This is a genomic window from Burkholderia sp. AW33-5 (genome assembly GCF_053427615.1).
This window is the reverse complement of sequence record NZ_JBSAXA010000022.1, coordinates 1-57,671: the sequence shown is the minus strand read 5'-3', so window position 1 is coordinate 57,671 and position 57,671 is coordinate 1. Positions and strand designations below refer to the sequence as shown.

44 protein-coding genes and 1 riboswitch (1 of these 45 running past the window's edge) are annotated in these 57,671 nt (G+C 67.3%); of the genes, 19 read left to right on the top strand and 25 right to left on the bottom strand.

From position 1 onward, the window contains the following. A protein-coding gene (locus tag ACV22V_RS26315; RefSeq protein WP_448015974.1) for an amidohydrolase crosses the window boundary here: on the bottom strand, window positions 1-1,716 show its 5' portion. 165 nt of this gene lie to the left of the window's left edge; only the first 1,716 of its 1,881 coding nucleotides appear in the window; its start codon is at window positions 1,714-1,716; its stop codon lies beyond the left edge, outside the window. Window positions 1,717-1,836: 120 nt separating this feature from the next. Beyond that, window positions 1,837-4,728: an ATP-binding protein gene (locus ACV22V_RS26310; RefSeq protein WP_448015973.1), complete on the bottom strand. Its 2,892-nt coding sequence runs from the start codon at window positions 4,726-4,728 to the stop codon at window positions 1,837-1,839. Between the two features lie 417 nt (window positions 4,729-5,145). On the opposite strand from ACV22V_RS26310, the gene ACV22V_RS26305 reads away from it, so the two are divergent. Then, on the top strand, window positions 5,146-6,054 hold the full coding sequence (locus ACV22V_RS26305) for an AraC family transcriptional regulator (RefSeq protein ID WP_059534419.1): 909 nt from the start codon (window positions 5,146-5,148) through the stop codon (window positions 6,052-6,054). A 272-nt stretch (window positions 6,055-6,326) separates the two neighbouring features. Here ACV22V_RS26305 and ACV22V_RS26300 read toward each other — a convergent pair whose 3' ends face one another. After that, window positions 6,327-6,977 (bottom strand): DsbA family oxidoreductase, encoded by a 651-nt coding sequence (locus ACV22V_RS26300; protein WP_448015972.1) that lies wholly within the window; start codon window positions 6,975-6,977, stop codon window positions 6,327-6,329. Between the two features lie 104 nt (window positions 6,978-7,081). On the opposite strand from ACV22V_RS26300, the gene ACV22V_RS26295 reads away from it, so the two are divergent. Continuing rightward, window positions 7,082-7,987: a LysR family transcriptional regulator gene (locus ACV22V_RS26295; protein WP_059534422.1), complete on the top strand. Its 906-nt coding sequence runs from the start codon at window positions 7,082-7,084 to the stop codon at window positions 7,985-7,987. Between the two features lie 18 nt (window positions 7,988-8,005). On the opposite strand, the gene ACV22V_RS26290 is transcribed toward ACV22V_RS26295, so the two are convergent. The 3 genes from ACV22V_RS26290 to ACV22V_RS26280 are packed head-to-tail and all read right to left on the bottom strand — an operon-like array spanning window position 8,006 to window position 11,179. Beyond that, complete coding sequence (locus ACV22V_RS26290) at window positions 8,006-9,448, bottom strand: alginate export family protein (RefSeq protein ID WP_448015971.1); 1,443 nt, start codon at window positions 9,446-9,448, stop codon at window positions 8,006-8,008. 14 nt (window positions 9,449-9,462) lie between these two features. Next, complete coding sequence (locus tag ACV22V_RS26285; RefSeq protein WP_448015970.1) at window positions 9,463-10,404, bottom strand: glyoxalase; 942 nt, start codon at window positions 10,402-10,404, stop codon at window positions 9,463-9,465. A gap of 49 nt (window positions 10,405-10,453) precedes the next feature. After that, window positions 10,454-11,179 carry a YoaK family protein gene (locus tag ACV22V_RS26280; RefSeq protein ID WP_059534426.1) on the bottom strand — a complete coding sequence of 242 codons (726 nt, stop codon included), beginning with the start codon at window positions 11,177-11,179 and terminating at the stop codon, window positions 10,454-10,456. Window positions 11,180-11,545: 366 nt separating this feature from the next. On the opposite strand from ACV22V_RS26280, the gene ACV22V_RS26275 reads away from it, so the two are divergent. From ACV22V_RS26275 to ACV22V_RS26265, 3 genes are all read left to right on the top strand, one after another. Next, window positions 11,546-12,265, top strand: coding sequence for a TetR/AcrR family transcriptional regulator (locus tag ACV22V_RS26275; protein ID WP_448015969.1), 720 nt, complete (start codon window positions 11,546-11,548; stop codon window positions 12,263-12,265). A 129-nt stretch (window positions 12,266-12,394) separates the two neighbouring features. Next, window positions 12,395-12,517, top strand: coding sequence for a hypothetical protein (locus ACV22V_RS26270; RefSeq protein ID WP_448015968.1), 123 nt, complete (start codon window positions 12,395-12,397; stop codon window positions 12,515-12,517). A 37-nt stretch (window positions 12,518-12,554) separates the two neighbouring features. Beyond that, complete coding sequence (locus ACV22V_RS26265) at window positions 12,555-13,697, top strand: FAD binding domain-containing protein (protein ID WP_448015967.1); 1,143 nt, start codon at window positions 12,555-12,557, stop codon at window positions 13,695-13,697. Window positions 13,698-13,817: 120 nt separating this feature from the next. On the opposite strand, the gene ACV22V_RS26260 is transcribed toward ACV22V_RS26265, so the two are convergent. The 4 genes from ACV22V_RS26260 to cblB all read right to left on the bottom strand — a co-directional run bounded on the left by ACV22V_RS26260 (window position 13,818) and on the right by cblB (window position 19,172). Beyond that, the gene (locus ACV22V_RS26260; protein WP_448015997.1) at window positions 13,818-14,984 is read right to left on the bottom strand and encodes a CfaE/CblD family pilus tip adhesin; all 1,167 of its coding nucleotides are present in this window, start codon (window positions 14,982-14,984) and stop codon (window positions 13,818-13,820) included. A 75-nt stretch (window positions 14,985-15,059) separates the two neighbouring features. Further along, entirely contained in the window at window positions 15,060-17,762 is a 2,703-nt protein-coding gene (gene cblC, locus ACV22V_RS26255; RefSeq protein WP_448015966.1) for a cable pilus usher protein CblC, read from the bottom strand. An 84-nt stretch (window positions 17,763-17,846) separates the two neighbouring features. Then, entirely contained in the window at window positions 17,847-18,347 is a 501-nt protein-coding gene (cblA, locus tag ACV22V_RS26250; protein ID WP_059447391.1) for a cable pilus major pilin CblA, read from the bottom strand. 3 nt (window positions 18,348-18,350) lie between these two features. Next, window positions 18,351-19,172, bottom strand: coding sequence for a cable pilus chaperone CblB (gene cblB / locus ACV22V_RS26245; protein ID WP_448015965.1), 822 nt, complete (start codon window positions 19,170-19,172; stop codon window positions 18,351-18,353). A gap of 1,025 nt (window positions 19,173-20,197) precedes the next feature. On the opposite strand from cblB, the gene msrB reads away from it, so the two are divergent. From msrB to ACV22V_RS26225, 4 genes are all read left to right on the top strand, one after another. Further along, window positions 20,198-20,731: a peptide-methionine (R)-S-oxide reductase MsrB gene (gene msrB, locus ACV22V_RS26240; RefSeq protein WP_448015964.1), complete on the top strand. Its 534-nt coding sequence runs from the start codon at window positions 20,198-20,200 to the stop codon at window positions 20,729-20,731. Between the two features lie 35 nt (window positions 20,732-20,766). Continuing rightward, window positions 20,767-22,647 carry a cytochrome c biogenesis protein DipZ gene (locus ACV22V_RS26235; RefSeq protein WP_448015963.1) on the top strand — a complete coding sequence of 627 codons (1,881 nt, stop codon included), beginning with the start codon at window positions 20,767-20,769 and terminating at the stop codon, window positions 22,645-22,647. 60 nt (window positions 22,648-22,707) lie between these two features. Then, complete coding sequence (gene msrA, locus ACV22V_RS26230) at window positions 22,708-23,451, top strand: peptide-methionine (S)-S-oxide reductase MsrA (RefSeq protein ID WP_448015962.1); 744 nt, start codon at window positions 22,708-22,710, stop codon at window positions 23,449-23,451. Window positions 23,452-23,693: 242 nt separating this feature from the next. Beyond that, window positions 23,694-24,809 (top strand): aromatic ring-hydroxylating oxygenase subunit alpha, encoded by a 1,116-nt coding sequence (locus ACV22V_RS26225; protein WP_059534449.1) that lies wholly within the window; start codon window positions 23,694-23,696, stop codon window positions 24,807-24,809. Between the two features lie 21 nt (window positions 24,810-24,830). On the opposite strand, the gene ACV22V_RS26220 is transcribed toward ACV22V_RS26225, so the two are convergent. From ACV22V_RS26220 to ACV22V_RS26185, 8 genes are all read right to left on the bottom strand, one after another. Beyond that, window positions 24,831-25,220, bottom strand: coding sequence for a cytidine deaminase (locus tag ACV22V_RS26220; protein WP_059534451.1), 390 nt, complete (start codon window positions 25,218-25,220; stop codon window positions 24,831-24,833). A gap of 127 nt (window positions 25,221-25,347) precedes the next feature. Beyond that, window positions 25,348-26,664 carry a thymidine phosphorylase gene (gene deoA / locus ACV22V_RS26215; RefSeq protein WP_448015961.1) on the bottom strand — a complete coding sequence of 439 codons (1,317 nt, stop codon included), beginning with the start codon at window positions 26,662-26,664 and terminating at the stop codon, window positions 25,348-25,350. A gap of 20 nt (window positions 26,665-26,684) precedes the next feature. Further along, window positions 26,685-27,959 (bottom strand): NupC/NupG family nucleoside CNT transporter, encoded by a 1,275-nt coding sequence (locus tag ACV22V_RS26210; RefSeq protein ID WP_059690276.1) that lies wholly within the window; start codon window positions 27,957-27,959, stop codon window positions 26,685-26,687. Window positions 27,960-28,304: 345 nt separating this feature from the next. Then, window positions 28,305-29,762: a dihydropyrimidinase gene (hydA, locus tag ACV22V_RS26205; RefSeq protein WP_448015960.1), complete on the bottom strand. Its 1,458-nt coding sequence runs from the start codon at window positions 29,760-29,762 to the stop codon at window positions 28,305-28,307. Between the two features lie 46 nt (window positions 29,763-29,808). After that, window positions 29,809-31,317: an NCS1 family nucleobase:cation symporter-1 gene (locus tag ACV22V_RS26200; protein WP_059690277.1), complete on the bottom strand. Its 1,509-nt coding sequence runs from the start codon at window positions 31,315-31,317 to the stop codon at window positions 29,809-29,811. 99 nt (window positions 31,318-31,416) lie between these two features. Beyond that, window positions 31,417-32,724, bottom strand: coding sequence for an NAD-dependent dihydropyrimidine dehydrogenase subunit PreA (gene preA, locus ACV22V_RS26195; RefSeq protein ID WP_448015959.1), 1,308 nt, complete (start codon window positions 32,722-32,724; stop codon window positions 31,417-31,419). 90 nt (window positions 32,725-32,814) lie between these two features. Beyond that, on the bottom strand, window positions 32,815-34,152 hold the full coding sequence (locus ACV22V_RS26190) for an NAD(P)-dependent oxidoreductase (RefSeq protein ID WP_448015958.1): 1,338 nt from the start codon (window positions 34,150-34,152) through the stop codon (window positions 32,815-32,817). Window positions 34,153-34,280: 128 nt separating this feature from the next. Beyond that, the gene (locus tag ACV22V_RS26185) at window positions 34,281-35,561 is read right to left on the bottom strand and encodes an allantoate amidohydrolase (protein WP_448015957.1); all 1,281 of its coding nucleotides are present in this window, start codon (window positions 35,559-35,561) and stop codon (window positions 34,281-34,283) included. Window positions 35,562-35,923: 362 nt separating this feature from the next. Between ACV22V_RS26185 and ACV22V_RS26180 the strand changes: the two genes are divergently transcribed. Further along, window positions 35,924-36,622: a TetR/AcrR family transcriptional regulator gene (locus ACV22V_RS26180; protein ID WP_059698960.1), complete on the top strand. Its 699-nt coding sequence runs from the start codon at window positions 35,924-35,926 to the stop codon at window positions 36,620-36,622. A 35-nt stretch (window positions 36,623-36,657) separates the two neighbouring features. Here the strand turns inward: ACV22V_RS26180 and betA are convergent, their stop codons facing one another. The 4 genes from betA to speB form a co-directional block, all read right to left on the bottom strand. Next, window positions 36,658-38,343, bottom strand: a complete 1,686-nt coding sequence (gene betA / locus ACV22V_RS26175) for a choline dehydrogenase (protein WP_448015956.1) — start codon at window positions 38,341-38,343, stop codon at window positions 36,658-36,660. Window positions 38,344-38,383: 40 nt separating this feature from the next. Next, on the bottom strand, window positions 38,384-39,889 hold the full coding sequence (locus tag ACV22V_RS26170) for a purine-cytosine permease family protein (protein WP_448015955.1): 1,506 nt from the start codon (window positions 39,887-39,889) through the stop codon (window positions 38,384-38,386). A 158-nt stretch (window positions 39,890-40,047) separates the two neighbouring features. Further along, window positions 40,048-41,556 (bottom strand): aldehyde dehydrogenase family protein, encoded by a 1,509-nt coding sequence (locus ACV22V_RS26165; RefSeq protein WP_059698962.1) that lies wholly within the window; start codon window positions 41,554-41,556, stop codon window positions 40,048-40,050. A gap of 113 nt (window positions 41,557-41,669) precedes the next feature. Next, entirely contained in the window at window positions 41,670-42,647 is a 978-nt protein-coding gene (speB, locus tag ACV22V_RS26160; RefSeq protein WP_059534472.1) for an agmatinase, read from the bottom strand. A 160-nt stretch (window positions 42,648-42,807) separates the two neighbouring features. On the opposite strand from speB, the gene ACV22V_RS26155 reads away from it, so the two are divergent. From ACV22V_RS26155 to lipA, 6 genes are all read left to right on the top strand, one after another. Then, on the top strand, window positions 42,808-43,731 hold the full coding sequence (locus ACV22V_RS26155; protein WP_448015954.1) for a LysR family transcriptional regulator: 924 nt from the start codon (window positions 42,808-42,810) through the stop codon (window positions 43,729-43,731). Between the two features lie 192 nt (window positions 43,732-43,923). Beyond that, a riboswitch (glycine riboswitch) is annotated at window positions 43,924-44,010 on the top strand. Between the two features lie 229 nt (window positions 44,011-44,239). Continuing rightward, window positions 44,240-44,614, top strand: coding sequence for a glycine cleavage system protein GcvH (gcvH, locus tag ACV22V_RS26150; RefSeq protein ID WP_223961115.1), 375 nt, complete (start codon window positions 44,240-44,242; stop codon window positions 44,612-44,614). After that, window positions 44,611-47,490, top strand: a complete 2,880-nt coding sequence (gcvP, locus tag ACV22V_RS26145; protein WP_448015953.1) for an aminomethyl-transferring glycine dehydrogenase — start codon at window positions 44,611-44,613, stop codon at window positions 47,488-47,490. The genes gcvH and gcvP overlap by 4 nt, the downstream gene beginning before the upstream one ends. Window positions 47,491-47,583: 93 nt before the next feature. Then, complete coding sequence (glyA, locus tag ACV22V_RS26140; protein ID WP_448015952.1) at window positions 47,584-48,840, top strand: serine hydroxymethyltransferase; 1,257 nt, start codon at window positions 47,584-47,586, stop codon at window positions 48,838-48,840. Window positions 48,841-49,002: 162 nt separating this feature from the next. Then, window positions 49,003-50,121 carry a glycine cleavage system aminomethyltransferase GcvT gene (gene gcvT, locus ACV22V_RS26135; protein ID WP_448015951.1) on the top strand — a complete coding sequence of 373 codons (1,119 nt, stop codon included), beginning with the start codon at window positions 49,003-49,005 and terminating at the stop codon, window positions 50,119-50,121. 3 nt (window positions 50,122-50,124) lie between these two features. Beyond that, window positions 50,125-51,099 (top strand): lipoyl synthase, encoded by a 975-nt coding sequence (gene lipA, locus ACV22V_RS26130; protein WP_448015950.1) that lies wholly within the window; start codon window positions 50,125-50,127, stop codon window positions 51,097-51,099. A gap of 88 nt (window positions 51,100-51,187) precedes the next feature. Here lipA and ACV22V_RS26125 read toward each other — a convergent pair whose 3' ends face one another. From ACV22V_RS26125 to ACV22V_RS26115, 3 genes are read right to left on the bottom strand one after another with little or no spacing between them, the layout of a single operon-like run. Continuing rightward, window positions 51,188-52,378 (bottom strand): acetyl-CoA C-acetyltransferase, encoded by a 1,191-nt coding sequence (locus ACV22V_RS26125; RefSeq protein WP_059534484.1) that lies wholly within the window; start codon window positions 52,376-52,378, stop codon window positions 51,188-51,190. A gap of 18 nt (window positions 52,379-52,396) precedes the next feature. Continuing rightward, window positions 52,397-53,164, bottom strand: a complete 768-nt coding sequence (locus tag ACV22V_RS26120; protein WP_223961121.1) for a 3-hydroxyacyl-CoA dehydrogenase — start codon at window positions 53,162-53,164, stop codon at window positions 52,397-52,399. A gap of 20 nt (window positions 53,165-53,184) precedes the next feature. Continuing rightward, a complete protein-coding gene (locus tag ACV22V_RS26115; protein WP_448015949.1) occupies window positions 53,185-54,858 on the bottom strand; it encodes an acyl-CoA synthetase in 1,674 nt (557 codons plus the stop codon). A 135-nt stretch (window positions 54,859-54,993) separates the two neighbouring features. On the opposite strand from ACV22V_RS26115, the gene ACV22V_RS26110 reads away from it, so the two are divergent. From ACV22V_RS26110 to ACV22V_RS26100, 3 genes are all read left to right on the top strand, one after another. Next, window positions 54,994-55,998, top strand: coding sequence for an AraC family transcriptional regulator (locus tag ACV22V_RS26110; protein ID WP_448015948.1), 1,005 nt, complete (start codon window positions 54,994-54,996; stop codon window positions 55,996-55,998). 351 nt (window positions 55,999-56,349) lie between these two features. Continuing rightward, a complete protein-coding gene (locus tag ACV22V_RS26105; RefSeq protein WP_448015996.1) occupies window positions 56,350-56,949 on the top strand; it encodes a hypothetical protein in 600 nt (199 codons plus the stop codon). 105 nt (window positions 56,950-57,054) lie between these two features. Beyond that, window positions 57,055-57,426, top strand: coding sequence for a nuclear transport factor 2 family protein (locus ACV22V_RS26100; protein ID WP_448015947.1), 372 nt, complete (start codon window positions 57,055-57,057; stop codon window positions 57,424-57,426). Window positions 57,427-57,671: the final 245 nt, after the last annotated feature.

Below are 57,671 nucleotides of genomic sequence, written 5' to 3'. Positions count from 1 at the left end.
CCGCGCGAAGCCGCCGAACTCGACCACCGGCGACCACGCGGGGCTGACCGGCAGCGGCGGCGGCGCCAGCGTTTCGAACTCGTCGTCGGCGTGCACGACCTTGCCGTCGACGACCGTCAGCACCGACGCCAGCGACTTGATCTGCGACTCGTCGATCGTGAAATAGTCGTCCGTCAGCACCGCGAAATCCGCATACTGGCCCGGCACGAGCGCGCCCTTGCGATCGTCTTCGTTCGAGAACCACGCGCTGCCCACCGTGTAGCGGCGCAGCGCCTCCATGCGGCTGAGCCGGTTGCATTCGGGATAGAGCGCCGTGCCGCCGACGGTGCGCCCGGACACCATCCAGTACAGCGACAGGAACGGGTTGTAGCTCGCGATGCGCGTCGCATCGGTGCCCGCGCCGACCGGCAGCCCGGCCGCCAGCATCGCGCGGATCGGCGGCGTGCGCGCGGCCGCTTCCGCGCCGTAGCGCGCGATGAAATACTCGCCCTGGTACGCCATCCGGTGCTGAACCGTCACGCCTCCGCCCAGCGCGGCGATGCGCGCAATGTTCGCGTCCGTGATCGTCTCGCAGTGATCGAAGAACCAGCGCAGGCCGTCGAACGGCGTCTCGCTGTTCACGGCTTCGAGCACGTTCAGGAAGCGGCCGATCGATTCGTCGTAAGTCGCATGCAGCCGGAACGGCCAGCGGTGCCGCACCAGCAGCCGCACCACCGCGGCCAGTTCGGCCTCCAGCGCCGCCGGCAGATCGGGGCGGGGCTCGAGAAAATTGCCGAAATCGGCCGCGGAATACACGAGCAGTTCACCCGCGCCGTTCATGCGCAGGAACGCGTCGCCGTCGCCGGGCTTCGCGAGCGTCACCCAGCGCGCGTAGTCGTCGAGCTCGCGTCCCGCGTGCTGCACGAACAGGCTGTACGCGACGCGTACGGTCATTTCGCCGCGCCGCGCGAGCGCCAGGATCGCGCCGTAGTCGTCCGGAAACGCCTGGAAGTCGCCGCCCGCGTCGATCGCGCTCGTCACGCCGAGGCGATTCAATTCCCGCATGAACTGCCGCATCGAATTCATCTGCTCGTCGTGGTCCAGCTTCGGGCCGCGCTCGAGCGCCGCGTGCAGGACGCCCATGTCCGGGCGCGCGATCAACATGCCGGTCGGCCTGCCGAGGCGATCGCGCTGGATCTCGCCGCCGGGCGGATCGCCCGTGTCGCGGCCGTAGCCGATCGCACGCAGCGCGGCTGCGTTCAGCAGCGCGCTGTCACCGAGGTGCAGGATGAAGACCGGCGTGTCGGGCGCGATCGCGTTGAGCTCGGCCACCGTCGGCCCGCGCTTTTCCGCGAACTGGAATTCGGTCCAGCCGCCGACCACGCGCACCCAGTGTGGCGCCGGCGTGCGCAGCACCTGGCGACGCAGCATGCACAGCGCGTCGGCGAGCGTCGGCACGCCGTCCCAGCGCAGTTCCAGGTTGAAGTTCAGGCCGCCGCGAATCGCGTGCAGGTGCGAATCGTTCAGCCCCGGGATCACGGTGCGGCCGTTCAGGTCGATGCGCAGCGTGCCGTCGCGCGCATGGCGCATCACGTCGTGCCCGCTGCCCGTTGCGAGAATCCGGCCGTCCTTGACCGCGAGCGCGGTCACGAACGACTGCCGCGCGTCCTGCGTCGCGATCTTGCCGTTGTATACGATGAGGTCCGCCGCTTCGGCGGATGCCGTCGTCTCGAGCATCGTCAGCCCCCCCCGTCCGCGCCGAAAGCCGGCATGCGGCCGCACGCGGCATGCATCCGGTTTGACGATCCACCGACCATCCCTTCCTCCTTGAACATTGAACGATCGGCCCGCGCGCCGTCACGCCGCCGACTGCATCGCATCCGCCGCCTCGCGTCGCGCGCGCGTCGAGCCGGTCGACGCGTTGGTCTCCTGGCGAACGAAGTTCTGCAGACGCGCCAGGCGGCGCACGTCGAACGCGCGCGACTGCGGGTCGATCTGCCCCGACAGGTCGGCCACCAGCGACGACGCCTGCGCGATGCGCCCGCGCTCGATCAGGTGATCGGCCAGGTCCAGCGTGCCGCGCAGCGCCCACATCGCGGCGCCTTGCGCGTTCGCCGTCTGGATCGCCGTCAACAGATGATGCTGCCCGTCCGCTTCGCACGCGGCCGCGCGATCCGGATCGGCGGCGCGGGCCTGTTCGAGCGTCGCCAGCCCGCGCGCGCGCAGCAGTTCGGGCACGAACAGATGCTCGCCGTGCGCGCGGCAGCGCGCGAGCGTCGCGTCGAGCTTCGTGCATGCGTCGGCCGCGCGGCCGGTGCGCGTCAGCCCTTCCGCGTAGGCGACGACCAGCGGCGCGAGCAGCCGCCGGAACCCGCTCGCTTCGATGCGCCGCAGCGCGGGCTCGAGCCGCGCGAGGCCGGCGCCCGGATGGCCCGCCTGCATGTCGAAACGCCCGGCGAGACATTCGGCATGGCTGCGCCAGATGTCGAAGCCGTTCGCGTCGGCGGTCGCGCGCAGCGTCGCGAGATAGTCGGAGATCGCATCGTGATCGCCGTAGCGCAACGCAATCGGCACGGCCGCGGCACCGAGCACGACGCACAACGCCAGCCCCGAGCCGCTGCGGCGCGCGCATTCGACCGCCTGCGCCGACAGCCGCATCGCGTAATCCGGATCGCCCTGGATCCAGACGAGCCGCATCAGCATCGTCCGGCCGAGCGTCGCGACGTCGATGCCCAGCGCGGCTTCGGCGCACGGCGGTTCACCGGCGTCGGCCAGCTCGGCCGTCGCCGCCTCGAGCCGCTCGCGCGCCTGCGCATGCTCGCCGAAGTAATGCAGCGAGGTCGCGACCATCGCACTCGCCAGCAGCCGTTGCGACGGGTCGCCCCGCCGCTGCGCGGCCCGCTCGAACCGCGTCGCATAGCGCAGCGATTCATGAATGTCGGAGCGCGTCAGCATGGTGTTCCACAGCCCGACCAGCGCGCGCGCGTCGAACGCGTCGTCGCCGACCCGGCCCGCGAGGCCGAGCGTCCTGTCCCACATCGCGGCGGCCGTGTGCGTATCGCCGTCGGTATGCAGCAGTGCAGCCGCATAGGCCGCGCGCAGGCGCATCTCGCGCGTGGCGTCGACGGCCTCCGGCGCGCCGGCGTCGAGCGCGTCGAGTGCGCGTCGCGCGGGTAGCGAACATTCGCGCATGCGCGCCGGATCGAGCAACGCCTGCGCCAGCCCGTCGATTTCCGCGGCCTGCGGCGCGGCCGCCGCGCGTTCGCGAAGCGGCGCCACATCTGCGTCGGGACGCAGGCCCGCGGCGTGCGCGGGCTGTGCCTGGGCCAGTATTCGCGCTTCCGCCTGCTCGTGTTCGTAACGCGCATGACGGGCGGCGACCGCGTCGAATTCGCCTTCGTTGTGCAGTTTCTCGAGCGCGTACGCGCGGGTCGATTCGGTCAGCCGGTAGCGCGCCTGCGCGCCGTTGAATTCGACGGCGACCAGCGACTTCGCAACCAGCTCGCCGAGCAGCGCGACCATCTCGGCGGCCGGCATGCCCGGGTCCATCGCGACGTCGCGCGCGGCATCGAACGTAAACGGGCCGATGAAGCAGGCCATGCGGCGAAACAGCGACCGGGCGGCCGCATCCAGCAGCACGTAGCTCCAGTCGAACGTGGCCCGCAACGTCTGGTGGCGCGGCAAGGCCGACCGCAACCCGCCCGTCAGCAGGTTCAGCCTGTCGTCGAGACGCGCCGCGACGACCTCGAGCCCGAGCGTCGCGACGCGCGCGGCCGCGAGCTCGATGGCGAGCGGCAACCCGTCGAGGCGCCGGCAGATATCGCCGATCAACCGGAGGCCCGCCGCATCGACCACGCAATCGGGCGTGGCGGCGCGAATCCGCGCCAGAAACAGCTCGACGGCGGAATGGCGCACGATCTCGTCGACGGATGCGCGCCCGTCCGGCACCGCCAGCGGGCTCACGCGAAACACGGCTTCGACCGAAATATGAAGCGGCTCGCGACTCGTCACGAGCACGCGCAGCGCCGCGCTGTGCGACGTCAGCGTTTCGACCAGGTCGGCCACCAGATCGACGACGTGCTCCGCGTTGTCGAGCACGAGCAGGCCGCGCGACGCGGCGAATGCATCGCCGATCCGCTCGACGGCAGGCACGCCGTCCGCGTCGAGCCCGAGTTCGGTGCCGATCGCGCGCAGCACGTCGTCGCGCGTCGTCGCACACGCCAGTTCGACGAACAGCACGCGCTCGCCCGAGCGCGCGCGCAATTCATGCGCGACGCGCGCGGCGAGGCTCGTCTTGCCGATGCCGCCCGCGCCGACGAGCGTGACGACCGGCACCCGTTCGAGCATGTCGACGATCTGCCCGATCTCGGTTTGACGCCCGACGAGCGGCACCGGATGGGCGGTTGCTTCGGTTTCGTGCGCCACGTCGGGCGCGGGCGGCGCCACGGTGTGCGCGACCGGCGGATGCGCGATCAGCAGGTAGCCTCGGCCCGGCACGGTCTTGATCAGGTCGCGGTTCGGGCCCAGCGCCTTGCGCAGCGTCGCGACGTGCACCTGCAGCCGGTTCTCCTCGACGATCAGGCCCGGCCATACCGCGTCCATGATGTCGTCCTTCGACACGAGGGATCCGTTCGCGCGATGCAGTACTTCCAGTATGTCGAGCGCGCGCGCGCCAATCCGCAGCGACGCGCCGTGATGGCGAATGTCGCGCTGCTCGAAATCCACCGACAAATTCCCGATCTGGATCATGGCCGCCTCCAGGTTCCCCACGATGACCGCCATGTGAACGCACGGTTCACCGGGGCGGAAGCCCGCACCGGGCCTGCGCGGCACGCGGGGCACGAAATGTCAAAAAGTGGGCCGAGTCTAAACGCCGCATAAAGAAAAATCTTGAATGAAAATGCACTCGCGCCCGCCGCGACGGCGCGCGGCTGGCACCCGTGCGGCGGGAACCCGAATGGGGCAGTATCATTCGGCCCACGGTCTCCGCAGGCCGTTCGCGCGACGGCGAAATCGTTCGCGTGCTGGCACAATGAACCGGCCCGGCCGGCGCATTTTTCATCAGCAAGCGGACATTTATTCAAGTTACAGTGGGCCTGTCGGGCGCGCCGTATAAACTGCGCGCAAGAATGCTCGCGCGCCGTACCCCTCGAAGGACGCTCCATCATGTCAGATGCCCTCGTCGCGCCCGCCGCGGCGCCACCGAAAGACACGCTCGGATGCATGTCGAGCCTGCTTTCCAAGGATATTGAAAGGTCGGCCGGCGGCCTGACGCTCCATCGCAAATGCATGCGCGACGAACAATTCGAGCGCATCGAGATGGCCGCCAGCGATCGCGGCTTCCTGATCGGCGTATCGCTGAACGGCGGGCATCGGCGCACGATCTACGGCGGTACGGGCAAATCCGAGCGACGGTTTCAGCACAACTCCATCTACATCCGCGACTTTTCCCGGAATTTCCGCGCCGACCTGTACGGCAAGTTCGACTTCATGCTGATCGAGCTGTCGCACAGCTACCTCGACCGTCTCGGCCGCGAGCACGACGGCACCGAAATCGCCGGCCTGACCTGCGCGCCCGACGTGCAGGACGCGGTGCTCGGCCACCTCGCGCACGCGGTCGCCGACAGCCTCGACGTGCCGGGCGCGCTGAACACGCTGTTCGTCGAGCAGATGGGCGTCGCGATCGGCACGCATCTTGCGTGCCAGTACGGCAGTGCGCATGCGCGCGACCTGCAGCGCAAGGGCCTGCTGTCGCCGGCCAAGACGGCGCTCGCCAAGGAACTGCTGATGGAGAAGGCGAACCTCGGCGTATCGATCGAGGAAGTCGCGAACGAATGCGATCTGTCGCGCGGATATTTCATCCGCGCGTTCTCGCGCACGACGGGGCGCACGCCGCATCAATGGCTGCTGGAGCAGCGCGTGATGCGCGCCCGCGAGCTGATCGAGACGACCGACATGACGCTCGCGGAAATCGCGGCCGCGTGCGGCTTCGCCGACCAGAGTCACCTGAACCGCCTCTTCGCGCGCATCGTCGGCCATCCGCCCGGCGCGTGGCGGCGCGGCATATCGCGCTGACGCCGTCGGCCGACCCGGCGGCCGCCCCGCCCAAGGCAACCACGCCGACACACCATGCGGCGAGCATGCATGGCGCCGGAGCGCAACGCGCGCATGCGCCGATTCAGTGTGTTCATGTCCGAGTTCCACGGTTGCGTGTCGACGTCGCGCGGCGCCTGCCGCTCCGGCAGACGAAATGCGCGCGACATGGAGCGTACCGTTCGGTTTCGCAATAATCCTGAGCCGAATATGAAACGTTCTGAAAATCGACGCGCCGCGGCTGCGGGCCGGATTCATGCGACCGGATGATGCGCGCGATGCGCGGCGAGCAACGCATCGCGAAACACGGCGGCCGGCTGCGCGCCGCTGACGACCGTGGATCCGATCCGCGTCGACGGCACCGACGCGACGCCTGCGCGCACCGCATCGGCCTCGAGCGCGATCACCGCGTCGAGCCCTTCGTCAGAGGCGAGGAACGCCCGCACCGCGTCGCCGGGCAGACCGGCACCCGCCGCAAGCTCCACCAGCACGTCCGCATCGCCGATGTCGCGGCCGTCGCGGAAGTACGCGGCGAACAGCGCATCGACGAGCGCGGCCGCGCCGCCGCGCTGCTGCGCGAACCAGACGAGCCGGTGCGCGAGCCGGGTGTTCGGCGTGCGCGCGATCCGCGCATGATCGAACACGAGGCCCGCCGCGCGGCCGGCGTCGGCCACCTGCGCGTCGAGTGCCTGCGAGCGCGCCCAGCTGCCGAACTTCGCGCTGCGGTACGCCTTGCGGTCCATGCCCGCGGCCGGCATCGTCGGGTTCAGTTCGAACGGCACGAACCGGACCTTCACGTCGCCGGCGAGCCCGGCTTCGTCGATCGCCTCCGCGAGCCTGCGCTCGGCGATCCAGCACCACGGGCAGATGAGGTCGTAGGTGATCGTGACTTCGACGGAATTCATTGCGCTCTCCTGTTGATTGCAGTCTCGAAGATAGCGCTTGCCGACCGGCGATAGAATGCGAGCGGCACGCAACGCATCGTTGCGGCATGCACAAAGGCAACGACATGGACAAATTCTCCGCGCTGCGCGCGTTCGTCGAAGTAGCGGAAGCCGGCGGCTTCTCGAGCGCGGGGCGGCGTCTCGATCTCGCGGCCTCGTCGGTGGTGCGCGCGGTGGATGCGCTCGAGGCATCGCTCGGCACCGTGCTGCTGAACCGCACGACGCGCCAGGTCACGCTGTCCGATGCCGGCTCTGTGTACTACGCACGGGCCAAGCGGCTGCTGGAGGAACTCGCGGAAGCCGACGCGCTCGTCTCCGATCGCGGCGACGAGCCGTCCGGACCGCTGCGCGTGTCGGTGCCGGTCGCGTACGGCGTGCGTCGCATCGCGCCACACATCGGGGCCTTCCTCGCGCGCTACCCGAAGCTCGATCTCGACCTGCAGCTCACCGACGAACGCGTCGATCTCGTCGCCGGCCGGATCGACGTCGCGATCCGCCTCGGCGAGGCGGCGCCGTCCGCGGAGGTCGTCGCGCGGCAGCTCGGCACCTTCCAGCGCTTCGTCGTCGCGAGCCACGACTACCTCGACGCGCACGGTGCGCCGGGTAGCCCGGCCGAACTGGTCGACCATCAGTGCCTGCGCTTTCACTTCGGCGGCGACCAGCAGGCGTGGTCGTTCGCCGATGCGCACGGCACGACGAAAGTGCTGGTCGCCGGACGGCTGAAGTCGAACCACAGCGAAGTGTTGCGCGATGCCGCGCTCGACGGCGCCGGCATCGCGCTGCTGCCCGACTGGCTGGTCGACGGCGACGTCCAGTCGGGCCGTCTGCGCAGGCTGTTCGAAGCGTACGACGTCATGCCCGATGCGGCGCGCTCGGTCGTCACCGCGCTGTATCTGCCGAATCAGCGCGGCTCGAAGCGCGTCACGGCGTTCATCGACTTCGTCGAGACGCTCGCCGGCGCGCAGCACTGAGCCGCGCGCCGCGCCGCGTCACCAGCCGAACTTCGCCTCCACGCCGACATAGTCGGCATTGCGCGCGCCCAGTGCGCGAATCGAATCGGCGAGCTGGAAGTGCACCGCCTCGACCGCCAGCGCCGTGTTCGCATTGACGAGCCAGTCCACGCGGGCCTGCGCGTACATGCCGGTCCACGCGCCGCCCTTGCCGGCCGTGCCGGGCACGGCTTGCATCCCTTGCCCGTAGATCGCGTCGGCCGTCGTCGCGCGCCACTGGAACCCGACCGCGGTCAGCACCGTCACGTTGCCGGCCGGCTTGAACGTCAGCGACGGCTTCACGTGAATCAGGTTGCTGTAGCCGGTGTAACCGGCGAGCGTGAAGTAATAGCCGTTCGGGAACAGCGGGTTGAAGGTGCCCATGCGTCCGTCGCCGGGATGCTTGTCGCCCGACGCGCCGTCGACCTGGATGCCGATGCGCGGCGTGCCCGGCGTCTTCGCGAACGTGTAGCCGCCCAGCGCGCCGAACGCCCATGCACCGATCGTGTCCTGGCCGATGTGGCCGGTCTGCAGCATTGCTTCGGTATCCCAATCGAATCCGGAGGACTTGCCCGCGTAGCGCATGTCGAACACGTCGCGCCGCTCGGTGCCGGCCCCCGCGACGTAGCGCGCGTTGTCGCGCGTATAGCGCGACCAGTAGCCCGACAGTTCGCCCGGCCCCACCGCGTTGTGCTCGACCCGCACGCCGTCGAATCTGAGGTGCCGGTTCGACACGTCGTCGAACACCGCGTCGTTGCGATACTGGACGGGGCGCGTCACATAGCCGATCAGCCGCCAGTTGCCGACTTCATAATCCGCCCACAGCGCGTCGAACGCCTGGCGCACGTTGGGCCCGTCGCGCACCGACACGAACCGCTGCAAGTCGTACGCCATTTCCTGCCGGCCGACGCGCGCCTTGAACGTGCCGCCGCCCAGCTGGTCGACGTACGCGACGAACGCCTGCTCGATGTCGAGCTGATCCTTGTCGACCGGGCCGACCGTGTCCTTGCCGTACGGCCGCGCATCGACGAACTGGACGAACGCCTGGAAATGCCCGGCATAGCGCAGATCCGCGTGCACCGTCGCGCGCTGGATCACGTAGTTGTCGTCGTGGGCGGCGCCGAGCCCGAACAGCGGCGCGTTGTTCAGCTCGAAGCGCTCGCGCAGGTTCGCGCCGAGCGACAGGTAAGTCGACGGGTCGCCGCCCAGCGGGATGTACTTCAGCCCGTCGAGCGGCTTGCGCGGCACGCACGGATTCGCGAGCACCGACCAGTCTTCCTGCCAGCGGTTGAACAGCACCGCGGGACGCTTCGCGGTGCACGTCGCGGCGGCGGTCGAGGCCGGCGCCGCGGTTTCCTCGGCGCCGGCCGCCGTCCCGGCGTACGTCGCGACGCCGCCCGCCAGCACGGCGGCCGGCAACACGCCCCGCCACGTCCGCCTCATCGACCGCCGTTCCATCACTTCGACCGCGCGTGGATCTCGGCGACGTAGCCGCCCGGGAACTGCACGAGCGCCGCATCGCGCCCGTCCGACGTGAAGGTCGGCACCAGCACCGTCACGCCGGCGGCCTTCGCCTTCTCCAGCGTGGCCGCAAGGTCCGCCACTTCGTAGCCCGTCATCTCGCGCCCGAACGGATAAGGCAGATGGCCGTCGGTGGCGAGCACGGTCATCCTGCCGAAGCCCGACTCGATGCGGATGCGGCGGTACGTGTCGTTCGGCCGGCCGATCTCGATGCCCGGCGCCTTGCGCACGTCGGACACGACCTTGCCGCGCGAGAACGCGACGAAGTCGTGCACCAGCTTGCTCGCGCTTTCCGGCGACACGTACACGCGGTTTTCCGGCACGGTCTGCAGCGGATCGTAGTGCGGCGCCTGGGTGTGCCAGTACAGCTGCATGTTCACGCCGCCCGGCCAGCGGATGATCGCGTCGCGACCGATCGGATCGGGGAACGTGTCGACGACCACGTCCGCGCCGTGCGCGCGCGCCGATTTCATCGCGACGTCCATGTCGGTGACGAGGTAGCCGGTGCGCTCCTCGCAGAACGGGTACGGGATCGGCGTCTTGAAGCCGAACACCGAGATCGTGCCGGACGGCGTGAACACGAGCTGCGACATCGTCTGGCTCGGCGTCGGCGTGACCTGGAACACGCCCTGCTGCGACTTCTTGCCGCCGAACGTGGCGACGAAGCTGTCGGTGAAGCGGTCGAAGTCTTCCGGCGCGACGCATACGTGCGTCGTGTCGTATTGCGGGCCGACCGAGACGGCCGGCACCTTCGCCGACGACGTCTCGAGCAGACGCGTCTCGTCCGCGTGGGCCGGCGCGGTCGCCAGCAATGCGCCGAGCACGGCCGTCGACGCGGCCGTCATCCGCAATACCTGTCGCAACTTCAGTGCAATCATCGAAATTCTCCTTGAAAGTGGCAAGCGCTGCCGTGCGGCGCGCGTGGATTCAGCGTGATGCCGGCCCGTCGTCGGGCCGGCCGGATCGATAGGCGAGGAAGCACAAGGTCGCGAGCGGCAGCGCCAGCGCCCAGAAGGCGGCGAATACGTATGCGGCAGCCCCCGCGCCCGCGCCGATCGCGAAGGCCGCGACCGGCGGCAGCGTGCGCCGCAGCCGTACGCGCGCGGCGTCGCGTTCGGCCGGCGCGGCAAGCGGCACGAGCCAGTCGAACGCGTCGATCACCGCCTGCGTGACGTTGCCCGTCATCACCGTGTTGGCGACGACCGAGCGGGCCGTCAGCCGGCCGTGCGCGTTCTGGACACCCATTGCCGCGGCGCCGAGCAGACCGCACAGGATCGTGCGCGGCGCATCGGCGTCGGCGATCGGCGACGCCATCACGCCGGCCAGCATGAACCCGGCCAGCAGCACGGCCTGAAGCGCATAGAGCGAACGCGCGCGCGGACCGTGGCCCAGCGAACGCATCCGGTGGTCGAGCACGCGCGCACCGACGATACCGGCGATGAAGGCCGGGAACGCGAGCCATTTGATCGCGAGCCCTTGCCCGACGCCGGCCAGCCCCGAGCCGATCAGGATGAAGTTGCCGGTGACGTGCGCGGTAAACAGGCCGAACAGCGCGACGAAGCCGAGCGTGTCGACGTAGCCGGCGATCGACGCGAGAAACACGTCCTCGCCGCGCACGTGATCGGGCGCCGCGGCCGCGGTTACCGTCGGCATGACTCGGCCTCCTGGATGGCGACGGTGGCGCCGGCGCACGCGATGCGTGCGTCCGGCGAGATCAGATCACGCATGTTCCGCTCCGGTTGTGCCGAACGGCCCGGCGGTGCCGACTGGCGTCCGGTCCAAACGGCTGTTCGGAAGCAAGACTAGTTAAGGCGCGTCTTAATGTCATGGCGATGGGCCTGAATTTTCCTGAATAGGCCGCCCGGACGCCCGGCCGGACGGCGCGCTCGACGCGACGCGAGGCGCTTGCGCGACGGGTCCCGCATCGCGTCGACAAGCACGCCGCGAGCGGTCCTCGCGGTCCGATCGTGTTATTTTTCGATCGATAGCTTAAGCGCGCACGCGATCAGGAGCCGATGCATGACCGAAAGAAAACGCAGCACGCCAGCCCGCGAGCGCGGGACGGACGCCGAAGGCAACGCCGTCACGCCGGGCCGGCGCCTCGCGCCGGAAGCGCGCGAGCGGCAGATCGTCGAGAAGGCGATCGAACATTTCGCGACGCACGGCTTTTCCGGCAGCACGCGCGAGCTCGCGCGACAGATCGGCGTCACCCAGCCGCTGCTGTACCGGTATTTCCCGAGCAAGGAGGCGCTGATCGATCGCGTGTACGACGAGGTCTACACGTGGAGCCCCGACTGGGAAAAAATGATCGCGGATCGCACGGTCCCGCTGCAGGAGCGGCTCGTCGCGTTCTACCGCGCGTACGCGCAAACCATCCTGCGGCGCGAATGGATCCGCACCTTCATCTTCGCGGGGCTCAGCCGCGAGGGCTTCAACACGCGCTATCTGTCGCGGCTGCGCGAACGCGTGTTCCTGCCGGTGCTGCGCGAGCTGCGCCACGAATACGACATCGCCACGCCGGCGACGGAGGCCCAGCGCAACGCGGAAATCGAGCTCGTCTGGAGCCTGCACGCGAGCATCTTCTATTTCGGCGTTCGCAAGTGGGTCTACGGGCTGCCGGTGCCCGACGATCTCGACACCGAAATCGAACGGCTGGTCGACGCGTTTCTCCACGGCACGCCCGCTACGCTCAAACAGCTCGCGGCCGGCGCGGCCGCACGGCGACGCCGCCGCGTGTAGCGCGGCCCCGCGCGCCGCCCGACGAATTCAGAACAATTCATCCGGCGTGCCGGTCGCTTCGCCTATCCTCGAAAGGCATTTGCGCCCGCGTCCGGGCGCGTGCGGGCCGAACCGCATGGCGACCGTCACATGACCGTCGACGCCGGCAGCGGGCCGGCCGTCGACCAAGACACGCGCAACATGGCGCGCGAGGAACAGCCGGCGCGCGTGAACGCGTTGCAGGCGTGTTTCCCGAAGCATCGGGAAGGTTGAGTCGCCGCGCGCGACAAATCATCGAGGGAAGGGAATCATGAGCGACGTTTCGGGGCCGTCGGCGATCGTCATCGGCGGATCGGTGGGCGGGCTGTTCACGGCGACCGCGCTGCGCGCGGCCGGATGGCGCGTCAAGGTATTCGAGCAATCGCCGAACGACCTCGACAGCCGCGGCGGCGGCATCGTACTGCAGCCGCCGATCGAGCGCGCGTTCGCATTCGGCGGCGTGCCGGTGCCGCGCGATGCGGGCGTCGATTCGGTCGACCGGATCTATCTCGACGAGCACGACCGGATCGTGCAGCGCCTTTACATGCCGCAAACGCAGACCGCGTGGAACGTGATCTACACCGCGCTGAAGCGCGCGCTGCCCGCCGGCGTCGTACACGCCGGCGTATCGTTCGAGCGGTTCGAACGGGACGGCGCGCGCGTGATTGCGCATTTCGCGGACGGCCGCGTCGAGCATGCCGACCTGCTGGTCGGCGCGGACGGCGGCCGCTCGGCCGTGCGCGCCCAGCTGCTGCCCGACGCGCGGCCCGCGTATGCGGGCTACGTCGCGTGGCGCGGGCTCGTCGACGAGCATACGCTTCCCGACACGGTGCTGCGGGTGCTGCGCGATCGGTTCACGTTCCAGCAAGGCAACGCGCATCTGTTCCTGACTTACCTGGTGCCCGGCCGCGACGGCGCGATCGAGCCGGGCAAGCGGCGCGTGAACTGGGTCTGGTACCAGCGGCTCGAGCAGGATCGCGTGCCGTCGCTGTTTCTCGCGCAGGACGGCACGCAGCGCGACGGCTCGCTGCCGCCCGGCGCGATGCGCGACGACAACCGCCTCGAACTCGTGGACGCCGGCCACCGGTTGCTCGCGCCGACGCTCGCCGCGCTCGTCGACGCGACCCAGGCACCGTTCGCGCAGGCGATCCTCGATCTCGCGGTCGAGCGCATGGCGTTCGGCCGCGCGGTGCTGCTCGGCGACGCGGCCTGCCTCGTGCGACCGCATACGGCTGCCGGGGTCTCGAAGGCGGCGGAGAACGCGGTCGGTCTTGCCGAAGCGCTGCGCGGCGGCGTGCACGCAAGCGCATTCGACGCCGCGCTGTCGCGCTGGGAAGCCGCCCAGCTCGCGACCAATGCTTCGCTGTCCGAACTCGGCATCTCGCTCGGCACGCGGATCATGGGACCGGTGTGATCGGCGGCAGGCCGGTGTCGCGGTGTCGCGTGCCCCTGCTGGATGTATCGCCGTACGCGGTCCACTGTATCGCGCCGATTGCCGGTGACGCGATGGCCAGGACGCGCGGTACGGCCGGGCTTACAGACTCGCCGACGACGGCGTGAACGTGATCGTCAGCTTGTTGCTGTACTTGCCCGGACGCTTCCACACCGACTGGAATTCCGGCGTCTCGAGTGTCAGCGGCGTCGGGGTGCAGATGACCGGCACCGAAATGCCCGGCAGCGATACCGACCGGCCGGCGCTGTTGTTCACACCTTGAAGGCGCACCGTCTCGTTGTTCGGCAGCACGATTTCCTTGCCCGCGTACGTCAGGCTCACGTTGTAATCGATGCGCGATTCGTACGCGCCGCTCTTGTCCTTATCGAGCAGCACCGAATACTGGCCCTTGTCGCGGCGATCGACCGTGAGACCGTCGCTCGCCGACACGTCGAACCACGTGCTCTGCGAGTTGTAGCCGTCGTACAGGCACATGTCGACGTTCGACGTGCCCGACATCCGGCTGCCGTTCGGCAGCTTGCGCAGCTTGAGGTCCACGGTGGGTGTCGCGCTCGTGAATTCCGGCAGATAGACCTGGATGTTGTTCTTGTCGGTCACGTCCAGCCTGATTGACGCCTTGAACGTGGCGATCTTCGGGTTGACTCCCCCGACGTCCCACTGTCGCAGGTTCAACTGAAGGTTCGCCTTCCAGGTTCCGCCGGACGGGAGCTTCTTCAGTTCCGCGGAGGGAATCTTGACGAAGAGCTTGCGCCCATCCCAGCCTCTAGTGGTGCAACTGGTCACGACAGCGCCCTGCGCCATCTCGATCGGCTCTCTGCCGACCGACACGATTTCGGCAATAGCGTTGCCGCTGCAATCCAAGTGACGGCTATACCCATTTTGTCCATGCAGATTCAGTACGGCCGTGGCGCCGGTTGTTTCTTCCTTGAAGGAAAGCCGGATCGAGGTCGAATCGCCCTCCACGATCCAAAGCGGCTCGGTCGCGCACGCACCGGTCGCCGTGTTGGTAGACGACTGGCACGTCCACGAATTTCGCCCCCACTTCGTGTAGTTGGTCGTGTCGTAGCCGCCCGACGCGCCGTTGAATACCATGACGTCCGCCGTCGGTGCGCCACGATCCAGCGTGGCTCCCACAGTATCGTTGCGATTGGCGGGCGCCTCGGAGGCCGCCGACGCATCGAGCGAGATTGCGCCCAGCATGGCCGCCAAGACGATTTCCCGATAGCGAATTCGATTGATCAGAAGCATTTGAGTAGCTGTTTCCTTATCGTTTCGGCAAAGCGAGCGGCAGCGTGAGGTGCCCGCCGGCACAGGTCGTGCGCGTCATTGCGCCGTTTCGGGAGCCCCTGTCGTCCGCGCCCGCATCGACATCACATAGCGATGCTCCAGCAGCTTGCGCACGCGGGCCTGCTTGCGCAGCGATTCCGGCAGCGCATCCGGCCCGGCCACTTCGCAACGCACCTTGCCCACCATCATCAGCACGTCCTGCTTGCGCTTCACGTGCAGCGGGCATCGCATCAGCGTCGGCCCGTCCACGACGAACAGTTCGCTTTCCTTATGGTCGAGTTCGGCAATGAATCCGCCCTGACTGTCGATCAACGGCATCGCGCCGTTGAGAATCACGCTGTCCGACAGCGGCATGCCACCCTTCGAGAAGGCCTGGCCGACGTACGTGTACGTCACCTTCGCGTCGACGTTGCGCAGCGCGAGCTGCCCCGGCACCATGAACAGCGTGCGCTTGCCGAGCCCCTCGGTCACGCTCGTCGCGCCCGCGGACGCATGCGCGCCCGCGTCGTTCACTTCGGTCGTCACCGGCGTGAAGGCCGACACCGGCAACAGCGCGCGCTGCCCGAAACCCACCTTGATCCGCGCGCTCGAATCGCTGCGCACCTCGGCTGCCATGCCGCTCGCATCGTCGCGCTTGCCGACCCTGACGGCGAACCCCGCCAGCGGATCCGACTGCGACGCGGATGCGCCGAGGAACACGCCCTGGCGCGCCACCGCGAACGACGACGAATAGCTCGCCGTCACCGACGGATTATTGCCGCCGCTGTCACGGCTGTAGCTGTTCGCGACCGACGCGGCGACGTCGCCGTAGCGCCCCTTCCAGCGGCCCTGCACGGTGCCGGTCAGGCTGTCGGTGCCGTAGCCCGACACGCCGAGCGCGACTTCCCGGTAGGCATCGCCCTGCCAGTTCCAGTTGCGGTCGAGCGTGTAGTTCGTCGTCGTGCTGTTGCGATCCGCGCGAACGTCGACACCCGCCGACGTGTAAGCGGACGCGCGCCCGGGCTGCCTCGCGGGTTCGGCCATCGACAGCGTCACACCGACGTAGCCGCCGTACTCGCTGCGGGCACCGGTGTTGCGGTTGGCGTACGCGCCGACGCGCAAGTTCGTGCTGACCTTGCGCCATGTGAAGGATCGCGACAGCGACGCCTGGAGCGCACGCGACACCTGATCGCCCTCACGGAAGACAGGCGTCGCCCACGGACGGTCCGATGTGTCGGGCTGCCAGTTCCGCGACCGCCCGACGCTCTTGTTGTACGTATAGCCGAGCATTGCCGACCAGTTGCCCATCGGAAACGACACGGTCGCGTTCAGCATGTCGTAGCAGCCGATGTCGCGATATGACACGGCCGGACCATTGCATGCCGCGCCGCGCATCTGGTAACGGTACACGCTCCACGACACGCCGTCGGCGAACGAAATCTGCTGGGTGTTGCCGCGCGAGCCGTCGTTGCCCACGAAAAACGAACCGCCGGCCGAGAGCACACCCAGCGGAAACGCGTGTCGCCACTCCAGCGCCGTTTCGTTGTACACGTGCCGGCCGACGCTCGCGATACCGCTCGTCAGCGCCATTTCACGCAACAGCGGAATCCGTACGCCGGCTGCCGCGGCCATGCCGTCCGGCGCGTCCCGGCCGGACGGGCGGCCGGCCTGCGCGAACCATTGTCGCGTGCGCGAATTGACACCGCCGCCCGTCTTCGTGAACGGCGTCGTTTGCGTGCGCACCTGCACGCCGTTCTCGAACACGCGCAGCGTCAGCGGATACGTGCCTTCCGGAAAGCGGGAAGTATCGAGCGCATTGACGCCGGCCTTCATGTAGAACGTGCCCAGCAGCTCCTGGCCGCGGTACGCGTCGATACGCGAATCGCGCGGCAACAGCAGCGTGACCGGCGTGCCCTGCTGCGCGACTTCCGGATTCACATAAGCCAGCGTCGTGCCGACGCGCACGCCGTCGAGCGTGCCGACCGGCAGCATCGTGAACCCGAAGTTGCCGCCGAGCGCGCTCGCGAGGTTGCGGTTGTCCATCCGGCCGGCCTGCGCGTAATGCTCGGCGCCGAGATCGTGGCGGTAGTAGAGGTCCTGAAGCTGGACGTGGCTGTCCGATCCTCTCGAATAGCCCGTATGGGTGAAATTCCAGTTCCCGCCGATGAAACTCTTCGGCGTGATGCCGAGCGCGCCCGTGCCCGACACGGACAGGCTCTTGTAGCCGCGCCCTCCCGACAGGTTGATCGTCTGCTGATGGATCAGCGCGTTTTCGGTCATCGGCGACGGCTCGCGAAACCGCTGGTCACGCTCTTCGGTGCTCAGCCAGTCGCGCGACAGGAACAGCTCGATGTTGCCTTCGCTTTCGTCGTAGATCACGGCCGCGCTGTCGGTGTCGACATATCCACAGCCGTTCACGCCAGCCGACCCCGCGCAGGCGAGATTGCCGTTGCGCGCCATCGACTTGGACAGCGCGTCGCCGATCGTCGACACGTCGGTCGCCGGGTTCACGTGCGAGCCGAGCGCCTGCAACAGGCCTGCGGGATCCTCGAAACGGACCGTGTCCGGTGTCACATACACGCGGAACAAGCCGAGCGGCTTGCCCAGAAAGTTGACGTTGATGCGTTCGTCGTGCCCCGTCATGATGTCCTCGAAGCCCGGCGGCACGGATGAAGCAGCCTGCGCGACGGACACGATGTCCGTCACACACAGAGCGCTCAGACATGCGACAACGGTTTTCTTGAGGTCGAATGGAATCATGCGGGAGATTGAATGTTTTTTGGAGGAGTACTACAAAAAACAGGGCGCGCCGTTCAGGCGCGCCCATCGATACAGCCGGGGAGCTTAGCTACCCGACGCCGCGCTCTGCGTAACGATCACGCTGACGAGGCCCTGGTAGCTGCCGGACGCCGTGACGGCTGCGACGGTCTTCTGACCGATCGACAGCGGCAGCACGTTCGAACCTTGTGCCAGTTCGCCGGGGAAGAGTTCTGCCGTCTTCAGCGTCGCCGCCGTGGTGGTCAGCTCGGTTTCACCCAGCTTGACCGACAGCGGAATTTCCGCCGCGCCCGGGCTCGTCTGGTTCTTCAGCGACGGAACAGTCGCGAGGCGGATCTGCAGATCCTTCGCCTTGTCGTTCGTGAAGATCTTCGTGTTCACTACAGCTGCCTGAAGACCCGTACCCGGCAGATATTGCATCTGCATGGTGGTCGGCAGTGCCGAGCCGTCCGCCGACAGCATTTCGAGCGTCGTGTCGACGTTGGCCGTGACGGTGATGTCCTTCTGAACGGCGTAAGCCGACATCGACATCAGGGCTGCGGCAGCGATCGGAACATATTTCAGCATGGGTTAGTCCTTCTGGTTGGTTGAAACAATGGAATGACCCGCCAGGGTCTCGTTATTCGCGCTCGGCGCGTTTATCGCGTCGGCGGAATGCGTGCGCACAATCTTCTGTTGTACTTCTGCCATTCCCCCCACTCGATATCGGATTCGCACATACGGTGCGGAATGCAGCCCCTCCAGCGTGAAGTGCTGGCCCGGGTAGACACTGCGGTCGAATTTCGTCCATTGGCACGACGCTGCGTCCTGCTCGGACTGGCACGCGCCGGCTTCGATCAAACCGATCCGGACGTTGCCGGTATTGGCCAGCGCGCCTTTCGACACGTGGAAATCCGGCACGAGCGTCTTCGGCAGCACACGGACGAGCGGCGCCCAGACGAGGCTGAAGTCGACCTTGCCGGACACATCGTCCTTCGCCGCGGAGTCGTCATCCGACGGTGCCGCCACCGGTTGCAGATAGACGCGATACAGCACCTCCTTTTTCGGCACGCCCAGCGGTATCACCCGCACGAGCCGTGTGCCGCCAGCCGGCAACGCGAACTTGGCCGGCGAGATCACGATTGCGTCGTCGCCGGAATTCATGCTGGCCTCCTCGCGCTCGTGATCCGTCGCCGGATCGATCACGCGCTTCGCGATCGCCTTCACGTATTGCGTCGTATCGGATTTCGAATAGATGCGCAGCTCCGCGGCCGACTCCTTGCCGCCGCCGATCGACGCTGACATCGGATAGACCAGCATGTTCGCGCTGGCAATCGACGATGCAAGCGACATCGCGATTGCGACGAGCGGCATCCCATACGGACCGCATTTCAATATGTTAATAATTCGCATAACTTATCTGTATAAAATCCAGATTAATTCCGATATCAAATCGGCTCGCACATCCCTCATCGATCAGATCCAGAACCGTCTTGGATCTGATCAGTTCGACGTCGTTTGCCACACCTAATTTTCATCGCGTTGACCTTCCGCGCTGATGGCCTACCTGCCTTTCTTCATGCGCTCCGCAATCTGACTTCCCCTCATTCCAGACGAGCAAAGCCGGATCACCTCCATCCCGCGCGGCGACAGCCTGGATGCACGCTTTCGCCGTTAAAGTAGACCGACTCGAGAGACCTCTTGATCATCGGCGACTAATTCGCAATGCGTGCGCGACATCGAATCGATTAGAGTATCTGTAGTCCTACATATAATTACGACATCGATCGCGTTGGAATCGCCTTCGATATACTTCATGCCCGCAAGCGGCGATGGCCGCCGCTTGCAAAAAATAGGTCCCGCGCGAAATTTTCTCACTTGAATTTCTCGAGCCGCCGTTCCCGCCCGAGGTCATCTTGCGAAATTCTTTGATGGATATTTTATAAATCCCTTACAAAGCAAGATATAGGACCAGCACCCAATCTAGGGTTCGCCAAATTAGACAAGTCCTAAATATGGACGAATTTTGACAGTTTGACGCCCCACCGCCTCCTGCAAAGTCGACTCGGTGCGCGCCACGCGGGTTCTCGCGCCCTTCACGCGATATCAGACGGTTCCCGTCGCGGTCAGGCGCGCGCTACCGACTGGACGCCCAGCCGATACACCTCCTCTGTTTTGGACCGGACGCACTTGCCTGAGCGTGACGAGTTTCGTTTGCCCGGATGCCTCATTCGGATCACGGCGCGAGCAAGTGCTCGGCAAACATCAGCGGCTCACCTGCTCGAAGGCCCTTGCCAGTTGGAGCGTAGACGGACGCGAACGCGCCCCGGCGGAGCACCACAAACATCACAATTCCTTTAACTTTCCGTGAGGACTTCGACACCGGCCGCTGTCTACGATAGGCGCATGTTTTCAGGACCTGCTTCCAGGAGCCCATCATGCCCACCCGCAGACATCTGCTGCTGTTCGCCGGCGCCACCGGCCTCGCCACGCTCGCGGCGCTGTCGTCGGCCGGCCGCCGCGCACTGGTCGGCCGCGCGTTCGCCGCGTCGACGGCTGCGCCGAAGATGGCCGCGCCATACGAGGTCACCCTCAGCGACGCCGAATGGCGTCGCCGGCTCACGCCCGCCCAGTACGCGATCCTGCGCGACGCCGGCACCGAGCGGCCGTACAGCAGCCCGCTGAACGACGAGCACCGCCCCGGCACGTTCGCGTGCGCGGGCTGCGGCCTCGCGCTGTTCTCGTCGGCCACCAAGTTCGACAGTCACACGGGCTGGCCGAGCTTCTGGAAGCCGCTCGACCACGCGGTCGCGACCGACGCCGACACGTCGTTCGGGATGGTCCGCACCGAAGTGCACTGCCGCCGCTGCGGCGGCCATCTCGGCCACGTGTTCGACGACGGCCCGCCGCCCACCGGCTTGCGCTACTGCATGAACGGGCTCGCACTCGCCTTCCACCCGGCCGCCGCCTGATCCGGCCCCACTCCCGACCGACTGGAGAACGCATCATGCTGCTCATCGTCCTCGCCTATCTCGGCGGCGTGCTCACGATCCTGAGCCCGTGCATCCTGCCCGTGCTGCCGTTCGTGTTCGCGCGCGCCGACCAGCCGTTCGTGCGCACCGGCCTGCCGCTGCTGGCCGGCATGGCGCTCACGTTCGCCGTCGTCGCGACGCTCGCCGCCGTCGGCGGTGGCTGGGTCGCGCAGGCCAACCAGGCCGGCCGCTGGGCCGCCATCGTGCTGCTCGCGGTATTCGGCCTGACGCTGCTGATGCCGCGCCTCGCCGAACACCTGACGCGCCCGCTCGTCGCCGCAGGCAACCGCCTCACCGGCCTCGCGCAGCGCGACGGCCGCCCGGCCGGCCCGCTGTCGTCGCTGCTGCTCGGCGTCGCCACCGGCCTGCTGTGGGCGCCGTGCGCCGGCCCGATCCTCGGGCTCGTGCTGACCGGCGCCGCGCTGCGCGGCGCGAGCGTCGGCACCACGCTGCTGCTCGTGGCGTACGCGGCCGGCGCGGCGACGTCGCTCGGCGTGGCGCTCGTGATCGGCGGCAAGGTGTTCGCCGCGATGAAGCGCTCGCTCGGCGCGGGCGAATGGATCAAGCGCGGGATCGGCGCCGCGCTGCTGGCGGGCGTCGCCGCGATCGCGCTCGGCCTCGATACGGGGGCGCTCGCGCAGCTGTCGACCGTCACGACGGGCGGCCTCGAGGCGAAGCTCGTCGACCGGCTCGGCGGGCGCTCGAACGGCGCGCCGGCGGCGATGGCCGCGACGGGCTCGCCGGCGGACGGCCCGGCAGACCGCACCGCGAACGGTTCGGGCGGCGCGATGATGGCCGCCACGGCCGATGCCGCGCAGCCCGGCGGCGCGATGATGCGCGCGGCCGAGGTCACGCCCGCGCCGCAGGCGCCGGCCGCGCTGCCCGTCGAAGGCACGCTGCCGTCGCTCGACGGCGCCGTGCAGTGGCTGAATTCGCCGCCGCTGACCGCGGCCGGCCTGCGCGGCAAGGTCGTGCTCGTCGACTTCTGGACCTATTCGTGCATCAACTGCCTGCGCACGCTGCCGTACACCACGGCCTGGGCACGCAAGTACGCGCCGTACGGTCTCGTCGTGATCGGCGTGCACGCACCGGAGTTCGCGTTCGAGCGCGACATCGGCAACGTGAAGAAGGCCGTGCACGACCTCGGCATCGACTTCCCGGTCGCGATCGACAACCACTACACGATCTGGCGCGCGTTCAGTAACGAATACTGGCCCGCGCACTACTTCGTCGACGCGCAGGGGCGCGTGCGCCGCCATCACTTCGGCGAAGGCGAATACGCGCAGTCGGAACGCGCGATCCAGTCGCTGCTCGCCGAAGCCGGCCACCCGGAAGCGCTGAAGGTGCCGCTCGGGCTCGCCGGCGCGCCCGCGAAAGGCGCGCTCGCGGCGGCCGACAGCGCCGACGTCCGCTCGCCCGAAACCTATGTCGGCTATGCGCGCGCGGACGACTTCACGTCGCCCGGCGGCGTGGTGCGCGACACGGCACACCGCTACGACGCGCCCGCGCACCCCGACCTGAACGACTGGGGCCTCGCGGGCACCTGGCAGGTCGGCGCCGAGCGCGCGTCGCTCGCCGCGCCGTCCGGCCGGATCGTCTACCGCTTCCATGCGCGCGACCTGCATCTCGTACTCGGCCCGGGTGCGAACGGCAAGCCGGTGCGCTTTCGCGTGACGCTCGACGGCGCGGCGCCCGGGCCCGCGCACGGCGCCGACGTCGACGCGCAGGGCTACGGCTCGGTCACCGGGCAGCGCCTGTACCAGCTCGTCCGCCAGCCCGGCGCGATCGCCGATCGCACGTTCGCGATCGAGTTTCTCGATCCGGGTGTCGATGCGTACGCATTCACGTTCGGTTGAACGCATGCCAGGCCGACACCCGACCGCCGTCTTCCCCAACGCATTCCGAAGGAGCCAACGATGAACCCGACACCCACCCGCGCCGCCACGCCACGACGGCGCACAGCGATGCTGCGCCGCATCGGCGCCCTCGCCGTCGCGGCCGTCGCCGTGTTCGGCTACCAGCGCATCGTCAACTCCGCCGAGCCGATGCGCACCGTGCCCGCGCCGACCCTCGACGAAACGCCCGGCGCATCGCACGACGAGACGGCCGTGCTTGCCGGCGGCTGTTTCTGGGGCGTGCAGGGCGTGTTCGAGCACGTGAAGGGCGTGAAGCAGGTCACGGCCGGTTATGCGGGCGGCGCGTCCGAAACCGCGCACTATGCGCTCGTCGGATCCGGGCTGACGGGGCACGCGGAATCGGTACGCATCGTCTACGACCCGACGCAGATCACCTACGGCCGGCTGCTGCAGGTGTTCTTCTCGGTCGCGCACGATCCGACCCAGCTCAACCGGCAAGGCCCCGACGAAGGGTCGCAGTACCGGTCGGCGATCTTCCCGACCACCGCGCAGCAACGCGCGGTCGCGACCGCGTACATCGCGCAGCTCGGCACCGCGCACGCGTTTCCGGCGCCGGTCGTCACGCGTATCGAGGCCTACAAGGGGTTCTACCCGGCCGAGGCCTATCACCAGAACTACCTCGAACTGCATCCCGACGCACCGTACATCGCGTTCAACGACCTGCCGAAGGTCGCCGGGCTGAAACACTACTTCCCGGCGCTGTACCGCGCCGATCCGGTCCTGTGGCGCGACGCCCGCTCGTGACCGGCAACCGGCCGCGTGACGGGCTGCGGCCCGTCGCGCGGCCGAGGCCGCGGCCGGGCGGCCTCTCATGCCACGCGCGCCGCCCGTGCCGCGGATTGCGCCGCATCAAACAATCCGCACCCGCCGTGCCGGTGCAAACCCGCATCGCGTCCGCCATGCGGTGCAACTTCGCGTAGACTTCTCCCAAGCCACGCCGCGTGTTGCGGCGTCCGGACCTTCCGTCCAGCCAGGAGGCGTCACGCATGCGCGCAGTGCCTTTGTCTGACAGCGGCACCCTTGAAGAACCGTCCACCGGCGCGGTCGTGCGCGACCTGCGCCGCGTGCCCATCCATCCCGATCACTGGTATCCGCTCGCGTGGTCGCGCGAATTGAAGCGCGGCAAGACGCTCGGCGTGCGCTTCGCCGGCGATCCGATCGTGCTCGTGCGGACCGAATCCGGCGCCGTATACGCGCTCGAAGATCGTTGCGCGCACCGCCAGGTGCCGCTGCATGCGGGCGTCGTGAGCGGCGAAACGCTGCGCTGCTGCTACCACGGCTGGACCTACGCGTGCGACAGCGGCCGCTGCGTCGACGTGCCCTACCTCGGCCGCGAGCGCTTGCCCAACGGCGTGCGCGCCTATCCGTGCCGCGAGGCGCACGGGGTGATCTTCGTGTTCCCCGGCGATGCGACGCTCGCCGACGAACGCCCGTTCCCCGCGCTCGAATCGGCGGACGACCCTGCATTCAAGACGCGCCGCTTCGGCCGCGAGGTCAAGTGCCACTACTCGTTCATGCACGAGAACCTGATGGACATGAACCATCAGTTCCTGCATCGCAAGCAGATGGGGCAGATGCGGGCGCGCGCACTCGGCCGGCGTCGCGGCGACGACTGGGTCGAGGTCGATTACACGTTCGCGCGCATGGAAGGCAAGCAGCCGGTCGGCGAGGCGCTCGTGTTCGGCTCGAGCAAGAAGCCCGGCGACCAGGCCGACAAGAGCGTGATGACGGTGCGCACCGGCTACCCGTATCAGACGCTGCAGATCCGCTCGAGCGAAGGCACGCTCGTGATGGACCTGTGGATCGTCTACGTGCCGCTCGATGCGGAGCAGCGCACCAATCGCACGTTCGGACTGCTGTCGATCCACAAGCCCGGCATCCCGTTCGCGCTCGATCTCGCGTGGCCGCTGCTCGTCTGGTTCACCGAGCGGATCTTCCGCGAGGATCGCTGGATCGTCGAGCGCGAGCAGGAAGCGCACGACCGGCAGGGCGCCGACTGGAACCACGAGGTGTTTCCGGTCATCAACGAACTGCGCGACCTGCTGCGCCAGTGCGGCGCGCGCACCGTGATCCCGATCCGCGACGCGCGCGACGGCGCGTGATGCGTGCAGCGGCGTGCTCCGCTACAGGCTGAACGCGCCGGGCAGCAACGCGCGGGCCGTCGTAATCTCGACGGCCCCTTTCAGGTTGGCCAGGATCACTTCGATATCGGGGCGGCCGATCTCGATGATCACCTGACGGCACGCGCCGCACGGCGCGATCGGGCCGTCGGTGTCGCCGATCACCGCGAGCCGGGTGAAGTCGCCCGGACGATAGCCGGCGGCGATCGCTGCGAACATCGCCGTGCGTTCCGCGCAATTGCACAGTCCGTACGACGCGTTCTCGACGTTGCAGCCGTGAAAAACCGTTCCGTCGCGCGCCTGCAGCGCAGCGCCGACCTTGAAGCGCGAATACGGCGCATACGCGCGTTCGCGCGCCGCCCTGGCCTGTTCGATGAGTTCGTCTCGTTCCATCTCGATGGTGCCTCCAGTCGTGTGCGGGGATGCCTCGACGCGATACATCCCGGCCGGCACGATACACCCGTCATGTGAAGCGGGCGCCGATACCCGCACGTTCCGCCGCGCCGGCATCAGCGTCCGGTCAGCCGATCTGCCCGCAAATGGTCGGCGGCGCCTCGCCCGTCTCGCCCAGCAAGTAGCTTTGCCGCACCTCGTCCACCGCACGTGCGGCGGCCGCGTCGTCGCGGGCATGCACATAGCCGAGCGGCTGGCCGGCTTCGACGCGCTGCCCGATCTCCGCGAGCGCCGTCAGGCCGACACGGTAGTCGATCGCATCCTCCGCGCGCGTGCGGCCGCCGCCGAGCGCGACGACCGCGAGCCCGAGCGCGCGGCAATCGACCCGCTGCACCACACCGCTCGCGGGCGACGGAACCGGCACGATCACATCCGCCCGCGCAAGATGACGCGCGGGCGCTTCGATCAGGTCCACGGGGCCGCCGAGCGCCGCCACCATTCTCGCGAAGCGCTCCGCCGCCGCGCCCGAGTCGAGCGCCTGCTGCAACATCGTGCGCGCCTGCGCGACATCGCGCGCCAATCCGCCGGTGACGAGCAACTGCGCCGACAGCGCCATCGTCACGTCATGCAGGCGCGCCGGTCGCGACTGGCCCGTCAGGTAATCGATCGCACACGCGACTTCGAGCGCATTGCCCGCGCACGGCGCGAGCGACTGGTTCATGTCGGTCAGGATCGCGGTGGTCTTCATGCCGGCGCCGTTGCCGACGTCGACGATGCTGCGTGCCAGCTCGGCCGATTTCTCGGCAGTCGGCATGAACGCGCCGGAGCCGACCTTGACGTCCATCACGAGCCCGTCGAGCCCCGCCGCGAGCTTCTTCGACAGGATCGACGCGGTGATCATCGCGACCGACTCGACGGTCGCCGTCACGTCGCGAATCGCATAAATGCGCTTGTCCGCCGGCGCGAGCCGCGCGGTCTGCCCGATGATCGCGACGCCGACGTCGCGCACCGTGCGGCGAAACGTGTCCGTGTCCGGTGTCACGTCGTAGCCGGGGATCGCACTGAGCTTGTCGAGCGTGCCGCCCGTGTGGCCGAGCCCGCGCCCCGAGATCATCGGCACGTAGCCGCCGCATGCGGCCACCATCGGCCCGAGCATCAGCGACACGACATCGCCGACGCCGCCCGTCGAATGCTTGTCGATCACCGGTCCGCCGAGATCGAGCGCGCGCCAGTCGAGCACGTCGCCCGAGTCGCGCTGCGCGATCGTCAGCGCGACGCGCTCATCGATGCTCAGGTCGTTGAAGTACACGGCCATCGCGAACGCCGCCACTTGGCCCTCGGTCACGCTGCCATCGGTCACGCCGCGCACGAACGCGGCGATCTCGTCGCGATCGAGCGGCTGCCGGTCGCGCTTGCGGCGAATGAACTCCTGCGGCAAAAACATCGTTGCGTCTCCTCGATTGCTCAGTGCAGCGAAAAGAACAGGCCGGCGATCGCCGCGCTCATCAGATTCGACAGCGTCGCGGCCGTCAGCGCACGCAAGCCATGCCGCGCGACTTCCGAGCGGCGCTCGGGCGCGACCGCGCTGAAGCCGCCCGCGAGAATGGCAATCGACGAGAAGTTCGCGAAGCCGCACAGCGCGAACGACACGATCGCGAGCGTCTTCGGGTCGAGCACCTGCAGGCCGGCCGCCGCGACGTGCTCGCCGCCCTTCAGATACGGCGACAGGTCGCCGTACGCGACGAATTCGTTGAAGATCAGTTTCTCGCCGATGAAGTTGCCGGCCAGCGCCGCATCGTGCCACGGCACGCCGATGATCCACGCCAGCGGCGCGAACAGGTGGCCGATGATGCCCAGCAGCGTCACCTGCGGAAAGCCCGCGAACGCGGCCACGCCGCCGACGATGAGGTTCATCAGCGCGATGAGCCCCACGAACGCGATCAGCATCGCGCCGACGTTGATCGCGATCCGCAGGCCGACCGACGCGCCGGACGCCGCCGCCTCTATCACGTTGGCGGCCCGCTTGTCGTCGAAATCGAGCCCGTCGACCACGACGCGACTCGGCTCGACGGTCGGAAACAGCAGCTTGCCGAACAGCAGCCCGCCCGGCACCGCCATGAACGATGCGGCGAGCAGGTACTCCATCTTCACGCCGAGACCGGCGTAGCCGACCAGCACCGAGCCCGCGACCGACGCCATGCCGCTCGCCATCACCGTGAAGATCTCGGCGCCCGTCATGTGCCGAACGAACGGCTTCACGAGCGCGGGCATCTCGCTCTGCCCGAGAAAGATCGTCGCGACGGCCGAGCACGCCTCGATGCGGCTCACGCCGAGCACTTTCGCGAGCCCCGCGCCGAGGATCGCGACGATCCACTTCATCACGCCGACGTAGTAGAGCACCGCGATCAGCGCGGTGACGAAGATGATCATCGGCAGCACGCGCAGCCCGAACACGAACCCGCCGTCGCCGAACAGCTGGAACATCCGGGCGTCGACCAGCCCGCCAAATACGAACGCGATGCCGTGATTGCCCATGTCGAGCACGCGATTGACGCCGTTCGCGGCCGCCGCCAGCGCCGCGCGGCCCGACGGCACGAACAACACCAGCGCGCCGATCGCGAACTGCGTGAGCAGCGCGGCGATCAAGGTCCGGCCGCTCACCGCGCGCCGGTTGTTCGACAGCAGATAAGCGACCAGCAGCAGGAACAGCATGCCCAGGAGACTGCGCAGAATATCCACCTTGTGCTCCTTTCTCTCTATGTTTATTGGACTGCTCGGCACGCGGCCCGGCCCGGCACGCGCGTGTAACGCCGTCGGTGGATATTACTCGCCGTCATGCATGACGACAACGCAAACAAAATGGCATGCTCCGTGGGGAGTCGCTTGCATCGTCGATTTGCTCAGTTCTTCTATTTACCTGCAAGTTGAATGGACGCGACGACGTTCGATCGGTCCCATATATTGAAAGAATCGAGTGGAGTCCGAAAAGAGACGGGGCGGCAACGCACATGACCAGCCGCATGAACGCGCGCGGGGCGTGCCGTTCGAACGGACACGCCCCGCGCAATGGACGACGTATGTCGCTCAGCCCCCGCGTTCGACCGGATGCGGCTCGCGCAGCCGGTTCGCGATGCGCGCAGCCTCGTAGTAGCCGGCCGCGGGCGGCCGTTTCAGATAGCGGCCCGCGCCGCGCACCGCACGCAGCTCGCCGTCGGCCCATGCGAGCGCGCCGCGCGTGAGCGTATGCGTCGCGACGCCCTGCACGGTCATCCCTTCGAACACGTTGAAGTCAACCTGCTGGTGATGGGTCTTCACCGAGATCGTCTTCGTTGCGGCGGGATCCCATACGACCAGATCGGCGTCGGCGCCGACCTGCACGGCCCCCTTGCGCGGATACAGATTGAAGATCTGCGCGGCGTTCGTCGATGTGATCCGCACGAATTCGTTCGGCGTGATGCGGCCATGATTCACGCCGTGATGCCACAGCACCGACATGCGATCCTCGACGCCGCCGCAGCCGTTCGGGATCTTCGTGAAGTCCTCGCGGCCCATCGCCTTCTGCGACGCGCAGAACACGCAATGATCGGTCGCGGTCGTATGCAGCTGCCCCGCCTGCAGCCCGCGCCACAGCGCCTCGCGATGCTCGGCCGACCGGAACGGCGGGCTCATCACGTGCGCGGCCGCACGCGTCCAGTCCGGATCGCGATACACCGACTCGTCGATCACCAGGTGGCCCGGCAGCACCTCGCCGAACACGCGCAGCCCTTCGCTGCGCGCGCGCGTGATCGCATCGACCGCGTCCTTCGCCGACACATGCACGATATACACGGGCACGCCGAGCACCTGCGCGATGCGGATCGCGCGGTTCGCGGCCTCGCCCTCGACCTCGGGTGGACGCGACAGCGGATGCGCCTCCGGCCCGGTCATCCCGCGCGCGAGCAGCGCCTTCTGCAACTGGAACACGAGCTCGCCGTTCTCCGCGTGCACGGTCGGCAGCGCGCCGAGTTCGAGCGAACGCGAGAAGCTGTTCACGAGGACCTCGTCGTCGGCCATGATCGCGTTCTTGTACGCCATGAAGTGCTTGAAGCTCGACACGCCATGCTCGCGCACGAGCGTGCCCATGTCGCGGTGCACCGATTCGTCCCACCACGTGACGGCCACGTGAAAGCCATAGTCGGCCGCGGCCTTCTCGGCCCAGCCGCGCCACTCGTGGAACGCGTCCATCAGCGGCTGCTTCGGGCTCGGAATCACGAAGTCGATGATGCTGGTCGTGCCGCCCGACAGCCCGGCAGCCGTGCCCGAGTAGAAATCGTCGCTCGCCGTCGTGCCCATGAACGGCAGTTCCATGTGCGTATGCGGATCGATGCCGCCCGGCATCACGTACTGGTCGTTCGCATCGACCACCGTCGCGCCGGCCGGCGCGTCGATCGTCTCCGCGATCTGCAGGATCGTGCCGCCGTCTTGCGGGTCGGCACACAGTACGTCCGCGCGATAGGTGCGGTCCGCATCGACCACGGTGCCGCCGCGAATCAGGATTGCCATTTGGTTGCCTCCTCGTTGACTGTCGGGTGCCGCATGCGTTCGCGCATCACGCGCTCGCGATCTGCGCGCGCTGTCCGGCGCGCCACTTCATCCAGGTGCCGTACACGCCGGACGCCAGCACGAGGCCGACGAACCACGCATACGTGTAAAGCGTGTTGAAGAACGCCGGCACGTTCGGAAACGACGCCGGGAACGCGGTATGCAGGAAGCCGGGGAGGTTCGGCAGCACGCCGATCGCGAGCGCCGCCAGCGCGGCGGGGTTCCAGCCGCGTGCGTAGCTGAAGTCGCCGCGCTCGTCGAACAGCGCGCGCGTATCGAGCCGCGTGCCGCGAATCAGGAAGTAGTCGACCATCAGGATGCCCGCGACCGGCCCGAGCAACGCCGAGTAGCCGACGAGCCAGGTGAAGATGTAGCCGTCCGTCGTCGCGAGGATCTTCCACGGCATCATCACGATCGCGAGCGTCGCGGTGATCATCCCGCCCGTGCGGTACGAGATCGCCTTCGGCCACAGGCTCGAGAAATCGTAAGCAGGACCGACCAGGTTCGCCGCGAGGTTGCAGCACATCGTGTCGAGCGTGAGGATCACGAGCGCGATGCCGACGCCGATGCCGGTCATCCGGCTCGTCAGGTCGATCGGATCCCAGATCGCGTTGCCGTAGATCACGACGGTGGCCGACGTCACCACGACCGACACCACCGACAGCAGCGCCATCGGCAACGGCAGCCCGATCGACTGCCCGATCACCTGGTCGCGCTGCGAATGCGCGAAGCGCGTGAAGTCGGGAATGTTCAGCGCGAGCGTCGCCCAGAAGCCGACCATCGCGGTCAGGCCCGGCCAGAACGTCGCCCAGAAGAGTCCGGCCTTCTTGCCGCCCGCAACGAACTGCGACGGCGCCGACAGCATCGTGCCGAAGCCGCCCGCCTGCGACGTCGCCCACCAAACGAGCGCGACGCACATCACGACCTTGATCGGCGCGGACCAGCTCTCGAGCCAGCGGATCGAATCGGTGCCGTGCCAGATGAAGTACAGCTGCAGCGCCCAGAACACGAGAAAACACGCGAGCTGCCCGAACGAAATGCCGACGAGCGGCAGCGCGGCGCCGTGCAATGCGTTGCCGGTCAGGATGTTCAGCAGCGTGTAGATCGCGCTGCCGCCGAGCCAGGTCTGGATGCCGTACCAGCCGCACGCGACGATCGCGCGCAGCAGCGCGGGCAGCTTCGCGCCCTGCGTGCCGAACGACGCGCGCACGAGCACCGCATACGGAATCCCGTGTTTCGCGCCCGCATGGCCGATCAGCAGCATCGGCACGAGCACGATCAGGTTGCCGAACAGAACGGTCAGCACGGCCTGCCACGGCGACATGCCTTCCTGGATCAGCCCGGCCGCGAGCATGTACGACGCGATGTTCATCACCATCCCGACCCACAGCGCCGCGAAGTGATACCAGCGCCACGTGCGCTGCGACGCCGTCGTCGGCGCGAGGTCGTCGTTGTACAGGCTGCCGGCCGGCGCCGCGGCGCTGTCGGGATCGGCGGGAATCGCTGCTGGTTTCATCGGACGCGCTCCACGTAAACGTCAGCGCCGGCATCGTGCGATGCCGGCAGAACAGGACACAAGCAGCAGCGCGGGCGATACCGCGCCGCCGGCCGCCGGTCAGGCCGCCTTCGCGTGTTTCGCGGGCTCCGCCGGGCTCGCACCCGCGTCGGCACGCGCCGGGTTGTTCGGATGCGTGGTCCAGTTCGCATAATCGCCCGCGTCGACCCGCTCCATCGTGATGCATTGCTCGACCGGACACACATGCATGCAAAGATTGCACCCGACGCACTCCGCGTCCACCACTTCGAAGTGCCGCACGCCGTCCTTATCGGCCGTGATCGCCTGGTGCGACGTGTCCTCGCACGCGATATGGCACAGCCCGCACTGGATGCAGCGGTCCTGATCGATGCGCGCCTTGATGTCGTACTTCAGGTTCAGGTATTTCCAGTCGGTCACGTTCGGCACCGCGCGGCCGCGCACGTCGTCGAGCGTCGCGTAGCCCTTCTCGTCCATCCAGTTCGACAGCCCGTCGGCAAGATCGGACACGATACGGAATCCGTAATGCATCGCGGCGGTGCATACCTGCACGCTGCCGGCGCCGAGCACCATGAACTCGGCCGCGTCGCGCCACGACGAAATCCCGCCGATGCCGGAGATCGGCAGGTTCGGCGTTTCCGGGTCGCGCGCGATCTCCGCGACCATGTTCAGCGCGATCGGCTTGACCGCCGGGCCGCAGTAGCCGCCGTGCGTGCCCTTGCCGTCGACGGTCGGCATCGGCGCCATCTGGTCGAGATCCACCGCGACGATCGAGTTGATCGTGTTGATCAGCGACACGCCGTCCGCGCCGCCCTTGTAGGCGGCGCGTGAGCCCATCCGAATGTCGCTGATGTTCGGCGTGAGCTTCACGAGGCACGGCAGCTTCGTGCCTTCCTTGACCCAGCGCGTGACCATCTCGACGTATTCCGGCACCTGCCCGACGGCCGCGCCCATCCCGCGCTCGCTCATCCCGTGCGGGCAGCCGAAGTTCAGCTCGACCGCATCGGCGCCCGTATCCTCGACGAGCGGCAGGATCCATTTCCAGTCGCGCTCGTTGCACGGCACCATCAGCGACACGATCAGCGCACGGTCGGGCCAGTCGCGCTTCACCTGCGTGATCTCCTTCAGGTTCACGTCGAGCGGCCGGTCGGTAATCAGCTCGATGTTGTTCAGGCCGGCGATGCGCTGGCCGTTCCACTGCACGGCGCCGTAGCGCGAGCTGACGTTGACGACGTGCGGATCGAGCCCGAGCGTCTTCCAGACGACGCCGCCCCAGCCCGCCTCGAACGCGCGATTGACGTTGTACGCCTTGTCGGTCGGCGGTGCGGAGGCCAGCCAGAACGGATTCGGCGAAGTGATACCTGCGATGGTGCAGCGAAGGTCGGCCATGTTCGGCTCCGTGAAAATGGGGCGTTTATCGTGGTTCGCGTGGCGCGCGCCATGCACGCAATACGCGCGATGCCGTTGCGTATGCCGTGCTCACGCGGCCTTGGCAGCGCGCTGCGCGAGCGCCGCGTCGATCGCCGCCGCCGCGCGCTTGCCGTCCTGCACGGCCTGCACCGTGAGGTCGATGCCGTCCGTCGCCGCGCAATCGCCGCCGGCCCACACGTCGGGCAACGCCGTGCGTCCGTCCGCGTCGACCGCGATGCGCGTGCCGTCCGTCGTCAGCAGCGCGGCCGCGACACCGTCCGGTGCCAGCGTCTGACCGATCGCCTTCAGCACCATGTCCGCGTCGACGGTGAAACGCTCGCCCGACGCGGCCTCGAATTCGACACCCGTCACGTGCCCGTCCGCGCCCGCGATGCGCACCGGCTTCGCGTGCGTGACGAGCGTGACGCCGCTCTTTTGCGCGAACTCGCGTTCGGCCCAGGTCGCGCTCATCGCGTCCACGCCGCGCCGGTACACCATCGTCACGCGCTCCGCGCCGAGCTTGCGGCTCTGCACGGACGCGTCGATCGCCGTGTTGCCGCCGCCGATCACGACCACGCGCCGCCCGACCGGCACGTTCTCCAGCGCGTCGGCCTGCCGCACCTGCTCGATGAAGTCGACCGCGTTCATCACGCCGGTCAATTGCTCGCCGTCGATCGCGAGCGTGCGCACGCCGCCCAGGCCCATCGCGAGAAACACCGCGTCATGCCGCTCGCGCAACGCGTCGAGCGTCACGTCGCGGCCGAGCGCGACACCGGTTTCCACCGCGATACCGCCGACCGACAGCAGCCACTCGACTTCGCGTTGCGCGAAATCGTCGACGGTCTTGTACGCGGCGATCCCGTATTCGTTCAAGCCGCCCGCCTTCGGCCGCGCGTCGAACAGCGTGACGCGATGCCCGGCGAGCGCGAGCCGGTGCGCACAGGCGAGCCCGGCCGGCCCCGCGCCGACCACCGCGACATGCCGCCCCGTATCGGGCGCACGCGTGAAGCGCACCGCGCCGCTCGCCATCGCCCAGTCGGTCGCGTGCCGCTGCAGCGCGCCGATCGCGACCGGCTGCGCATCCTGGTGATTGCGCACGCACGCGCCTTCGCACAGGATCTCGGTCGGGCACACGTGTGCGCACATCCCGCCGAGCGGATTCGCGGACAGGATGTCGGTCGCGGCGCCCTTCAGGTTGCCGTTGCCGATCTTGCGGATGAAGCTCGGGATGTCGATCTGCGTCGGGCATGCCTGCACGCACGGCGCGTCGTAGCAATAGTGGCAGCGGCTGGCGGCGGCCGCGGCGGCAGTCGGATCGAGCAGCGGCGCGATATCGGCGAATTCGCACGAGAGTTGCGTGGACGACAGGCGATGCGCGGCGATATCGCCGGTTGGCTTGGTGGTCATACGCGTTCCTTCGACTGGTGGAGACAAAGCCGTCCCCGCCGGCTGCGAATGCACAGTCGGGGCGGTCCTGCTTGGGCATGCCACGGTCAGGCGACGATCAGCCTGCCGGCTGCGCTAGATCCGATCCGTCATGAAGCCGGCTCGCATGCGCGCGACAGCATCGCGTGCAGCAGCACGTTCGCGCCGGCCTCGATCCACGCAGGCGTCGCGTCCTCGATCTCGTTGTGACTGATGCCGTCGACGCAGGGTACGAACACCATCGACGTCGGCGCGACCTGCGCCAGATAGCAAGCGTCGTGCCCCGCCCCCGACACGATGTCGCGATGCGAGTAGCCGAAGCGATCGGCCGCGTCGCGCACCGCCGCCACGCAGGCCGGATCGAACGCGACGGGCTTGTAGTAGAAAATCTGCTCGAGCGCGGTGTCGAGCCCGATCTCGCCCGCGATGCGCGCGACGCAGTCGCGCAGCGCGGCGTCCATCTCCGCGAGCACGGCGTCGTCCGGATGACGGAAATCGACGGTGAAGAACACGCGGCCCGGAATCACGTTGCGCGAGTTCGGGTGAACCTGCATCATCCCGACCGTCGCGCAGCCGAACGGCGCGTGATCGAGGCCGATCCGGTTCACGAGATCGACCACGCGCGATGCGCCGAGCAGCGCATCGCGACGGCGCGGCATCGGCGTCGGCCCCGCGTGCGCTTCCTGGCCGGTGAACGTGATCTCGTACCAGCGCTGCCCCTGCGCGTCCGTCACGACGCCGATCGTCTTGCACTCCGCCTCGAGAATCGGCCCCTGCTCGATATGCAGCTCGAACGCCGCATGCAGCTTGCGACCGCCGCAGGGTACGTCGCCCGCGTAGCCGATGCGCGCGAGTTCCTCGCCGATCGTCTTGCCGTCGACGTCCTTGCGCGACAGCCCGTACTCGAGCGGGAACACGCCCGCGAACACGCCCGACGCGACCATCGCCGGCGCGAAGCGCGAGCCTTCCTCGTTGGTCCAGATCACGACCTCGACCGGATGCTCGGTCTCGATGCCGTGATCGTTCAGACTGCGAATCACCTCCAGGCCGCCGAGCACGCCGTAGATGCCGTCGAAGCGGCCGCCCGTCGGCTGCGAATCCGCGTGCGAGCCGGTGACGACCGGCGCCGCGTCGGCCACGCGGCCCGCGCGGCGCATGAACACATTGCCCATCGTATCGACCGTCACCGTGCAGCCGGCGGCTTTCGCCCAGCTGACGATCAAGTCGCGTCCGGCCTTGTCGAGATCGGTCAGCGCGAGGCGGCAGACGCCGCCCTTCGGCGTCGCGCCGATCTTCGCCACCTCCATCAGGCTGTCCCACAACCGCCTGCCGTCGACCTTGATCGACGTGTCGAATGCTGCCCGCTTCACTGTTTCCGATACCGCGTTCATTCGTATCGCTCCTGTGGGGTCGGTCATGCCGTCATTCCGGTCGCCGCCGGTGCGTGCATTGCTGCCGTCGGGGCAAACCCGCACCGGCGAGGTGCAGATGTGCATCGTTCGCGTGATTCGTCCGACCGATCGGCGGATTGCCGGCACTGCATTCCGTCGATCATCAAATCCTGTCCGATTGGACAGGTTTTAGACGATCAAAATGCCCAGCGCAATGTCTTTCTTGCGTGAATCGAACGAGCGAGAAACGTGCCACCGCATCGCAGCATCGCGCACGCCGATGCGGACGAGCACGTGCGTTCGACGCGAACCAGCGGCTAGAATGAAGCGCAACGCGGCATGCAAGCCGCGCGAGGGTAACGATGAGACATGACGAAGCGGCCGCCGAAGTCACCGGCGACGACGAAGCGAACATGCCATTGCGGCGACGCAAGGCGCACATCCGCGAGTCCAACGAAGCGCATCTGCTGGCCTGTGCGGAAGCCGTATTCGCGGAGCGCGGGCTCGACGGCGCGAGCACGGCGATGATCGCCGAACGTGCGGGCCTGCCGAAGGCGAACCTGCATTACTACTTCCCGACGAAGCTTGCGCTATACCGTCGGGTGCTCGACGACCTGTTCGAAGACTGGCACCGCGCGGCCGGATCGTTCGAGGCCGGCGACGATCCGGTCGAGGCGATCGGCGGCTACGTGCGCGCGAAGATGGATCTGTCGCGACGGCGCCCGCTCGGCTCGAAGGTCTGGGCCAACGAGATCATCCACGGTGCCGCGCACATGCAGGACATCCTGTCGGAACGCGTGAAGCCCTGGTTCGACACGCGCGTGAAGGTGATCGAAGGCTGGATCGCGCGCGGGCTGCTCGCGCCGATCGATGCACATGCGTTGATGTACCTGATCTGGGCGACCACGCAGCACTATGCGGATTTCGATGCGCAGATCCGCGCGCTGAGCGGCAAGCGTGCGTTCACGCAGAAGGCGTTCGCCGAAACGACCGAGCAGGTCGTTCAGCTCGTGATCCGCGCGTGCGGTGCGGTGTCGCCGGAGGCGGCCCGCGATCGGTGACGTAACTGCCGAACGCGCGCCGCCGTGCGCCGCGCTTAAGCGGCCACCTTGCGCTTGGGCACACCCGTGCGCTGCTGCGCTTCCCAATTCTCGACGAAGCCGACCGCCGCATCGGACGGCGCGAGCGCTTTCCGGCCGCGCACCAGGTCGGCGGCCCGCTCGGCCAGCATGATCGTTGGCGCGTTCAGGTTCCCGTTCGGTTCGGTCGGAAACACCGACGAATCGATGACGCGCAGGCCCTGAACGCCGCGCACGCGCAATTCGGAATCCACCACGGCCATCTCGTCCTCGCCCATCCGGCACGAGCCGCACGGATGCATCGTGCTTTCCATGTTGGCACGCACGAACGCATCGATCTCGTCGTCCGTCGTCACGTCCGGGCCGGGCGCCAGCTCCACGCCGCGGAAGCGATCCATGGCCGGCTGCCCGACGATCTCGCGCGTGAGGCGCACGCAGCGACGGAATCCCTCGCGGTCTTCCTCGCGGTCGAGATAGTTGAACCGGATTTCCGGATGCTCGTACGGATCGGCGGAGCGAACCCGAACGTACCCGCGGCTCTTGGGTTTGTTCGGCCCAGTGAGCACCATGAAGCCATGGCCCTTGTACGGCTTGTCGCCGTCATAACGCATCGCCGCCGGCAGGAAGTGGAACTGGATGTCGGGCCAGCGCAGCCCCGCTTCGGAACGGATGAACCCGCCTGCCTCGAAATGGTTGCTGGCGCCCAGCCCGTCCTTGAACAGCAGCCAGCGCAGGCCGATCATCGCCTTGCCGAGCAGCCCCATCTTGCCGTTGAGCGACACCGGCTCCTTGCACTCGTACTGAATGTAGATTTCCGAGTGGTCCTGAAGATTCTCGCCGACGCCCGGCAGATCGTGCACGACCTCGATCCCCGCCTTGCGCAACACGTCGGCCGGCCCGATCCCCGAGCGCTGCAGCAGGTGCGGCGAGCCGATCGGCCCCGACGACACCAGCACTTCCCGCGTGCAGCGAACCGTATGCTGGACGCCACCCTGCTCGTAGACCACGCCGACCGCGCGCTTGCCTTCCATCACGATCCGGCGCGTCATCGCATGCGTGACGACGGTCAGGTTGGGTCGCTGCATTGCAGGGCGCAGGTATGCGTTCGCGGTCGACCACCGAACGCCGTTCTTGACCGTCATGTGCATCGCGCCGAACCCTTCCTGCATGTAGCCGTTGCAGTCGTCGGTCTTGATGTAGCCGGCCTCGGCCCCCGCTTCCACCCAGGCGCCGTACAGCGGGTTCTGCATGTTGTTGCCGTTGTTGGTGCTCAGCGGGCCGTCCGCGCCGCGATATTCGTCGCCGCCGAACTTGTAGCTCTCGGCCTTGCGGAAATACGGCAGGCAGTTCCGGTATCCCCAGTCGCGGGCGCCGAGCGATTCCCATTCGTCGAAATCGCACGCGTGACCGCGAATATAGACCAGGCCGTTGATCGACGACGAGCCGCCGAGCACCTTGCCGCGCGGGCAATGCAGGCGGCGTCCGTCCAGGTTCCGTTCCGGCGCCGTCTCGTAGTGCCAGTTGAACCGCTTCGTGTTCATCGGCATCGAGAACGCGCTCGGCATCTGGATGATCACGCTGCGATCGCTTCCGCCGTACTCCAGAACCAGCACGCTGACGTTCGAATCCTCGGTCAGGCGGTTCGCCAGCACGCATCCCGCCGACCCGGCGCCCACAATGATGTAGTCGTAGTATTTAGTCATCTTGATTATCCTGCTCGATGAATGATCCTGGCGTGCCGGGTCAGCCGCGCTTTTTCTCGCCGGTGGTGAACTCCGGCATGTGCGCTTCGATGTGCGCGATTTCCGCTTCCTCGCGCCGCAGGTCGAGCGACCGGCACAGCACGTAGTACGCGAGTGCCGAGACGATCAGCCCCACCAGCCAGGCCAGGTCGACGCTGCCCATCGCCTTCGCGAGCGGGCCGACGTAGACTTCGCGGTCGCCGTCGAAGATGCAGAAGAACGGCACCATCGCCACGAACCCGATCAGGTACGAAAGCAGGCCGCGTCCGCCCCAGTTCCCGTACAGGCTGTCGCGCGGGCGAAAGAAATGCGGCACCGCGTAGCGCCCCTTGCGCACGAAGAAATAGTCGGTCAGGTTGACGGCCGTCCACGGCACCAGGAAGTACAGCATCACCACCAGATAGATGTTGAGCACCGACAGGCCGGAACCCGACGCGTAGATGCGCATCGCCACGCCGAACTGCAGCAGCACGACGAAGACGATCGCCGCGATCCGGGCCTTCGCGGTCGGCTCCACCTTCCTGAACGAGTCCACGCTGGTGATGGCCGTCAGCTTCGCGCTGTAGATGTTCATGGCAATCACCGGCAGGAACGCGACGATGGTGATGGCCACGACCGCCGTGCCGAGCTGCGGCGCGATTCCGGCACCCACGCCGTGGAGCGCGACGAGCACATCGGTCGCATGCAGGTGCGCGCCGAGCCATCCGCCCACCGCGATCATCCACGCGCCGGACAGCGATGCCCCGACGAACACCGCGGCAATCAGCCTGCCGCTCGGCGTGTTCTTCGGCAGGTAGCGCGAATAGTCCGATACGTAGGGCGCATACGCGATGTTGTAGCTGGCCGCCGCCGCGAACTGCGCGATGAAGCCGGTCCAGTTGAAACCCAGCTTCGCGACCGGCGCACCGGCTGCCGCCGGCGCGTCATGGATCCAGCCGGCCAGCACCGCCAGCGTCACGAGGCCGTAAAGCGGCAGCGAAAGATACAACGACCATTTGAACGTCCGGTGCATCCAGTCGTGACCGAGTATCGCGAGGATCGTGGCCGGCACCGTCACGACCAGCGCGACCTGCATCGGATCCCAATGGAACAGCGTCCTGAGGCCCTGCATCATCAATACCAGGTTGACGATGTTGAAGCCCGCGAAGACGAACAATGTCGCCAGCAGCACGAGCACGACGCCGCGATAACCGAACTGCGCGCGCGACTGGATCATCTGCGGCAAGCCGAGATGCGGCCCTTGCGAACCGTGGAACGCCATGAACAGCGTGCCGAACATGATGCCGAGCGTGCCGGAGACGGTGGTCCAGAACGAATCGAGACCGACGCTCGGCCCGACGAAGCCGATCGTCATCGTGAAGAACGTGAAGTTCCCGACGAACCAGAACGGCCCCTGGCTGGCCAGCCGGTCGGTACGCTCGCTTTCCGGGACGAAGTCGATCGAGTGCGCCTCGATGGCACCGTGGTCGCCGCGCGGCGCCTTCAATACGTTTGTTTCTGCCTGCATGTTGTACCCCATGATCGCAAAGGGCTAAGCAGAGCGAATTCCCCGAATCGGTCCGGATGAACAGGTCGAGGATTTCGCATCGGGATCAGGCCGCCTTCGGCCGGCTGCAGGCTTTTGCCGTGCATGCCGGCGGCAGGCGGCACATCACGTGCAACCGGTCACGGAAGCGTGATGCAGACTGCCTTGGTCTCCATCAGATAGTCGAGTTGCTCCGGCCCGAGGTCCTTGCCGAACCCGGACGTCTTGAACCCGCCGAACGGCAGCGCCGGATCGATGGTGCTGTGCGCATTCACATAGACCGTGCCCGCCTGCAACCGCGGAATCAGGCCATGCACGCGCCCCAGGTCGTTCGAGTAGATCGCGGCGGCCAGGCCGAACGACGAATCGTTCGCGAGCGCCACGGCCTCGTCGAGCGTGTCGAACGGCGCGGTCACGAGCACCGGGCCGAAGATTTCCTCGCGGACGATCCGCATGTCGGGACGGCAATGCGCGAAGATCGTCGGTTCGACGAAATGCCCCGGGCCCGCATGGGCGCGGCCGCCGTAGTAGCATTCAGCGCCTTCCCGGATGCCGGATTCGATGTACGACAGGACCGTGTCCTTTTGCCTGGCCGATACGAGCGGGCTGATGAAGCAATCGCGATCCAGCCCGGGGGCGATCTTCAACGTCGCCGTGTAGTCGGCCAGCGCCGCGAGGAAGCGGTCATGGATGTCGCGGTGGATATAGGCCCGCGTGCCCGCGTCGCACACCTGGCCGGAGTTGAAGAACACGCCGTTGGCCACGGCCTGCGCGGCGGCATCGATATCGGCGTCGTCCAGCACGATGACCGGGGATTTCCCGCCGAGTTCGAGCGTCACGCGCTTGATGTGCCGCACCGCGTTCTGCCCGACGTCGCGACCGACCGGCGTCGAACCCGTGAAGGTCAGCTTGTCGATGCCCGGGTGGCTCGCCATCGCGGCGCCGATCACGCTGCCGCGACCGGTCACGATGTTGACCACCCCGTCCGGAATACCGGCTTCCTGCACCAGTTCTGCAAAGCGCAGCGTCGACAGCGACGTGAGTTCGGCCGGCTTCACAACCGTCGTGCAACCGACCGCCAGCGCGGCCGCCAGCTTCCAGGCCATGGTCTGCAGCGGATAGTTCCACGGCACGATCGCACCCACGACACCGATCGGCTCCTTGCGCGTATAAGCCAGATAGTTGCCCGGCAGCGACGGCTCGACCGTGCGGCCGTGCAGCTTGGACGCCCAGCCGGCGAAATAGCGGAACGTGTCGACGGTGCCCTGGATGTCGATCGCGCGGGCCTGCGCGACGGACTTGCCCATGTCGATCGATTCGATCTCCGCCAACTCGTCCGCGTGCGCCTCGATCAGGTCGGCCAGCCGGTGCAGCAGCCGCTCGCGCTCCAGCGGCTTGAGGCGGCGCCATTCGCCGTGATCGAACTGGTGACGGGCGGCGGCGACGGCACGGTCGAGATCGGCGGTCGTCGCGAACGGAATCTGCGTGATGACGCCCTCGGTCGACGGCTCGGTGACGGCGCTGAACTGGCCGTCGCTGCCGTCCACCCACGCGCCGCCGATGAACATCTTCATCGGCCTGGCGAGAAAGTTGCGGGTCGCCTGGGAAACATCGTGGCGATCGAGATATTGCGCGACTACGGCATCCATGTTGATTTTCCTTGATAGCGTGCCCGGCACCTCTCGGCGAAGTTCCCCGGGCCGTACGGTAATGACTTCGAGCGTCCCGCGAGACGTCGCGCCCGATTCCTGATATGAATGTCTCAGCGGGCGCGGGCCAGGCTGCGCGCGTGGAAAATGAAACCGATGCTGTTCATCAGCAGTTGCGCGGCCAGGATCGACGTCGTGCCGGTCGGATCGTAAGCCGGCGCCACTTCCACCAGGTCCATGCCGACGATGCTTCCGTGGCTGCGCTTCGCGAGCGCCTGGATGATCTCGAGCACTTCGTAGTACTGGAAACCGCCGTGGCTCGGCGTGCCGGTTCCCGGCGCGATCGACGGATCGAAGCCGTCGATGTCGATCGTGATGTAGTAGGCGCTGCGCTGCGGAATCTGCTCGAGCACGCCGTCGGTGCCGAGGCGCCGGACATCGCGCACGGACAGGATGTTGGAACCCGCGGCGCGGGCCGCGTCATAGTCGCTGCGGTTGGATGACGAGACGTTGCGGATGCCGAGCTGCGTCATGCCGGCGATGTGGTCCATCTCGGAGGCCCGGCGCAACGGGTTGCCGTGGCCGTATCGCACGCCGTGGCGTTCGTCGACGAAGTCGAGGTGCGCATCGAAATGCACGATGTGAATCGGCCCGCGGCCTTCGAACGCCTTGATCACCGGCGCATGCACCGAATGATCGCCGCCGAGCACCACCGGCATCGCTCCGCCGGCGAGAATCTTGCGCACGGCCAGTTCGATGTTCGCGTTGCTCGTGGCCATGTCGGTGTGCACGATGTCCGCATCGCCGACGTCCACCATGCGAACCTGATCCTCGGTCAGGTAGAGCACGTCGTCTTCGTGATCGTAGGCGCCCGCGTGCCCGAACGAAAACAGCGTTGACGCCTCGCGAATGCCGCGCGGGCCGAAGCGCGCGCCCGAGCGCCACTGGGTGCCCATGTCGTTGGGCGCACCCAGGATCGCGACGTCCGCGTCGATGTTCTCCCAGTCGAGGCACACCGGCGCCTTCGCAAAGGTGCAGTGACCGACGAACGGCAGGTTGAGCCTGCCCTTTTCATAGCTGTTGTTCTGCATTGTCTCCGTCTCCATCTGTATGCGGATTCGTCTTCGGGCGCACGGCCGTCCATGCGCTTGCCTTTGCGGTCACTATGGGCAAAAATTTTTTCCGGAAAAATAGCATCTATCAGATGTCCATATCGGATATTCCGATGTGACGGACGGAGGAGAACGGAACGTGAAACAGCTGCAGGACATCGACCTGAAACTGCTCAGGATTTTCATGACCATCGTGAAATGCGGCGGCTTCTCCGCCGCGCAGGCCGCGCTGAACGTGAGCCAGTCGACCATCAGCGAGCAGATGACCAGCCTCGAAACGCGCCTCGGCGTCAAATTGTGCGAACGCGGCCGCAGCGGCTTTCGTCTGACGGAACACGGCGTCGCGACCTACGAATCCGCGCAGCGCCTCGCGCTCGCGGTGGAAGCGTTCTGCATGGACACCCATGCGCTCAAGCAGCGCATCTCGGGCCGGCTTCATCTCGGCATCATCGACAACACGGTCACCGACACCGACAGCATCCTGCCGCTCGCGCTGCGCCGGTTCGTCTCGCGCGGTCACGATGTCCAGCTCGACATCTACATCGGCACGCCGGCCGAGCTCGAGGAACGCGTGCTCGACGGGCGGTTGCACCTCGCGATCGGCCACTTCCCGCTCACCGTTGCCGGCCTGTCCTACACGCAGCTGTACGAGGAGCCCGACGGCCTCTACTGCAGCCGCTACCATCCGCTGTTCTCGACCGACGCCACCGGCGACGCGCTGATCGAGCGCGTCCGCCAAAGCCAGGTGGTCGCCCGCGCGTTCCTGCAGCAGCGCGACCTGCAATTGCTCGAGAGCGGCAGCGCGGCCGCGACCGTCGACAATGTCGAGGCCCAGGCGATCCTGATCCTGACGGGCGCGTATATCGGCTTTCTGCCGCGGCACTACGCGAGACAGTGGGTCGACGCCGGCCAGATGCGCCAGCTCGCCGCGGAACAGCTCACGTCCGCATGGCCGTTCTCGTCGATCACGCGCCGCGGCGCCGCACAGCCGACCGTGCTTCGCGCGTTCCTCGACGACCTGATGGCCCAGTCGGGCAACCGCCCCGCGCCGGCGGACAGATAGTCGATATCGGATATTCATTTCGGTCTCCACCGAAGTATCGACCGGCCGCGATCGCGGCGCGGCCTTGCTCCGCCAGGCCGCGCGCCGTTTTCGGCACGCCTGCGTCGTGCCGCGGCATCTGCTTCGCCGCATGGGCGATCGAACGAGGTGTTGACACCGCCGCAGGCGTGCGACTAGATTGTCGCCAGCTATCGGGATGTGTCAGGAGAGACCGCCGTCCGGCGGCGCCGAAGGGGAATCGCCCCAGAAACTCTCAGGCAAAAGGACTGACGCATCGATTAGCGCTCTGGAGAGTAGGCCTCTGGTCGTCGACCAAGCCTCGCCGAAGGAGAAGCGCCCCGCCGGGGCGCGCAATCTCTCAGGCAAACGGACAGAGGGGGCATCAGGCACGCAGCCTGGAATGCCCCGGTCTCGTCCGGATGCCGACTCGTCGATCATCCTCCCGCCCGTGCACTTCCGGCTTGCGTGTGCCGCATCACGCAACGCAACCCTGTCAGGAAGAGAGCACATGAGCGAGGTCCGATACACCGAATCCCATGAATGGCTGCGCGTCGAAGGCGACGGCAGCGCCACCGTCGGCATTACCGACCACGCGCAATCGCAGCTGGGCGATCTGGTTTATGTCGCACTGCCAAACGAAGGCGACGCCTTTGCCCAGTACGACGAGGCCGCCACCGTCGAATCGGTCAAGGCCGCCGGCGAGGTCAAGATGCCGGTGTCCGGCACCGTGCTGGAAGCGAACGCCGCCCTGGGCGACACGCCGAGCCTCGTCAACGATTCCGCGGAATGCGACGGCTGGTTCTTCAGGATGCGCATCGACAGCCCGGAGCAGCTGACCGGGTTGATGGACGCCGCCGCGTATCGCGCCTATATCGGCGCATGACGGAGACGGCCATGAACGCATTCGATTCCGTCGCGCAGCGCGAGTCGTTCGTCCGCCGCCACATCGGCCCCGATGCAAACGAACAGGCCGCGATGCTGGCCGTGCTCGGCTTGGACTCCGTCGACGAGCTGGTGGAACAGGTCGTCCCCGCGGCGATCCGCAGCGATGCGCCGCTCGCCCTGCCTCCCGGCTGCACCGAAGCCGACGCGCTGGACCGGCTGGCTGCACTGGCAGGCCGCAACCAGGTATTCCGCTCGTTCATCGGCATGGGATACCACGACACCCACACGCCGCCGGTCATTCAGCGCAACGTGCTGGAAAATCCGGCCTGGTACACGGCCTACACGCCGTACCAGCCTGAAATCTCGCAAGGCCGCCTGGAGGCGCTGCTCAACTTCCAGACCATGATCGCCGACCTGACCGGCCTCGAGATCGCCAACGCGTCGATGCTCGACGAAGGCACCGCGGCCGCCGAGGCGATGACGTTCTGCCGGCGCCTCGCCCGGTCGGACAGCCGGATCTTCTTCGTCGCGCACGATTGCCATCCGCAGACGATCGAGATCGTTCGCACGCGCGCGGAGCCGCTCGGCATCGAGATCGTCGTCGGAAATCCGCGCCGCGATCTGTCCGCCACCGGCTGTTTCGCCGCGCTGCTGCAATATCCGGGCACCTTCGGCGACATCCACGATTACCGCGACGTGGTCGGCACCCTGCATGCGAACGGCGCGCTGGCCGTGGTCGCCGCCGACCTGCTCGCGCTGACCCTGCTCGCGCCGCCGGGCGAATTCGGCGCCGACGTGGCGGTCGGCACCACGCAGCGCTTCGGCGTGCCGCTGGGTTACGGCGGCCCGCACGCCGGTTATTTCGCGACGCGCGACACGTTCAAGCGCACGATGCCGGGACGACTGGTCGGCGTGTCGGTCGACGCGCACGGCCGCCCGGCGCTGCGCCTCGCGATGCAGACGCGCGAACAGCACATCCGGCGCGAGAAGGCCACCAGCAACATCTGCACCGCGCAAGTACTGCTCGCCAATATCGCCGGCTTCTACGCGGCCTATCACGGCCCGCACGGACTGACCGCGATCGCGCGCCGCATCCACCGCCTCACCGCGATCCTGGCCGCCGGCCTGCGCCGGCTCGGCCATGCCGTGCCAACCGAATACTGCTTCGACACCATCGCCGTCGACAGCGGCATTCGCACCGATGCCGTGCACGCGGCGGCACGGGCCCGCCGGGTCAACCTGCGCGCCATCGACGCGCGCCGGATCGGCATCTCGCTCGACGAGACGACCACGTCCGACGATATCGTCATGCTCTGGTCGATCTTCTCCGAAGGGCGCGCCGTTCCCGACTTCGCGGCCGTCGACGCCGCCACCGCCGATGCGTTGCCTGCCCCGCTGCTGCGCCGGAGCGCCTTCCTCACGCACCCGGCGTTCAACAGCCATCATTCCGAAACGCGGATGCTGCGCTACCTGCGCCGGCTCGCCGACCAGGATCTCGCGCTCGACCGCACGATGATTCCGCTCGGCAGCTGCACGATGAAGCTGAACGCCACCGTGGAAATGATGCCGATCACGTGGCCGGCGTTCGCCCGGCTGCATCCGTTCGCACCGGCCGAACAGGCCGACGGCTATCGCGTGCTGGCCCGGGAACTCGAGGCGATGCTGTGCACGATCACCGGATACGACGCGGTGTCGCTGCAGCCGAATGCGGGCTCGCAAGGCGAATACGCGGGCCTGCTCGCGATCCGCGCGTATCACGCGAGCCGCGGCGAGGCACGGCGCGACATCTGCCTGATTCCATCGTCGGCGCACGGCACGAACCCGGCATCCGCACAGATGGCCGGCATGCAGGTCGTCGTCGTCGACTGCGACGACGACGGCAACGTCGACATCGACGACCTCGCCGACAAGGCAGCGCGGTACGACAGCCGCCTGGCCGCGATCATGATCACCTATCCGTCGACCCACGGCGTGTTCGAGGCCCGCGTACGCGACGCCTGCGACATCGTCCATGCGCACGGCGGCCAGGTCTACATCGACGGCGCCAACATGAACGCGCTGGTCGGCCTCGCCCGGCCGGGCGCGTTCGGCGGCGACGTGTCCCATCTGAACCTGCACAAGACCTTCTGCATCCCGCACGGCGGCGGCGGCCCCGGCGTCGGACCGATCGGCGTCAAGGCGCATCTCGCGCCGTTCCTGCCCGGGCATCGTGAGGGCAGCGTGCCGGGGATCGGTGCGGTGTCCGCGGCGCCGCTCGGCAGCGCCAGCATCCTGCCGATCACGTGGACCTACATCACGTTGATGGGGTCGTGGGGCTTGCAGCGTGCCACCGAGGTGGCGATCCTCAACGCCAACTACATCGCCGCGCGCCTCTCGCCACACTACCCGATTCTCTATACGGGGCCGAACGGCCGCGTCGCGCACGAATGCATCATCGACCTGCGGCCGTTGAAGGACAGCAGCGGCATCAGCGTCGACGACGTCGCCAAGCGCCTGATCGATTTCGGCTTCCACGCGCCGACGATGAGCTTCCCCGTCGCCGGCACGCTGATGATCGAGCCGACCGAATCGGAATCGAAGGCCGAACTCGACCGGTTCATCGACGCGATGATCGCGATCCGCGCCGAAATCGCAGCCGTGGAAGCGGGCACGCTGGATGCCGAAGACAATCCGCTCAAGCACGCGCCGCACACGGCGGCCGAACTCGTGGGCGACTGGCGTCACTCGTATTCGCGCGAACAGGCCGTCTATCCGCTCGGCGTCGCGGCGACGGCAGGCGGCAAGTACTGGCCGCCGGTTTCGCGGGTCGACAACGTCTACGGCGACCGCAACCTCGTATGTTCGTGTCCGCCGATGGAAGCGTATCGATCGTGACGCGCCGGCCGCTCCACTCGTAACGACACTCAACCCTGCTTGCGCGGCCGCGCACCCGACGTGCGCGCCGCACCGATATCAGGAGAAGGACAAATGTTCAGCAAAGACATGCGGATCGAAGGCTTCGATGACGAACTGTGGACAGCGATGGAACGCGAGCGCATTCGCCAGGAGGACCATATCGAGCTCATCGCTTCGGAAAACTACACGAGCCCGCGCGTGCTGCAGGCGCAAGGCTCGGTGCTGACCAACAAGTATGCCGAGGGCTATCCGGGCAAGCGCTACTACGGCGGCTGCGAATTCGTGGACGTTGTCGAACAACTGGCGATCGATCGCGCAAAGGCGCTGTTCGGCGCCGACTACGCGAACGTGCAGCCTCATTCCGGCAGCCAGGCCAACGCCGCCGTCTACATGGCACTGCTCGAGCCGCACGACACGATACTCGGCATGAGCCTCGCGCACGGCGGTCACCTGACGCATGGCGCGCACGTGAATTTCTCGGGCAAGCTCTACCGTGCGGTGCAGTACGGCCTGAACGCGAAAACCGGCGAGATCGATTACGACCAGGTCGAGGCGCTGGCGACCGCGCACCGGCCGAAACTGATCACGGCCGGCTTCTCCGCGTATTCCCGCGTGGTGGACTGGGCACGCTTCCGGCAGATCGCCGACGCCATCGGCGCATACCTGTTCGTCGACATGGCTCACGTGGCGGGCCTGGTGGCGGCCGGCGCGTACCCGAATCCGCTACCGCACGCGGACGTGGTCACCACGACGACCCACAAGACGCTACGCGGCCCGCGCGGGGGCCTGATTCTCGCCCGGACGAACCCGGAGATCGAGAAGAAGCTCAATTCCGTCGTGTTCCCCGGCATCCAGGGCGGCCCGCTGATGCATGTCATCGCCGCCAAGGCCGTTGCGTTCAAGGAAGCGCTGTCGCCCGAGTTCCGGATCCATCAGCAGCAGGTGGTCGCCAACGCCCGGGCCATGGCCGATACGTTCGTCAAACGCGGCTTCGACATCGTCTCCGGCGGAACGGACAATCACCTGTTCCTCGTCAGCCTGATCCGCCAGGGACTGACCGGCAAGGCGGCCGATGCGGCGCTGGGCCGCGTGCACATCACCGTGAACAAGAACGCGGTGCCCGACGACCCGCAGAGCCCGTTCGTCACCAGCGGCATTCGCATCGGCACGCCTGCCGTGACGAGCCGCGGTTTCAAGGAAGCGGAAGCGCGCGCGGTGGCCGGCTGGATCTGCGACATCCTGGCCGATATCGAGAACCCGTCGGTCATCGACCGCGTTCGGCGACACGTCGCCGAACTGTGCGGCGCATTCCCGGTATACGGCAAGTAACGGCCGTTCGGGCCATTGCCCGACCGTTCTTCGGAAGCGACTTCGACGTCCCTCCGGAGAACGGAGCACGCCTCGGGATACGGGATCGCCCAAGCCGTTCATTCCGTACTCCGAAGCTGTGCCGCGCGCGATCTCCTAACATCCTGTTGATCCGGAATAACGATGACGATCTCACTTTCCCGTACTCCACTCCACGACCTTCACGTCGAGCTCGGCGCGAAGATGGTTCCGTTCGCCGGGTACGAAATGCCCGTCCAGTACCCGCTCGGCATCCTCAAAGAGCATCTTCATACGCGCGAGCAGGCCGGGCTGTTCGATGTCTCGCACATGGGACAGGTGCTGCTGTCGGGCCCGGATGCCGCCGCCGCGCTCGAAACGCTGGTGCCGGTCGACGTGATCGACCTCCCGTTGGGCATGCAGCGCTACGCGTTGTTCACGAACGAGCAAGGCGGCATTCTCGACGACCTGATGATCACCCGCCTCGGCGACACCGAGCTGATCGCGGTCGTCAACGCCGCGAGCAAGGACCGCGACGTCCGCCATCTGAGGGAACGGATCGGCCACCGCTGTGACGTCGTCGAGCTGACCGACCGCGCGCTGCTCGCCCTGCAAGGGCCGGCCGCCGCGTCGATTCTGGCGCGCCTGGCACCCCGCCTGGCCGAACTGGTCTTCATGCAAAGCACGCGTGTCGAGCTGGCCGGCGCGGCGTGCATGGTCAGCCGCTCCGGCTACACCGGCGAGGACGGCTACGAGATCTCCGTGCCGGCCGATCGGGCGGAAGCGCTCGCACGCCTGCTGCTGGCCGACCCTGCCGTCGAGCCGATCGGTCTCGGCGCGCGTGATTCGCTGCGCCTCGAAGCCGGCCTCTGCCTGTACGGCCACGACATCGACACCGGCACCACGCCGATCGAAGGCGGGCTATTGTGGGCCCTCTCGAAAGTACGACGCCCGGGCGGTGCACGCGCCGGCGGTTATCCCGGCGCGGATGTCGTCGCGCGGCAGATCGCCGAGGGCGTGAAAAGAAAACGCGTCGGCTTCGTCGTGAAAGACAGGGTGCCGGTACGCGAGGGCGCCGACATCGTCGACGCCGACGGACGCCCGATCGGCACGGTGACGAGCGGCGGCTTCGGTCCGACTTTCGGCGGCCCGGTCGCCATCGGCTATGTCGACGTCGAATTCGCGGCACCAGGCACTGCGCTGCATGCGATCGTCCGCGGCAAACCGGTCCCGATGGAAGTCGCGAAAACGCCGTTCGTCCCGCAACGCTACTACCGGGGGTAAGCCATGGCGAACACGAATACCCGCAACACGCCGATGGCCGCCGGAACCCGGCTCTCCGCCGCCGAAAAAATGGCGCGCATCCCCGTGAAGATCGTCGCGACCGAACCGGCCGACATGCCGCGCAAGCCGGAATGGATTCGTGCGGCCTTTCCGGGTTCAAGGGAGGTGATGGCGCTGAAGAAGATCCTGCGCGAGCAGAAGCTGCATACGGTATGCGAGGAAGCCGGTTGCCCGAACCTCGGCGAGTGCTTCGCTCACGGCACGGCGACCTTCATGATCATGGGTGACATCTGTACACGGCGTTGTCCGTTCTGCGATGTCGGACACGGCCGCCCGCTTCCGCTCGATCCTGACGAACCGGCACGGCTCGCCGAAACGATTGCCGCGATGAGGCTCAAGTACGTGGTGATCACGTCGGTCGATCGCGACGACCTGCGCGACGGCGGCGCCGCACACTTCGCGGCCTGCATCGGCGCCGCACGCGGGATCGATCCGGCACTCCGGATCGAGGCGCTGACGCCGGATTTTCGCGGCAGGCACGAGGTCGCGCTGAACCTGCTCGCGGCCTCCCCGCCGGACGTGTTCAACCATAATCTGGAAACCGTGCCGCGCTTGTATCGCGAAGCGCGGCCGGGCGCCGATTACCGGCACTCGCTGGGCCTGCTGCAGGCATTCAGGTCCGCGGCGCCGAACGTGCCGACCAAATCGGGCCTGATGCTGGGCCTCGGCGAAGAGATCGACGAGGTCGAGCAGGTGATGCGCGACTTGCGCGCGCATGGCGTCGACATGCTGACCCTCGGCCAGTATCTGCAGCCAACCCGTCACCACTTGCCCGTGAAGCGCTTCGTTCCTCCCGCGGAATTCGCGCAGTTGCGGCAACGCGCGCTTGCGCTCGGGTTCAGCCAGGTCGCATCGGGGCCGATGGTGCGCTCGTCCTATCACGCCGATCTGCAGGCGAAAGGCGAAATGGTCGAATGACGGCGGGTTCGATGAAGCGCGCGCGACGCACCTCGCCGATGGGGCGGTATGGCTCCGGTCCATACCGCCTGCGTCCTCCCGGCGCGCGTTACGCGACCCGCTCGATCGCGATCGCCGTCGCCTCGCCGCCGCCGATGCACAGCGACGCGACGCCGCGCTTCAGCCCATACGCTTCGAGCGCGGCCAGCAGCGTCACCATCACGCGTGCGCCCGATGCGCCGATCGGATGGCCGAGCGCACACGCGCCGCCGTGCACGTTGACCTTGTCGTGCGGCAGGTCGAGATCGCGCATCGCGGCCATCGCCACCACCGCGAAGGCTTCGTTGATCTCGAACAGGTCGACGTCGCGCAGGTTCCAGCCGGTTTTCTCCGACAGCTTGCGGATCGCGCCGATCGGTGCCGTCGCGAACAGGCCCGGCTTGTTCGCGTAGGTCGAATGCCCGACGATCACCGCCTTCGGCGCGAGGCCGAGCCGGTCCGCTTCCGAGCGACGCATCATCACGAGCGCGGCCGCGCCGTCGGAAATCGACGACGAATTGGCGGCCGTCACCGTACCGCCTTCGCGGAATGCCGGCTTGAGCGTCGGAATCTTGTCGAGCTTCGCGTTACCCGGTTGCTCGTCGATCGACACGACGGCTTCCGTCTTGCCGGCCTTCACCGTCACCGGCGCGATCTCCGATACGAAGCGTCCTTCCGCAATCGCGCGCTGCGCGCGCGTCAGCGATGCGATCGCGAACGCATCCTGCTCCTCGCGCGTGAACTGGTAGGCCTGCGCGCAATCCTCCGCGAACGTGCCCATCAGCCGGCCCTTGTCGTACGCGTCCTCGAGCCCGTCGAGGAACATGTGATCGAGCACCTGGCCATGCCCCATGCGCATCCCCGCGCGCGCCTTCGGCAGCAGGTACGGCGCATTCGTCATGCTCTCCATCCCGCCCGCGACCGCCACGTCCGCCGATCCCGCCAGCAGCAGGTCGTGCACGAACATCGCGGCCTTCATCCCTGAGCCGCACATCTTGTTGACCGTGGTCGCGCCCACCGCCAGCGGCAAGCCCGCCTTCAGCGCGGCCTGCCGCGCCGGTGCCTGCCCCTGGCCGGCCGGCAGCACGCAGCCGAACACGATTTCATCGATGCGCTCGGCGGGCACGTTCGCGCGTTCGAGCGCCGCGCGAATCGCCACCGCGCCGAGCTCGCTCGCGCTGGCCGCGGCCAGGTCGCCCTGAAAACCACCCATCGGCGTGCGCGCCGCACCAACGATTACGATCGGATCCTGTGTCGTCATGATTGCATTCCTCCAGTGTCAGCGCGGTGCCATGCGCAGCGCGCCATCGAGACGGATGACTTCGCCGTTCAGCATCGTATTCTCGGCGATGTGGCGCACCAGCGCCGCGAATTCATCGGGGCGGCCGAGCCGCGGCGGGAACGGTACGCTCTTGCCGAGCGCGTCCTGCACGTCCTGCGGCATGCCGGCCATCATCGGCGTCGCGAAGATGCCCGGCGCGATCGTCACCACGCGAATGCCGAACCGCGCGAGTTCGCGCGCGATCGGCAACGTCATGCCCACCACGCCGCTCTTCGATGCCGCATACGCGGCCTGCCCGATCTGTCCATCGAACGCCGCGACCGACGCGGTGTTGACGATCACGCCGCGCTCGCCTTCCGCGTCGGCGTCCTGCTTCGACATTACGTCGGCGGCCAGCCGAATCATGTTGAACGTGCCGACCAGATTGATCGACACCGCACGCGCGAAACGGTCGAGCGAATGCGGGCCTTCGCGGCCGACGACCTTCTCGCCCGGCGCGACGCCGGCGCAGTTCACGAGCGCATCGATGCGGCCGAAGGCGTCGCGCGCGGCGGCAACGGCGGCCTGTCCGTCGGCTTCGCTCGTCACGTCGGTCTTCACGAAGCGTGCGGCCGCGCCGAGTTCGTGCGCGAGGCTCGTGCCGGCGTCTTCATTGACGTCCAGCAGCACGGCCTTGCCGCCTTCGGCGACCACCATGCGCGCCACCGCCGCGCCGAGGCCCGAACCGGCGCCCGTAATCAGAAAAACGCGATCCTTGATATTCATTCGCAGTCCGTATTCAGTATTCAGGATTGAGCGGCCTTCTCGGCTTCCAGCTTGCGCAGCACGAAGCGCTGGATCTTGCCGCTCGGGGTTTTCGGCAGTGCGTCGACGAAGTCGATCGCGCGAGGATAGGCGTGTGCCGACAGCCGCCGCTTCACGTGCTGGCTCAGTTCTTCGGCCAGCGCCGGTGTGCCGTCGAAGCCTTTCGACAGCACGACGAACGCCTTGACGATCTCGGTGCGCTCCGGGTCCGGCACGCCGATCACCGCGGCCTCGCTGACAGCCGGATGCTCGATCAGCGCGCTTTCCACGTCGAACGGACCGATCCGGTAACCGGACGATGTGATCACGTCGTCCGCGCGGCCGATGAAGCTCACGGTACCGTCCGGCTCGAGCTCGACGTTGTCGCCGGTCCGGTAATAGCCGCCCGCGATCGCCGGCGTGTCCTGCTGCCAGTAACCGTAGAACCACAGCAGCGGCGAGCGCGCGATGTCGATTGCGAGAATGCCGGGCTCGCCGGGGCCAAGTTCGCGGCCGGCTTCGTCGAGCACCGCGACGCGATAGCCGGGCATCGCAAAACCCGCCGAGCCGGCATGGACGACGTGCGCGAGTCCGTGATGATTGTTCACGACCATCCCGAGCTCGGTCTGGCCGTAGTGGTCGTAGATCGGCGCGCCGAGCGCCGCGTGGAACCAGCGCACAACTTCCGGATTCAGCGGTTCGCCCGCGCTGCTGACGACGCGCAGTTGCCCTTTCAGGCGCGCGGCCGCTTCGGTGCCGGCCGCCATCAGCATCCGGAACGCCGTCGGCGAACCGGCGAGGCTCGTGATGCCGAGCCGTTCGATCACGTCGTAGGTACTGTCGACCGTGAAACCGCCCTCGTACAGCGTCGTTGCATGGCCGAGCAGCAGCGGGCCCGTGATCGCGTAATAGAGGCCGTATGCCCAGCCCGGATCGGCGATGTTCCAGAAGCGGTCGCCGGCGCGAAGGTCTACCGCGTCGCGCATGTACGCGCCGAACGCGAGCAGCGCGCGCAACGGCACCGGCACGCCCTTCGGCAAACCCGTCGTGCCCGACGTCGACATCATCATGAACAGGTCGGCGCCCTTTCGCGGCACCGGTTCGAATACGTCGGACTGCGCGTCGAGCGCCGCGCGGAAATCGATGTCGCGCGCCGGCAGCGCGTCGCCCGACTCACGCACCGTCGCGACCCGCGGGCAATCGACGATCTCGTCGAGCTTCGTGCGATTCGCGATGTTGGTGACGACCAGCCGTGCATCGCTCATGCGCAGCCGGTGCTCGATCGCCTTCGGCCCGAACGCAGTGAAGAGCGGCTGATAGACGGCGCCCGCGCGCCACGTGCCGAGGATAGTCGCGACGAGTTCGGGCGTACGCGGCAACAGGCCGGCCACCACGTCGCCCGGCTTCACGCCCTGCTCGACCAGCAGGTTCGCGACCCGCGCCGACAGCGACTGCATCTGCGCGAACGTGAAGCTGCGATGCTGGCCGCCGACGTCGATCCAGTCGAGTGCGATCGCATTCGCGTCCGCCGCCGCATGCCGGTCGCAGCATTCGACGCAGGCGTTCAGGCCCTGCTCCAGGTCGCCGTGCAGATGTGCGGCGGCGGTCTCGATACGGAAGCCGGCCACGGCGTCGGCGTAGGCCGGCACCACCCGGGCGGTTGCTCCATCACGCATGCGTGTCTCCTGTTCGTTATGCCCGCCGGCGAACCGGGGGTATATCGATGATGGTAGACAGCCGTCACATTGCAATCAATGACAAACAGAATCTAGAATCGTGATCGCTTTTGCCATGTCTGGAGGGCATCAAAAATGGGGCCGCAGATGATCTCGCCGGATTTCGTCGAGGATGCGCTCGAGAGCCTGCGCCGGCTGCGGATTCCGACCGAGCCCGTACTGCGCGTGGCCGGCTTGCCGGCCACCGTGCGCGAGCCCGTCACACCACAGCAGTACGGTCGCCTGTGGCTGGCGATCGCCAACGCGATCGACGACGAATTCTTCGGGCTCGCGGCCCGACCGATGCGGCGCGGCAGCTTCACGCTGCTGTGCCACGCCGTGCTGCACGCGGGTACGCTCGAGAAAGCGCTGCGGCGTGCGCTGCAGTTCCTGCGCGTGGTGCTCGACGAACCGCGCGGCGAGCTCGTGGTCGCCGACGGCCAGGCGCAGATCGTCCTCACGCAGGCGGGCGCACCGTATTCGGCGTTCGCGTACCGGACCTTCTGGCTGATCCTGCTCGGCGTCGCCTGCTGGCTGATCGGCCGACGCATTCCGCTGCAGCGCATCGATTTCGCGTGCCCGAGCCCCGACCAGCGCAGCGACTACCATCAGTTCTTTGGCGTGCCCGTGCATTTCGACCGCCCGGACAGCCGGCTCGCGTTCAACGCCGCGTACCTCGCGCTGCCGACGATCCGCTCCGCGCAGGCGCTGAAAACCTTCCTGCGCGGCGCGCCCGGCAACCTGCTCGTGCGCTATCGGCACGACACCGGCTGGGTGGCAAAGACACGTGCGCATCTGAAGGCCCAACCGGCCGCCGAGTGGCCGGACTTCGACACGCTGGCCGTGCGCCTCGGCACGACGCCCGCGACCCTGCGGCGACGGTTGCGCAGCGAGGGGCAGAGCTTCGCGTCGATCAAGGACGAACTGCGCGGTGCGCTGGCCCAGTCGCTGCTGCGCGGGCACACGCTCAGCGTCGCGGAAATCGCGGCGGAACTCGGTTTTACCGAGCCCAGCGCGTTTCATCGCGCGTTCCGGAAATGGACCGGGACGAGCCCGGGCGCATTTCGGCGGGATGTCAATGCGGCGCAGGCGGAGCATTGAATCGCGGCGCGGGTGTGCGTCACGCTCGGTGCGAACGCGCTAAAGGGCAAGGCTGACGTGCATGATCGCAGTGAATTTCAGAAGTCGTGCGGTTGCTCCAGCTGTTGGCCTTCAATGGAAGTTCTGGAAGAACCGCTCTCTTTTGCTTCAAGAGGCGATCCCCACGCAATCGACGGCCACGCAGTCGATTCGGCTGGGAGCACGCAACCGCGCTGCAGTTTGTTAACGTTCAATCGCTTCCCGCTTCGGCAACGACACGGCGAAGAATCGACGGCGCCGCATGCCGGCGCGAAGTTGCGCGTTGCGCTACGTGACCACATACTGACCGCCCATGCGAACAAGACCGCGTTGATGGTGACTGTCGATCAGGGTGCCGCTTCAGTGCTGGGTGTCGTGGGATCTGCCGTGTCCCTGTTGGCAGCCATTCCGTACGCGCTCGCGATCTACCGGCGCACCGTTCGGCCGCACCTGTTCACGTGGCTCATCTGGTCGGTCGTCACGGTGATCGCGGCCGCCGGTCAGTTCGTTGCGGGTGCCGGACCGTCTGCATGGTGCACTGCCGCGATCGCACTGACCTGCTTTCTGACTTTCGTCGCGAGTCTGTTTCGAGGTGAGCGCGGCTGGACCCGCATCGATTGGCTCTTCCTGTGCGCGGCACTATCGGCCATTCCGCTCTGGATGCTGACCGAGGACCCTACGATGTCGATCTGTCTGGTCACGCTGATCGAGCTTGCCGGCCTGGGACCGACCGTACGCAAGGCGTTTCGCGATCCGTGGAGCGAGAGCCTCACGTATTTCGCGCTGTGCGTGCTCAAGTACGCATTGGCGCTGTTGGCGCTAAGCACGTGGAATGTCGCGGTCGCGTTCTATCCTTCGGTCAACATCGTCGCGTCGATCGGCATCTGCTTGGTGATGTTGGTGCGACGTCAGGCGCTGTCGAAACCTGAGTAATCTCTGTCGAATAGCCTTCTTGGTGCCGGAACGCGAGGGCCGCCGCAGCCCGGTTACCGGCCGCGTATGAAATGCGGACCCTTCGAACCGTTGCGAGGCCCCGATATGGATGCCGTTCGTGCAGTCATCGAACCGTATGAAGCCGCACTGCGAGCGGCGATGCTCGCCAACGACGTCGACACACTCGACACGTTGCTGGATGACGACCTCGTCTTCACCATCCCGAGCGGGCTGGTCATTTCGAAAGATGACGATCTGTCCGCGCATCGCGCGAAACTGCTGCGCCTCGACACACTCGATATCCAGGAGACTCAGGCAAAGCCGATCGGCGAGATGATCCTCACCACGACGAAGGCGAAGCTTGCCGGTCGTTTCGATGGCAACGCATTCGATGGCATGTTCGCCTACACGCGCCTGTGGCGCCGATCGGGTAGCGAGTGGCGTGTCGTCGCCGGACATGCATCGCAGATCGGTTGAACTTACGACATGCCCGCAAATCGGGAAACTGCTGGATCGAAAGGTAAGCCGATGCTGCCGCTGTCGCGCACGCGGCGACTGTTGCCGATGACGGAGAGGAAGAGATGCGCCACAGCGTTAGTGTTCGTGCAGCGCTTGCGGCCGATAGGAAGGCACTCTCGAGATCGGTGAAAAAGAGTCCTTGGGAGAGCATGCGGTTTGCGAGACGGGGACGGTTCTCTGTCATCTCGCATTTCCTTCGCCCC

Bases quoted from the DNA above. Each gene is read 5' to 3' on its own strand.
- ACV22V_RS26310 (WP_448015973.1), bottom strand. From the start codon at position 4,728: ATGATCCAGATCGGGAATTTGTCGGTGGATTTCGAGCAGCGCGACATT.
- ACV22V_RS26305 (WP_059534419.1), top strand. From the start codon at position 5,146: ATGTCAGATGCCCTCGTCGCGCCCGCCGCGGCGCCACCGAAAGACACG.
- ACV22V_RS26300 (WP_448015972.1), bottom strand. From the start codon at position 6,977: ATGAATTCCGTCGAAGTCACGATCACCTACGACCTCATCTGCCCGTGG.
- ACV22V_RS26295 (WP_059534422.1), top strand. From the start codon at position 7,082: ATGGACAAATTCTCCGCGCTGCGCGCGTTCGTCGAAGTAGCGGAAGCC.
- ACV22V_RS26290 (WP_448015971.1), bottom strand. From the start codon at position 9,448: ATGAGGCGGACGTGGCGGGGCGTGTTGCCGGCCGCCGTGCTGGCGGGC.
- ACV22V_RS26285 (WP_448015970.1), bottom strand. From the start codon at position 10,404: ATGATTGCACTGAAGTTGCGACAGGTATTGCGGATGACGGCCGCGTCG.
- ACV22V_RS26280 (WP_059534426.1), bottom strand. From the start codon at position 11,179: ATGCCGACGGTAACCGCGGCCGCGGCGCCCGATCACGTGCGCGGCGAG.
- ACV22V_RS26275 (WP_448015969.1), top strand. From the start codon at position 11,546: ATGACCGAAAGAAAACGCAGCACGCCAGCCCGCGAGCGCGGGACGGAC.
- ACV22V_RS26270 (WP_448015968.1), top strand. From the start codon at position 12,395: ATGACCGTCGACGCCGGCAGCGGGCCGGCCGTCGACCAAGACACGCGC.
- ACV22V_RS26265 (WP_448015967.1), top strand. From the start codon at position 12,555: ATGAGCGACGTTTCGGGGCCGTCGGCGATCGTCATCGGCGGATCGGTG.
- ACV22V_RS26260 (WP_448015997.1), bottom strand. From the start codon at position 14,984: ATGCTTCTGATCAATCGAATTCGCTATCGGGAAATCGTCTTGGCGGCC.
- cblC (WP_448015966.1), bottom strand. From the start codon at position 17,762: ATGATTCCATTCGACCTCAAGAAAACCGTTGTCGCATGTCTGAGCGCT.
- cblA (WP_059447391.1), bottom strand. From the start codon at position 18,347: ATGCTGAAATATGTTCCGATCGCTGCCGCAGCCCTGATGTCGATGTCG.
- cblB (WP_448015965.1), bottom strand. From the start codon at position 19,172: ATGCGAATTATTAACATATTGAAATGCGGTCCGTATGGGATGCCGCTC.
- msrB (WP_448015964.1), top strand. From the start codon at position 20,198: ATGCCCACCCGCAGACATCTGCTGCTGTTCGCCGGCGCCACCGGCCTC.
- ACV22V_RS26235 (WP_448015963.1), top strand. From the start codon at position 20,767: ATGCTGCTCATCGTCCTCGCCTATCTCGGCGGCGTGCTCACGATCCTG.
- msrA (WP_448015962.1), top strand. From the start codon at position 22,708: ATGAACCCGACACCCACCCGCGCCGCCACGCCACGACGGCGCACAGCG.
- ACV22V_RS26225 (WP_059534449.1), top strand. From the start codon at position 23,694: ATGCGCGCAGTGCCTTTGTCTGACAGCGGCACCCTTGAAGAACCGTCC.
- ACV22V_RS26220 (WP_059534451.1), bottom strand. From the start codon at position 25,220: ATGGAACGAGACGAACTCATCGAACAGGCCAGGGCGGCGCGCGAACGC.
- deoA (WP_448015961.1), bottom strand. From the start codon at position 26,664: ATGTTTTTGCCGCAGGAGTTCATTCGCCGCAAGCGCGACCGGCAGCCG.
- hydA (WP_448015960.1), bottom strand. From the start codon at position 29,762: ATGGCAATCCTGATTCGCGGCGGCACCGTGGTCGATGCGGACCGCACC.
- ACV22V_RS26200 (WP_059690277.1), bottom strand. From the start codon at position 31,317: ATGAAACCAGCAGCGATTCCCGCCGATCCCGACAGCGCCGCGGCGCCG.
- preA (WP_448015959.1), bottom strand. From the start codon at position 32,724: ATGGCCGACCTTCGCTGCACCATCGCAGGTATCACTTCGCCGAATCCG.
- ACV22V_RS26190 (WP_448015958.1), bottom strand. From the start codon at position 34,152: ATGACCACCAAGCCAACCGGCGATATCGCCGCGCATCGCCTGTCGTCC.
- ACV22V_RS26185 (WP_448015957.1), bottom strand. From the start codon at position 35,561: ATGAACGCGGTATCGGAAACAGTGAAGCGGGCAGCATTCGACACGTCG.
- ACV22V_RS26180 (WP_059698960.1), top strand. From the start codon at position 35,924: ATGAGACATGACGAAGCGGCCGCCGAAGTCACCGGCGACGACGAAGCG.
- betA (WP_448015956.1), bottom strand. From the start codon at position 38,343: ATGACTAAATACTACGACTACATCATTGTGGGCGCCGGGTCGGCGGGA.
- ACV22V_RS26170 (WP_448015955.1), bottom strand. From the start codon at position 39,889: ATGCAGGCAGAAACAAACGTATTGAAGGCGCCGCGCGGCGACCACGGT.
- ACV22V_RS26165 (WP_059698962.1), bottom strand. From the start codon at position 41,556: ATGGATGCCGTAGTCGCGCAATATCTCGATCGCCACGATGTTTCCCAG.
- speB (WP_059534472.1), bottom strand. From the start codon at position 42,647: ATGCAGAACAACAGCTATGAAAAGGGCAGGCTCAACCTGCCGTTCGTC.
- gcvH (WP_223961115.1), top strand. From the start codon at position 44,240: ATGAGCGAGGTCCGATACACCGAATCCCATGAATGGCTGCGCGTCGAA.
- gcvP (WP_448015953.1), top strand. From the start codon at position 44,611: ATGACGGAGACGGCCATGAACGCATTCGATTCCGTCGCGCAGCGCGAG.
- glyA (WP_448015952.1), top strand. From the start codon at position 47,584: ATGTTCAGCAAAGACATGCGGATCGAAGGCTTCGATGACGAACTGTGG.
- gcvT (WP_448015951.1), top strand. From the start codon at position 49,003: ATGACGATCTCACTTTCCCGTACTCCACTCCACGACCTTCACGTCGAG.
- lipA (WP_448015950.1), top strand. From the start codon at position 50,125: ATGGCGAACACGAATACCCGCAACACGCCGATGGCCGCCGGAACCCGG.
- ACV22V_RS26125 (WP_059534484.1), bottom strand. From the start codon at position 52,378: ATGACGACACAGGATCCGATCGTAATCGTTGGTGCGGCGCGCACGCCG.
- ACV22V_RS26120 (WP_223961121.1), bottom strand. From the start codon at position 53,164: ATGAATATCAAGGATCGCGTTTTTCTGATTACGGGCGCCGGTTCGGGC.
- ACV22V_RS26115 (WP_448015949.1), bottom strand. From the start codon at position 54,858: ATGCGTGATGGAGCAACCGCCCGGGTGGTGCCGGCCTACGCCGACGCC.
- ACV22V_RS26110 (WP_448015948.1), top strand. From the start codon at position 54,994: ATGGGGCCGCAGATGATCTCGCCGGATTTCGTCGAGGATGCGCTCGAG.
- ACV22V_RS26105 (WP_448015996.1), top strand. From the start codon at position 56,350: ATGGTGACTGTCGATCAGGGTGCCGCTTCAGTGCTGGGTGTCGTGGGA.
- ACV22V_RS26100 (WP_448015947.1), top strand. From the start codon at position 57,055: ATGGATGCCGTTCGTGCAGTCATCGAACCGTATGAAGCCGCACTGCGA.